The organism is Streptomyces sp. NPDC101234 (assembly GCF_044767525.1).
GTDB lineage: Bacteria > Actinomycetota > Actinomycetes > Streptomycetales > Streptomycetaceae > Streptomyces > Streptomyces sasae.
This window is the reverse complement of record NZ_JBIWOA010000041.1, coordinates 45926-97450: the sequence shown is the minus strand read 5'-3', so window position 1 is coordinate 97450 and position 51525 is coordinate 45926. Positions and strand designations below refer to the sequence as shown.

The 51525-nt window shown below is 71.5% G+C and carries 46 protein-coding genes; 17 read left to right on the top strand and 29 right to left on the bottom strand.

Annotated features, from left to right (window positions below; translation table 11 throughout):
* The first annotated feature begins 118 nt into the window (after positions 1 to 118).
* The 4 genes from ACIRR9_RS46450 (at position 119) to ACIRR9_RS46435 (ending at position 5105) form a co-directional block, all read left to right on the top strand.
* Positions 119 to 493: a DUF2255 family protein gene (locus ACIRR9_RS46450; protein ID WP_403765189.1), complete on the top strand. Its 375-nt coding sequence runs from the start codon at positions 119 to 121 to the stop codon at positions 491 to 493.
* 44 nt (positions 494 to 537) lie between these two features.
* Positions 538 to 2124 (top strand): Na+/H+ antiporter, encoded by a 1587-nt coding sequence (locus ACIRR9_RS46445; RefSeq protein WP_403765187.1) that lies wholly within the window; start codon positions 538 to 540, stop codon positions 2122 to 2124.
* Between the two features lie 91 nt (positions 2125 to 2215).
* Positions 2216 to 3151: an NADP-dependent oxidoreductase gene (locus ACIRR9_RS46440; protein ID WP_403765185.1), complete on the top strand. Its 936-nt coding sequence runs from the start codon at positions 2216 to 2218 to the stop codon at positions 3149 to 3151.
* A gap of 1546 nt (positions 3152 to 4697) precedes the next feature.
* Positions 4698 to 5105 carry an FKBP-type peptidyl-prolyl cis-trans isomerase gene (locus ACIRR9_RS46435; RefSeq protein WP_403765183.1) on the top strand — a complete coding sequence of 136 codons (408 nt, stop codon included), beginning with the start codon at positions 4698 to 4700 and terminating at the stop codon, positions 5103 to 5105.
* A gap of 176 nt (positions 5106 to 5281) precedes the next feature.
* Here the strand turns inward: ACIRR9_RS46435 and ACIRR9_RS46430 are convergent, their stop codons facing one another.
* Genes ACIRR9_RS46430 through ACIRR9_RS46405 form a run of 6 tightly spaced genes read right to left on the bottom strand, consistent with a single transcriptional unit; the run spans position 5282 to position 12188 of the window.
* Positions 5282 to 6088 (bottom strand): ABC transporter ATP-binding protein, encoded by an 807-nt coding sequence (locus tag ACIRR9_RS46430; RefSeq protein ID WP_403765181.1) that lies wholly within the window; start codon positions 6086 to 6088, stop codon positions 5282 to 5284.
* Positions 6085 to 7092 (bottom strand): ABC transporter ATP-binding protein, encoded by a 1008-nt coding sequence (locus ACIRR9_RS46425; protein WP_403765179.1) that lies wholly within the window; start codon positions 7090 to 7092, stop codon positions 6085 to 6087. Before ACIRR9_RS46425 ends, ACIRR9_RS46430 begins: the two co-directional genes overlap by 4 nt.
* Entirely contained in the window at positions 7089 to 7961 is an 873-nt protein-coding gene (locus tag ACIRR9_RS46420; RefSeq protein WP_403765177.1) for an ABC transporter permease, read from the bottom strand. Before ACIRR9_RS46420 ends, ACIRR9_RS46425 begins: the two co-directional genes overlap by 4 nt.
* On the bottom strand, positions 7958 to 8917 hold the full coding sequence (locus ACIRR9_RS46415; RefSeq protein ID WP_403765175.1) for an ABC transporter permease: 960 nt from the start codon (positions 8915 to 8917) through the stop codon (positions 7958 to 7960). The genes ACIRR9_RS46420 and ACIRR9_RS46415 overlap by 4 nt, the downstream gene beginning before the upstream one ends.
* A 5-nt stretch (positions 8918 to 8922) precedes the next feature.
* Entirely contained in the window at positions 8923 to 10545 is a 1623-nt protein-coding gene (locus ACIRR9_RS46410; protein ID WP_403765173.1) for an ABC transporter substrate-binding protein, read from the bottom strand.
* A complete protein-coding gene (locus ACIRR9_RS46405; protein ID WP_403765171.1) occupies positions 10542 to 12188 on the bottom strand; it encodes a CocE/NonD family hydrolase in 1647 nt (548 codons plus the stop codon). The genes ACIRR9_RS46410 and ACIRR9_RS46405 overlap by 4 nt, the downstream gene beginning before the upstream one ends.
* Positions 12189 to 12464: 276 nt before the next feature.
* On the opposite strand from ACIRR9_RS46405, the gene ACIRR9_RS46400 reads away from it, so the two are divergent.
* Positions 12465 to 13163: a TetR/AcrR family transcriptional regulator gene (locus ACIRR9_RS46400; protein WP_384555386.1), complete on the top strand. Its 699-nt coding sequence runs from the start codon at positions 12465 to 12467 to the stop codon at positions 13161 to 13163.
* 63 nt (positions 13164 to 13226) lie between these two features.
* Here the strand turns inward: ACIRR9_RS46400 and ACIRR9_RS46395 are convergent, their stop codons facing one another.
* A complete protein-coding gene (locus ACIRR9_RS46395) occupies positions 13227 to 14498 on the bottom strand; it encodes an MFS transporter (protein ID WP_403765169.1) in 1272 nt (423 codons plus the stop codon).
* Positions 14499 to 14975: 477 nt separating this feature from the next.
* On the opposite strand from ACIRR9_RS46395, the gene ACIRR9_RS46390 reads away from it, so the two are divergent.
* From ACIRR9_RS46390 to ACIRR9_RS46375, 4 genes are all read left to right on the top strand, one after another.
* Positions 14976 to 16322, top strand: a complete 1347-nt coding sequence (locus ACIRR9_RS46390; RefSeq protein ID WP_403765167.1) for a flavin-containing monooxygenase — start codon at positions 14976 to 14978, stop codon at positions 16320 to 16322.
* On the top strand, positions 16319 to 17197 hold the full coding sequence (locus ACIRR9_RS46385; protein WP_403765165.1) for an SDR family NAD(P)-dependent oxidoreductase: 879 nt from the start codon (positions 16319 to 16321) through the stop codon (positions 17195 to 17197). The genes ACIRR9_RS46390 and ACIRR9_RS46385 overlap by 4 nt, the downstream gene beginning before the upstream one ends.
* The gene (locus ACIRR9_RS46380) at positions 17194 to 18621 is read left to right on the top strand and encodes an aldehyde dehydrogenase family protein (RefSeq protein ID WP_403765163.1); all 1428 of its coding nucleotides are present in this window, start codon (positions 17194 to 17196) and stop codon (positions 18619 to 18621) included. The genes ACIRR9_RS46385 and ACIRR9_RS46380 overlap by 4 nt, the downstream gene beginning before the upstream one ends.
* A gap of 69 nt (positions 18622 to 18690) precedes the next feature.
* A complete protein-coding gene (locus ACIRR9_RS46375) occupies positions 18691 to 19782 on the top strand; it encodes an AraC family transcriptional regulator (protein WP_403765161.1) in 1092 nt (363 codons plus the stop codon).
* A gap of 2 nt (positions 19783 to 19784) precedes the next feature.
* On the opposite strand, the gene ACIRR9_RS46370 is transcribed toward ACIRR9_RS46375, so the two are convergent.
* Together ACIRR9_RS46370 and ACIRR9_RS46365 are read right to left on the bottom strand one after the other, a co-directional pair.
* Positions 19785 to 20114, bottom strand: coding sequence for a hypothetical protein (locus ACIRR9_RS46370; protein ID WP_403765204.1), 330 nt, complete (start codon positions 20112 to 20114; stop codon positions 19785 to 19787).
* A gap of 60 nt (positions 20115 to 20174) precedes the next feature.
* Complete coding sequence (locus ACIRR9_RS46365; protein ID WP_403765159.1) at positions 20175 to 21089, bottom strand: LysR family transcriptional regulator; 915 nt, start codon at positions 21087 to 21089, stop codon at positions 20175 to 20177.
* A gap of 212 nt (positions 21090 to 21301) precedes the next feature.
* Here ACIRR9_RS46365 and ACIRR9_RS46360 point away from each other — a divergent pair, with 212 nt between their 5' ends.
* Positions 21302 to 23602, top strand: coding sequence for an FdhF/YdeP family oxidoreductase (locus ACIRR9_RS46360; RefSeq protein WP_403765157.1), 2301 nt, complete (start codon positions 21302 to 21304; stop codon positions 23600 to 23602).
* Between the two features lie 29 nt (positions 23603 to 23631).
* Here ACIRR9_RS46360 and ACIRR9_RS46355 read toward each other — a convergent pair whose 3' ends face one another.
* The 3 genes from ACIRR9_RS46355 to ACIRR9_RS46345 all read right to left on the bottom strand — a co-directional run bounded on the left by ACIRR9_RS46355 (position 23632) and on the right by ACIRR9_RS46345 (position 26058).
* Positions 23632 to 24168 (bottom strand): HXXEE domain-containing protein, encoded by a 537-nt coding sequence (locus ACIRR9_RS46355; protein WP_403765155.1) that lies wholly within the window; start codon positions 24166 to 24168, stop codon positions 23632 to 23634.
* Positions 24165 to 24950 (bottom strand): DUF5995 family protein, encoded by a 786-nt coding sequence (locus ACIRR9_RS46350; RefSeq protein ID WP_403765153.1) that lies wholly within the window; start codon positions 24948 to 24950, stop codon positions 24165 to 24167. The genes ACIRR9_RS46355 and ACIRR9_RS46350 overlap by 4 nt, the downstream gene beginning before the upstream one ends.
* Positions 24951 to 25071: 121 nt before the next feature.
* Positions 25072 to 26058: an ArsR/SmtB family transcription factor gene (locus ACIRR9_RS46345; protein WP_403765151.1), complete on the bottom strand. Its 987-nt coding sequence runs from the start codon at positions 26056 to 26058 to the stop codon at positions 25072 to 25074.
* Between the two features lie 103 nt (positions 26059 to 26161).
* Between ACIRR9_RS46345 and ACIRR9_RS46340 the strand changes: the two genes are divergently transcribed.
* Complete coding sequence (locus ACIRR9_RS46340) at positions 26162 to 27415, top strand: MFS transporter (protein ID WP_403765149.1); 1254 nt, start codon at positions 26162 to 26164, stop codon at positions 27413 to 27415.
* Here ACIRR9_RS46340 and ACIRR9_RS46335 read toward each other — a convergent pair.
* Positions 27351 to 27818 carry an HIT family protein gene (locus tag ACIRR9_RS46335; RefSeq protein ID WP_385674169.1) on the bottom strand — a complete coding sequence of 156 codons (468 nt, stop codon included), beginning with the start codon at positions 27816 to 27818 and terminating at the stop codon, positions 27351 to 27353. The two genes, ACIRR9_RS46340 and ACIRR9_RS46335, sit on opposite strands and share 65 nt — an antisense overlap.
* 187 nt (positions 27819 to 28005) lie before the next feature.
* On the opposite strand from ACIRR9_RS46335, the gene ACIRR9_RS46330 reads away from it, so the two are divergent.
* Together ACIRR9_RS46330 and ACIRR9_RS46325 are read left to right on the top strand one after the other, a co-directional pair.
* The gene (locus tag ACIRR9_RS46330) at positions 28006 to 29112 is read left to right on the top strand and encodes an NAD(P)/FAD-dependent oxidoreductase (protein WP_403765147.1); all 1107 of its coding nucleotides are present in this window, start codon (positions 28006 to 28008) and stop codon (positions 29110 to 29112) included.
* A gap of 87 nt (positions 29113 to 29199) precedes the next feature.
* Positions 29200 to 29814 (top strand): DedA family protein, encoded by a 615-nt coding sequence (locus ACIRR9_RS46325; protein ID WP_403765202.1) that lies wholly within the window; start codon positions 29200 to 29202, stop codon positions 29812 to 29814.
* Positions 29815 to 30117: 303 nt separating this feature from the next.
* Here ACIRR9_RS46325 and ACIRR9_RS46320 read toward each other — a convergent pair whose 3' ends face one another.
* Positions 30118 to 30570, bottom strand: a complete 453-nt coding sequence (locus ACIRR9_RS46320) for a MarR family winged helix-turn-helix transcriptional regulator (protein ID WP_403765145.1) — start codon at positions 30568 to 30570, stop codon at positions 30118 to 30120.
* A gap of 174 nt (positions 30571 to 30744) precedes the next feature.
* Here ACIRR9_RS46320 and ACIRR9_RS46315 point away from each other — a divergent pair, with 174 nt between their 5' ends.
* Positions 30745 to 30876, top strand: coding sequence for a hypothetical protein (locus ACIRR9_RS46315; RefSeq protein ID WP_403765143.1), 132 nt, complete (start codon positions 30745 to 30747; stop codon positions 30874 to 30876).
* Here the strand turns inward: ACIRR9_RS46315 and ACIRR9_RS46310 are convergent.
* Positions 30873 to 31868, bottom strand: a complete 996-nt coding sequence (locus tag ACIRR9_RS46310) for an Lrp/AsnC family transcriptional regulator (RefSeq protein WP_403765141.1) — start codon at positions 31866 to 31868, stop codon at positions 30873 to 30875. The genes ACIRR9_RS46315 and ACIRR9_RS46310 overlap by 4 nt on opposite strands.
* A gap of 195 nt (positions 31869 to 32063) precedes the next feature.
* Between ACIRR9_RS46310 and ACIRR9_RS46305 the strand changes: the two genes are divergently transcribed.
* Positions 32064 to 33656 carry an MFS transporter gene (locus tag ACIRR9_RS46305; protein ID WP_403765139.1) on the top strand — a complete coding sequence of 531 codons (1593 nt, stop codon included), beginning with the start codon at positions 32064 to 32066 and terminating at the stop codon, positions 33654 to 33656.
* Between the two features lie 37 nt (positions 33657 to 33693).
* Here the strand turns inward: ACIRR9_RS46305 and ACIRR9_RS46300 are convergent, their stop codons facing one another.
* From ACIRR9_RS46300 to ACIRR9_RS46265, 8 genes are all read right to left on the bottom strand, one after another.
* Positions 33694 to 35028 carry an enolase C-terminal domain-like protein gene (locus tag ACIRR9_RS46300; protein WP_403765137.1) on the bottom strand — a complete coding sequence of 445 codons (1335 nt, stop codon included), beginning with the start codon at positions 35026 to 35028 and terminating at the stop codon, positions 33694 to 33696.
* Positions 35029 to 35056: 28 nt separating this feature from the next.
* Positions 35057 to 36394, bottom strand: coding sequence for a gluconate:H+ symporter (locus ACIRR9_RS46295; RefSeq protein WP_403765135.1), 1338 nt, complete (start codon positions 36392 to 36394; stop codon positions 35057 to 35059).
* 149 nt (positions 36395 to 36543) lie between these two features.
* Entirely contained in the window at positions 36544 to 37269 is a 726-nt protein-coding gene (locus ACIRR9_RS46290) for a hypothetical protein (RefSeq protein WP_403765133.1), read from the bottom strand.
* 34 nt (positions 37270 to 37303) lie between these two features.
* Positions 37304 to 39166 carry a DUF2264 domain-containing protein gene (locus ACIRR9_RS46285; RefSeq protein ID WP_403765200.1) on the bottom strand — a complete coding sequence of 621 codons (1863 nt, stop codon included), beginning with the start codon at positions 39164 to 39166 and terminating at the stop codon, positions 37304 to 37306.
* Positions 39167 to 39273: 107 nt separating this feature from the next.
* The gene (locus ACIRR9_RS46280) at positions 39274 to 40326 is read right to left on the bottom strand and encodes a LacI family DNA-binding transcriptional regulator (RefSeq protein WP_403765131.1); all 1053 of its coding nucleotides are present in this window, start codon (positions 40324 to 40326) and stop codon (positions 39274 to 39276) included.
* A gap of 52 nt (positions 40327 to 40378) precedes the next feature.
* Entirely contained in the window at positions 40379 to 42031 is a 1653-nt protein-coding gene (locus ACIRR9_RS46275; protein ID WP_403765129.1) for a sugar ABC transporter substrate-binding protein, read from the bottom strand.
* A gap of 61 nt (positions 42032 to 42092) precedes the next feature.
* On the bottom strand, positions 42093 to 43025 hold the full coding sequence (locus ACIRR9_RS46270) for a carbohydrate ABC transporter permease (protein WP_403765127.1): 933 nt from the start codon (positions 43023 to 43025) through the stop codon (positions 42093 to 42095).
* On the bottom strand, positions 43022 to 43876 hold the full coding sequence (locus tag ACIRR9_RS46265; protein ID WP_365345140.1) for an ABC transporter permease subunit: 855 nt from the start codon (positions 43874 to 43876) through the stop codon (positions 43022 to 43024). Before ACIRR9_RS46265 ends, ACIRR9_RS46270 begins: the two co-directional genes overlap by 4 nt.
* A gap of 290 nt (positions 43877 to 44166) precedes the next feature.
* Between ACIRR9_RS46265 and ACIRR9_RS46260 the strand changes: the two genes are divergently transcribed.
* On the top strand, positions 44167 to 44532 hold the full coding sequence (locus ACIRR9_RS46260) for a DUF779 domain-containing protein (protein WP_123978834.1): 366 nt from the start codon (positions 44167 to 44169) through the stop codon (positions 44530 to 44532).
* Between the two features lie 131 nt (positions 44533 to 44663).
* Positions 44664 to 45848 carry a phosphodiester glycosidase family protein gene (locus ACIRR9_RS46255; protein ID WP_403765124.1) on the top strand — a complete coding sequence of 395 codons (1185 nt, stop codon included), beginning with the start codon at positions 44664 to 44666 and terminating at the stop codon, positions 45846 to 45848.
* Positions 45849 to 45912: 64 nt separating this feature from the next.
* On the opposite strand, the gene ACIRR9_RS46250 is transcribed toward ACIRR9_RS46255, so the two are convergent.
* From ACIRR9_RS46250 to ACIRR9_RS46225, 6 genes are all read right to left on the bottom strand, one after another.
* Positions 45913 to 46107, bottom strand: a complete 195-nt coding sequence (locus tag ACIRR9_RS46250; protein ID WP_365345144.1) for a hypothetical protein — start codon at positions 46105 to 46107, stop codon at positions 45913 to 45915.
* Positions 46108 to 46209: 102 nt separating this feature from the next.
* A complete protein-coding gene (locus tag ACIRR9_RS46245) occupies positions 46210 to 47073 on the bottom strand; it encodes a phosphatidylinositol-specific phospholipase C/glycerophosphodiester phosphodiesterase family protein (RefSeq protein WP_403765122.1) in 864 nt (287 codons plus the stop codon).
* 210 nt (positions 47074 to 47283) lie between these two features.
* Entirely contained in the window at positions 47284 to 48357 is a 1074-nt protein-coding gene (locus tag ACIRR9_RS46240) for an acyl-CoA dehydrogenase family protein (protein WP_403765120.1), read from the bottom strand.
* Entirely contained in the window at positions 48354 to 49535 is a 1182-nt protein-coding gene (locus ACIRR9_RS46235) for an acyl-CoA dehydrogenase family protein (protein ID WP_403765118.1), read from the bottom strand. Before ACIRR9_RS46235 ends, ACIRR9_RS46240 begins: the two co-directional genes overlap by 4 nt.
* Positions 49532 to 50500 carry an NADPH:quinone oxidoreductase family protein gene (locus tag ACIRR9_RS46230; protein WP_403765116.1) on the bottom strand — a complete coding sequence of 323 codons (969 nt, stop codon included), beginning with the start codon at positions 50498 to 50500 and terminating at the stop codon, positions 49532 to 49534. The genes ACIRR9_RS46235 and ACIRR9_RS46230 overlap by 4 nt, the downstream gene beginning before the upstream one ends.
* Before the next feature lie 88 nt (positions 50501 to 50588).
* Positions 50589 to 51164, bottom strand: coding sequence for a helix-turn-helix domain-containing protein (locus ACIRR9_RS46225; protein ID WP_403765114.1), 576 nt, complete (start codon positions 51162 to 51164; stop codon positions 50589 to 50591).
* Between the last annotated feature and the right edge of the window lie 361 nt (positions 51165 to 51525).

The window sequence follows — 51525 nt, the reverse complement described above, 5'->3', positions numbered from 1 at the left end:
GACCTAACCCTGCCCCTGGACCAGGTCGCCGAGGGCTACAAGGCCATGGACGAACGCCGCGCCATCAAAACCCTCCTCACCCCCTGACCCACCACCACGCCTTCGAAGGAGGTACCCGATGACCACGTGGACCAACGACGAACTGACCCGGATCGAACGCGCCGACGAACTGCGGATCTCCCCGCTGCGCAGCAACGGAACGCCGCGCGAGCCCCTGCCCATCTGGGTCGTCCGCGACGGCGACGACCTCTACGTCCGCTCCTTCCGGGGCAGCGCCGGGTCCTGGTACCGGGCGGCCCGGTCAAGTCTTGAGGGCCACATCCGCTCCGGTGGCGTGGCCAAGGACGTCACCTTCGTCGGGGTCACGGATGCCGACGCCAACGACCGTATCGACGCCGCTTACCGCGCCAAGTACGGCCGGTACGACGCGAGTTACGTCGACCCGCTGGTGGCCGCACGGGACACCACGCTCAAGCTCGTTCCCGCCGGCTGACCCCACCCTCACCCTCCCCGTAACTCCCCTCCAGGAGAAACACCTTGCTCGGTCTCGAACTCGTCGTGCTCTTGGGCGTGGCCGTGCTGGTGGGCAACGCCGTCGGCCAGCGGCTCGGCATCGCCCCACCCGTCGTACTGCTCACCGTCGGTGTGATCCTGGGCTTCATCCCACAGGTACGGCAGGCCCAACTGCCACCGGAAGTCGTGTTGTTGCTCTTCCTGCCGGTACTCCTGTACTGGGAGAGCCTGACCACCTCCCTGCGGGAGATCCGCACCAACCTGCGCGGCATCCTGCAGCTGAGCACGGTGCTCGTCATCCTCACCGCCTGGGCCGTCGCGGCGACCGGACACGCCCTCGGGCTGCCCTGGGGACCCGCATGGGTGCTCGGCGCGGCCATGGCACCCACGGACGCCACCGCGGTCGGCGTCCTCGCCCGCGCCCTGCCCCGTCGCCAGGTCACCATCCTGCGCGCGGAGAGCCTGGTCAACGACGGCACTGCCCTCGTGGTTTACGGCATGGCCGTCGGCATCACGGTCGGCGAGGAGCATCTGAGCGTCCCGCACGTCGGCGGCCTGTTCCTCCTTGCCTACGGCGGTGGAGCCGCTGTCGGTGTGGCGGTCGCGTGGGTCAACATGAACCTGCGGCGCCGCCTGTCCGATCCCCTGCTGGGCAACCTCGTCATGATCCTGGCGCCCTTCACCGCGTACCTGCTCGCCGAGCTCATCGAGGCCTCCGGCGTCCTCGCGGTGGTCGTCAGCGGCCTGATCATGTCCCAGGTCGCTCCCCGCATCATTCCGGCCGAACACCGCACGCAGGCTTTGGCGTTCTGGCCGCTGGCCACGTTCCTCATCAACGGCGCGCTGTTCGTCCTGGTCGGGGTGGAACTCCAGTACGCCGTCCGTGACCTGGACCGTGCCGACCTCCGGGACGCGCTGATCGCCGTCGGAGCCATCTGCGTAGTGCTCATCGCCGTACGTTTCGCGTTCCTGTACGCCTCCACCTACCTCGTCCGCGCGCTCGACCGCCGGCCCCAGCAGCGCATGCTGCGGGTCGGTCACCGTAGCCGTGTGGTCAACGGACTGGCCGGTTTCCGGGGTGCGGTGTCCCTCGCGATGGTGCTCTCCGTACCGCAGACCCTCGACTCCGGCGAGCCCTTCCCCGATCGCAGCTTCATCGTCTTCGTCACCTCGGGCGTCATCCTCGTGACGTTGGTGGTTCAGGGGCTGCTGCTGCCGGTGGCCGTGCGCTGGGCGAAACTGCCTCCCGACACCTCCGTCGACGACGAACACGACCTCGCCGAGACCACCGCGGTGGAGGAAGCGATCAAGGCGATGCCGCAGCTGGCCGCCAACCTGCGTGCCAATCCGAAGATCGCCGAGTGGCTGCGTCAGGAGTACGAGGCGCACTTGTCGAGCGTACGGGCCAGAAGCGCGGGCGACGCGGGCGATCCGGCCCTGCATCAGCATCGTGACTACGTCGCGCTGCGGCTGGCCCTCATCGGCCACAAACGCGCCACCGTCGTCCGGCTCCGCGACGAACGCCACATCGACGACACCGTCCTGCGCCGCCTCCAGGCCGACCTCGACAGCGAGGAGATCCGCCTGGCCGGTAGCGCGAACGTGGAGTGACCAGTCCGGTCCGCACCACAGACAATCCCGTTTACCGCGTACGACCTCGTAGTACCTCGTACGCCAAAGATCAGCAGGAGTGCCGCCTTCCATGAAAGCCATAGGACTGACCGAATTCGGCGGACCCGAAGTACTGCGTGTCCTGGACCTCCCCGTTCCCGAACCCGGGCCGGGTGAGATACGCATCCGGGTGCACGCGGCAGCGGTCAACCCGGTCGACGTGCTGGTGCGCAAGGGCATCGCCTTCGTCTCCGACGCCGAGCCGCCCTACGTCCCGGGTATGGACGCGGCGGGCGTGGTCGAGCGGATAGGCGAGGCGGTGGAGACCGAACTCCGGGTCGGCGACCGGGTCATGGCCGTCGCGGTCGTGTCCGGAACGCACGGCGCGTACGCGGAGCACCTGGTCGTCCCCGCCGAGTCGGTGGTCCGAGCACCGGCGGGCACGGCGCATCCGGAGGCCGCGACACTGCCGATGAACGGTCTGACAGCCCGCATGGCACTGGACCTGCTCGAACTCCCGGTCGGCGCCACCATCGCCGTCACCGGAGCGGCCGGTGCGGTCGGCGGGTACGTCGTCCAACTGGCCAAGGCGGACGGGTTCCGGGTGATCGCCGACGCGGCGCCGAAGGACGAGCAGTTGGTGCGTGCCCTGGGCGCCGACGTCGTACTGCCGCGCGGGAGCGACTTCCCTGAGCTCGTGCGCAAGGAGGCGCCCGACGGCATCGACGGGCTCGTCGACACCGCAGGGGTTGCCGGCCTCGCCATCCACGCGGTGCGCGACGGCGGCAGGGTGGTGTCATCGGCCGGCGGAGTCGACGTTCCCGAAGAGCGCGGAATCACCGTCCAGCACACGTTCGTGCCGCAGTACGCACGCGAAAACGCCAAGCTCGAGCGACTCCGGCAACTGGCGGAGGAAGGCCGGCTGACCCTGCGCGTCGCACGGACGCTGCCAGCCGAACAGGCGGCCGAGGCACACCGGTTGGTGGAGGCAGGCGGCCTGCGGGGGCGAGTGGTCCTCACTTTCTGAGCATGTGAGCAACCCGCCACAGCCGCCCGTCAAAGGCGGGGGGCTTCTCCGTCATAGCCGGGGATTGTCAGGCTGGCGAGGAACTCGTCGATGTGGGTGACAACTGGCAGTGGCACGTCAGCAAGCCACCCGCACACACAGGGCAACCGGTGGTTCCCGGCAGGAGCAGTCAGCAAGACCCTCTCGCCAGCGATCGCCTCCAGGCTCCACCGCCGGACGCACCATCAGTGATCGAGTTCAGCCAGAGTGGGTCGGCAGGAGACAGCCCGTACATGTACTTTGAGTGCATCCGGTGCCGAGATGTCTGCTCCAGGGCAACCCTGGACCGCATTTGACACCCGGAATGCCGGGATGCGCCGCATGAGCGACAGACAGAAACGACGATACCTACAGTCCGGATTCGACCCGGCGGGTTTGTTTAACTAGTAAACACGGCGTCTGGCCTGCGGAAATAAAGAACGGCAGACGAGTCGGACTGTACGCCGGGTTCCGTGCGTGGCGTCCGTGTGGTGCGGCAACCGGCGTGGGCTCCGCCGCGCAGGGGTAGTTCGAACGCCATCGACGGCGACGTCGCGGTCTCGATGTGCTCCCTGCCGACGGGGGGCTCCGCCGTGGGCGGCTTGGGCGTCCGGGTCGCAGCCGTGGCTCCCGCCACGGGCGTGGGCTATCGCCGTCGTTCCTAGGGCGGTGCCGCCCGCGCCGTCGTCCGCGGCAACATCCTCTGCCGTGAGTCAGCGTCATCCTGAGATCATGGAGGGGCACGCAGATGGTGGAACCGGCTGCCGACGGCTGCCGTATCAGCCCTTGGCAGCAACCGCCTGTGATCATCTGATCCCCCGGAGCAGCTTCGCCAGCACGCCCCACCGACCACGCGCGGAGCCATTCTCTGGGGAGAATCCGGGGAGTACGAGCGGCTCTGGGGAGCGCATGGGGAGAATCGTCTGCGTAACCGGGCACAAGCGTGAAAGACCCAGAAAGACGGATCAGCCCAGACCAGAGACGTTCCCGGCAGCATCACGTCAGGTCAGCGCCCCCAGATAGACGACTTCAAGAAGATCTAGTCGTCCCACTGGCTTCGCGCATCCCGCCTGATCCAGAGCGAGCCCTTCTCCACCTCCGTCCTCGCCCAGTTCGCGATCAAGATCCGGACCATATACGGGCCAGAGCTAGCCCTCCATGCTTGAAAGCTGGCATTCGTACAGGTCAGAGCCATGTGCGCCGTGTACCACCAGCAGACGAAGAACCTTCTTGTTTCGTACAGCCCACGGAAGCTCGGGTTCTTCTAGGACTCAAATCGGTTGCCTGGAGGCGTCATTGCCCTCCAGGCAGCCCGCACGGAAGTTACGACGCATCACGCTGTCACCACCTTGAGCGACGCTGTGTGCCGGTCGCGTTCATCTGTTGTGCGCAAGATCATCACGTGCGCCCGCCGGATCTGGTGAGCTCCGGGGGCCGGCATTCTCGGTAGCGTGGTCATCTTGCATGGAGTGTCCATGTGTCCGGCTGGTCCGTGCGACGGCTTCCGACGGAGAGTGACGAGGCTGCAATGAGTGAACCGACGAAGCCCGAGGTCGTCGTTCCGGAGGGTGACGCTCCTACCGAGCTGACCATCCGGGACCTGGTCGTCGGGGACGGGGCTGAGGTGAAGCCGGGCATGGTGGTCCGGGTCCACTATGTCGGGGTGACCTTCGAGTCCGGGAAGGAGTTCGATGCCTCCTGGGACCGGGGTCAGCCGTTCAAGTTCGCCCTGGGCGGTGGCAAGGTCATCAAGGGCTGGGACCGGGGGGTGAGGGGGATGAAGGTCGGCGGTCGGCGCGAGATCATCGTTCCCGCGCGTCTCGGCTACGGCAATCAGTCGCCGTCGCCGTCGATCCCGGCGGGCTCGACCCTGGTCTTCGTGGTGGACCTGCTGGACTCGTATTCCAGCACGACCGGGTGGAGCAACTCCCGGTGACCCTGGTCGCTCCTCCCTTACGACGTGCCGCATCGTCGCCGGGTCGGTGTCGTACTCACCACGCAGGCTCGGCTTCTTCTGGAGGCGCGGAAAAAGGGTGCCTGGACTGGCAGTTCTCCCGTCCGGCACCCTTCTTCGCCCCCCACCCGGGCGGTTACCGCCGTGCCGTCACCGGCTCAGGTCCGTCTGACGCGTCCGGCGGGGATGCCAGCCCGGCCGTGGGACGGAATCCAGCAAGGCCCGGGTGACGGATGCCGCGGTGTCGTGAGGATCCGGGCGACGGGTCCTTCTTCCACGACGCGGCCGCCCCGCATCACCACGGTCTCCTGGCAGAGCTGGCGGACGACGGCCAGGTCGTGGGTCACGAAGACCAGCGTCGTTCCCTTCTGTTCGCGCAGGTCGGCCAGGAGATTGAGGATCTGGGCCTGGACGGAGACGTCGAGGGCCGCGACCGCTTCGTCCAGGAGCAGGATGTCGGGTTCCACGGCCAGCGCGCGGGCGATGGCGGCGCGCTGACGCTGACCGCCGGAGAGGTGGGCGGGACGGGCGTCGGCGAGACCGGGGAGCCCGACCGTCTCCAGCAACTCGGTGACCCGCGCCGGCCCGGCGGGGCGTCCGCCCAGACGGCGGGCGTGCAGCCGGAGCAGCTCGGCCAGCCCGGCGCCGATGGTCTGGCGCGGGTCGAGGCAGGAGTACGGGTCCTGGTGCACGATCTGGACCGTCGCCGCCCGGGCCAGGCGCTCGGTGCGTCCCCTGGGGCGGGCGTCGATCGGGTTGCCGCGCAGCAGGACACGGCCGCTGGTCGGCTGCTCCATCCCGGCGATGAGACGGACCACCGTCGACTTCCCGGCGCCGGACTCACCGACCAGGGCGAGGGCCTCGCCCCGGCGGACCCGGAAGGTGACGTCCTCGCAGGCGGTCACCTGGTCGCGTCGCCCGGCATAGCGTTTGGTCAGGCCGTCGACCTCTAGCAGAGCGGTCACGCTTCCTCCCTCGTTCGGTCGAGGTCACCGGCGAGTTCGTCGGCGCGGTGACAAGCGACGGCGCCGTCGGAGTCGGGGCGCAGTTCAGGGCGTTCGGCGCGGCACCGGTCCTCGGCGAAGGCGCAGCGCGGGGCGAAGGGGCAGCCCTCGGGGGACTCGAAGGCCGCTGCCGGCCGGCCGGGGATGACGGGCAGCCGGGCGCCGGGCTCGCCCAGGCCGGGCCGGGCGGCGAGCAGCCCGGCCGTGTAGGGGTGGCGTCGGCCAAAGTGCAGGGCGGCGGCGGGGCGTTGCTCGACGATGGTGCCCGCGTACATGACGGCGATGCGGTCGCAGACGGCGGTGGCCAGTTCCAGGTCGTGGGTGACGAAGAGCAGGGCGAGGTGCCGATCGTGTCGCTGCTCGTCGAGGATCGCCATGACGTCCTCCTGGGTGGTGACGTCGAGTGCGGTGGTGGGCTCGTCAGCGAGCAGCAGGCGCGGTTCGGTGACGAGGGCGGAGGCGATCATCATGCGCTGGAGCAGGCCGCCGGACAGCTGGTGCGGGTACTGGCCCAGGCGGCGTCGGCCGTCCGGGATGCCGATCTCGGCCAGCAGCGGCACCAGCCGCTCCTCCGCTTCGGCCCGGTTCAGGCCGTGGTGGCAGAGGAGGGGTTCGGTGAGGAAGTCGCCGAGGGTGCGGACCGGGTTGATGTGGGCCCGCGGGTTCTGGAAGATCATCGCCGCGTCGTGGGCGAGGTAACGGGTGAGCCGGTCCCCCCGCAGCGCATGGATGTCCTGGCCGTCGAAGGCGACCGTGCCGCGCGGGCGGGCGCCCCGCGGCAGCAGCCGGATGACCGACCGGGAGGTGAGCGACTTGCCGGAGCCGGACTCGCCGACCAGACCGAGTGCTTCGCCGGGTGCGAGGGCGAAGGAGGCGTCGCGGACGAGGGTGCGGGGTTCCTCGCGGCGGCGGTGCAGGTCGATGCCGAGGTGGTCGACCCGCAGCAGGGGCACGGGGGCGGTCATCGCAGGGTCTCCTGGTGGCTGCGGGCGATCATCGTGTCCCCGAGGAGGTTGAAGACGACGACGGTGAGGACGATCAGGCCGCCGGCCATCAGGCTCTGCCCGGGCGCTCCGGCGAGCAGCGAGGACTGGCCCTCCGACACCATCAACCCCCAGTCGGAGGTGGGTGGTTGGACACCGAGCCCGAGGAAGGACACACCGGCGAGGTCGATGAGCGCCGAGCCGAACGCGGCGGTGGCCTGGGCGACGACGAACGGCGCGAGGTTGGGCAGCAGATGACGCAGGTTGATGCGCCACGCCGACATCCCGGCGGCCTCCAGGGCGGCGACGTACGGCAGCCGCCGCTCGCGCACCGCCACCCCGCGCACGATGCGTGCCATGTACGGCAGGTAGGCGATCGCCAGGGCCACCACAGGCGCGGTCAGTCCGGAACCGAGCACGGCGACGGCGAGGACGGCCAGGAGCAGGCCGGGGAACGCGAAGAGGATGTCGTTGATGCGGCCGACGATCCGGTCGAGTCGGCCGCCCCGCCAGGCGCACAGCAGGGCGAGGGCGACACCGCCCACGGTGGCCCCGGCGATGACGAGCGCCGGGCCGAGCAGGCTGATCCGGGCGCCGTAGAGCAGGCGGGAGTACAGGTCGCGGCCGAGGGCGTCGGTGCCGAGCCAGTGCGCGGCGGACGGGTTCCGGCTCGCGTCCGCCATGTTCACGGCATCGGGTCGGTGGGTGGCGAGCATGGGGGCGAGCAGGGCCACCGCCACGAGGAGCGCGGCCAGGGCGGTCAGGACCTTGGTGGAGGGGGAGGCGCCGCGCAGGGGCAGGCGCAGGGTCGGCCCGCGGGTGCCGAGCCGTGCGGCGGACACGTTGCTCATCGGGAGCTCACCGCCCGGATTCTCGGGTCGAGGGCCGTCTGCAGGGCGTCGGTGGCGGCGTTGACGACGATGAAGACCACGACCATGAGCAGCCCGACGGCCTGGACGACGGGGGTGTCCTTCTGGGCCACGGCGGCCACCAGGGTCGCCCCGAGGCCGTTGAGCCCGAAGGCCTGCTCGACGACGACGTCCGCGGCGATCAGCCCGCCGACGGTCAGGCCCGCGGCCGTGCTGATGGGGATCATGGCGTTGCGCAGGATGTGACGGCGCAGGATCCGGCGGGCGGGCAGGGCGCGGCTGCGCGCGGTCTCGACGTGTTCGCGGTCGGCCTCCTCCCGTACGGCCGCCTTGGTCATCTGGGCGAGGTAGGCGGCGGAGGACAGCGCGAGGGTGAGGGCGGGCAGCGTCAGGTGCTGGAGACGGTCGCCGAGGGAGGGCCCGCCGCCGCCCAGGGCCGGGAACCAGTGGACCTTCACCGCCAGCAGTGCGACGAGCGCGGACGCGGCGACGAACGAGGGCACCGCGAGGCCGACGCCGGTGAGCGCGGTGATGACCGTGCCGGTACGGCGGGACAGCGCGGCCCAGATGCCCAGGCCCAGGCCGAAGGCGAGGATCAGGGCGGCGGCGTACCCGACGAGCAGCAGGGTGTCGCCGACGCGGGGGCCGATGAGCGAGGAGACGGACTGGCGGTAGGTCAGCGAGGTGCCGAGGTCGCCGTGGAAGAGGCCGGTCAGCCAGTCCCAGAAGCGGACCGGGAGAGGCTGGTCGAGACCGAGCCGGTGGCGGATGGCGTCCAGGGTGCGCTCGGAGGCGTGCGTGCCGGCGAGTCGGCTCGCGGGGTCGCCGGGCGCCGCGGCCAGCGCGGCGAACAGGGCGAACGCGGCGACCAGGACGCTGCCTGCGACCCCGAGCAGCCGTAGCAGGGCCGTGGACGCCGTACGGGCGAAGGGTTTCATCACACTCACCTGCTGCCGATCAGCGCGAGGGACGGGGCGAAGGTCTGGGCGAAGGAGGTGGTGGCGCCGGTGATGCGCTTGTTCATGTACGTCACCTCGTACGGGGAGAGCAGCGGTACGGCGAGGGTCCTGGCCTCCCAGCGGCGCTGGGCGCCGGTGATCAGCGCGGCGCGCTCGCGCGGGTCGAGGGTCTGCTGCGCCTTCGTGAGCGCCGCCGTGGCGGCCGGGTCGTCGAAACCGGCCCAGTTGAACATCGCGTCCGGCAGGACCAGGTTGGGGATCCAGTCCAGCGGATCGGGGATGTCCAGGAAGGCCTCCGCGAGCACGAAGTCCAGCCCACGCCGGTAGGCGGGGTCGTAGAACATGCTGGAGAACTGCAGGGCGGGAAGCTGGCGGATCGTCAGCGTGATGCCGATGGACCGGGCCGCCTGCTGGATCACGGCCGCCGCGTTGACCTGGTCCTGGTTCCCGGCCGCGACGGCGAGGATGCCGGAGCGGAGGCCGGGGTGCTTCGCGACCAGGGCGCGGGCCTTGCGCAGGTCCGCGGCGGTGGGTGCGGCGTGGGCGAGCGGCAGTTCGGCGGCGGCCTTCTGGTAGACCGTCCGGGCCTCGGGGTCCCAGCCGGTGGCCGGCAGCACGGTGGTACTGGGAGTGGCGGCGCCCCGGTAGACGGTGTCGGCCAGTTGTCCGCGGTCGACGGCCAGGGACAGCGCGCGGCGGATGTCCGGTTCCGCGGCGATGCCCTTGTCCTGGAGCGGCGCCACCTGCACGGACTTGAGGCTGGGGCCGAAGTAGAGCTGTCCGGCCACGCTTCCCTTGAGGGTGGGCAGCGCGGCGTTGGGGACGTCGTAGGCACCGTCGATGGCACCGCTGGCCAGGGCCTGCGTCAGCGCGGTGGTGTCGGTGACGAAGAGCAGCGTGACCTTGCGGGCGTGGGCCCGGTAACGGGCGTCCCAGTAGTGGGGGTTGGCCTTCAGCTCGATGCCGGCGCCCGACTTCCAGGCGGCCAGTTCGAAGGGGCCGGAGCACATCACACCGCCTGCCGCGGTGCCGAACTTCTTGCCCGCCCGCTGGGCGTAGCGGGCCTCGACCACGGTGCCCGCGGTCGTGGCGAGTTCCTTGAGGAACAGCTCGTCGGGGCGGGTGAAGCGGATGGTGACCGTGTGGGTGCCGGTCGCCTCGATCGACTTCACGTTGACGAAGAAGGAGTTGGCGATCGCGTTCGGATCGAGTTGCCGCTTCAGGCTGTGGACCACGTCGGCGGAGGTGAGGGCGGTGCCGTCCCAGAACCGTACGTCGTCGCGCAGGTGCAGTACGAGCGTGCGTGGATCGGGCTGGTCCCACGTGCGGGCCAGCGCGGGCGAGGTGCTGAAGTCGGGGTTGAGGCGCAGGAGACTGTCGCACAGGTTGCTGACCACCAGATACGGCGACGAGTCGCCCGCCTGCTGGTAGTCGAGGGTGGTCGGCTCACCGGCGGGCAGGTCCCACACCAGCGAGTCGAGCGGGCCGGTGGCCTGGTCGGAGGTGCTGCGCAGCGTCGCGCTGCCGAGCTCGGCGCGCGGCAGTCCGGTACAGCCGGTCAGCGCGAGCGCGAGCACCGCGAGGAGCAGCCGTCGGAGCGCGGTCACGACAGACTCACCGCGTCGACGACGGTCAGGGAGAGATGGGAGGCGTGCTCCCCGCCCGTGACCAGGGTCTGCGTGGTCGTCCTGCCGTCGGCGGCGAGCCACGGGTTCTCCTCCGTACCCGGGTGCGGCACGTAGGTGGGGAAGTCGCTGGAGGCGATGTGCAGACGCAGCGCGTGTCCGGGACGCAGCCGGTAGCCGGTGTGGGTGAGGTCGAAGGTGACGGGTGCGGGCGCGCCGCCCGGTATCAGGCGCTGGCCCCGTACGAGCACGTGCGCGGCACCGTCGGGCGACACGTCCAGCAGCTTCAGGAAGACGTGCGCGCCGGGGCCGTCGGTGCCGACGGCGAGGGTGGCCCGGACCGGGCCGGCCAGGTCCAGCGGTTCGGTCGCCGGGTCGGTGGTGAAGACCAGTACGTCCGCGCGGTCGTGCAGGGGCGACTCGTCGACGTGGTGCCGGAGCGCGGCGAAGGTGTCCGGGACGAGACTGGGCACCGGGTCCGCCGGGTCGTGCACCCAGGAGACGGTCCGTTCCCGGGCCGGGGCGTCCGCCCGCAGGCCGCCCTCGTCCAGGTAGAGGCGCAGGGTACGCGCTCCGGCGGGCGGCCAGGTGTCCGCCGTACGGTCACCGAGGTGGCCGTGGTGCCAGCGCACCCGCGGCAGCCGTTCCGGCGTTCCCTCGCCCTTCACGAACACGTCGAAGAACTCCACGAGGGGGTCCAGGTGGCGCGGCAGCAGCCGGTCCACCGCGGAGTCCACGACCGCGTGGTCGAGTTCGGGCGGCACCGGGACGTCGTCCAGGTGGTAGTTCTCGTGATCGATCGAGTCGGCCTGCAGATACTGGAGGGGCGCCCAGTCCGGGCGGGAGGTCAGCTCGGCCCAGTCGCCGATGCTGGGCTGGAGGCAGTTGTCGAACCAGCCGGCCTGGTGCAGCACCGGCAGGGGACGGCCGTCGAAGGGATGGCCGTACGGGAACGCGGGCAGCGCCTTCACCTCGGGGACGAAGGAGTCCCACATGGCCGGGCGGGCGCCGATGCCGTCGGCTATCTCCTCCATCGCCTGGATCAGCGGACGGCGGGTCAGGTCGGGCTGGAACTCGTACACCCACCGGTCGGTCCAGTAGGCGGCGTAGTAGAGGGCGCCGAAGAGCTGGGTGACACCGTCGCGTTCCCAGTAGTCGGGGCGGATGCCGTCCGCGCCGGTGACCCGCGGGGCGATCGCCTTCAGCGCCGGGTGCCCGGCGGAGGCGGCCGCCCACTGGGTGGCGCCGTAGTAGGAGTCGCCGAACATCCCGACCCGCCCGTTGGACCACTCCTGGCGGACGATCCAGTCGATGGTGTCGTAGCCGTCGTCGGCCTCGTGGACGAAGGGCATGGTCTCGCCCTCGGAGCGGAACTTGCCCCGCACGTCCTGGACCACGACCGCGTAGCCGCGCGCGGTCAGGTAGGCGGCGATGCGGTCCATGAAGACGTAGCGGCTGTTCTTGTCGTACGGCAGCCGGACCAGCGCCGCGGGAAGACGGCCTGCGTGGTCGGACGGCAGGTAGAGGTCGGTGGCCAGGCGCACCCCGTCCCGCATCGCGACCATGACCTGGGTCGCGGAATCGGGGACGGGAGCGGGTTCGGCACGGTGCACGGGGAGGGGCATCCCAGGTCTCCAGGAGGGAAGCGAGGTGCGCGATCGCGGTGGGTGCGGGGAGTGTCCGCGCCCCCGGACGGGCGGCGGGCGGAGAAGGACCGCTTGTGCCGGCGGAAGGAACTGGCGGAAGGAAGATGGCGCCGGAAGGGGTACGTGGCGTCGACGTGGCCCCGATTGAACAGTAATGTGAACACTGTTGTCTAGGGTGCTGTCTGGACCGCTCACCAGACGGTTCCCTAGGATCATCGCCGGCATCATCGGCAGCTTGGACAGGGAGGTGATCCCATGGGATCGGCCGGAACCACCGGAGGGCGACGCCGTGGCAGCACGCTCACGCGGGAGCAGATCATCGAGGCGGCCGTGGAGATCAGCACCGCCGAGGGCCCGGCCGGCGTGTCCTTCCGTTCCCTGGGTGCCCGCCTCGGTGTCGTCGCCACGGCGCTCTACCGGCACTTCCGCGACAAGGACGAGCTGATGCTCGCCCTGGCCGACCAGATATTCGTGGAGATCACCGACCGCTACACCCCCAGCGGGGACTGGGCGGCCGACCTGCACCGGATCGCCCTGCTGGGCCGGGAGGTGGGCCGGCGGCACGCGGTCACCCTCGCCTGGCTGGGCTACCGCAACACGGGCGGCCCCGGTGACCAGGGGGTGGCCCTGGCCGTCCTCCGGCTCCTCTTCGACGCCGGGCTGACCCAGGAACAGGCGCTTTTCCACTACGAGTTGTTCACCGACACTCTGATGGGCCTGCACACGGTCGACGCCATGCGCGAGTCCCTCGACGAGGACACCCGCCGCAAGGACGACGCGGCTCTCGCCGCCCTCTACGCCAACATCGCCCGCGCCGAGCCCCGCGCCTCCCGGCTGCCGGCTCTCGCCATCAGCAGCGACCCGGACGCACTCTTCGCCGCCCAGGTCGACCTGCACATCGAGGCGATCCGCGCGGCGGCGACCGGCACGCCCGCCGTCGCGCATCGCCCATGACGCAACCCGGGCCGCCCCAGATCAGAACCCATCAGAGGTGCGGAGCGTCCGAGCGTCTCGCAGTCAGGAGGTACGGCCCCGGGAGGAACGTGTGCTGATCCGGGGCAATGCGGTGTCCACACCCGCGGCGGCCCGGGTGCCGTCGGTCCGGAAGAAACCTGCCGTGGTCACCAGGGCCAGGGCCAGTGCGGCGGGTATCGCGTAGGCGATGCGGAAGTGGCCGGTCGCCCCCAGGCCCCCGCTCGCACCTGCTCCGACGAGCACGCCGACGTAGTTGAAGACGTTGAGCCGGGCCAGCACCGTCTCGGGGGCACCGGGCCGCAGCCGGCCCGCCGCGGCGACGCACAGCGGGGTGAGGGCGGCGACTCCGAGACCCGCGCACCCGGCCGCGACGACTGCGTACGACCAGTTCGGGGCCGCTGCCAGAGCGGCCAGAGCGGCGGCCGCGAGCACGGCGGCGACCCGGACCACCGCCACCGGCCCGACCCGGCGGACCATGAGGTCGGCGCTCGCCCTGCCGGTCACCGTGCCCGCCTGGTAGGCCGCGTATGCGAGCGGCGCGGCCGCCAGGGACGCGGCGAGGGTCTGGTGAAGGTAGGCGGTCGACCATGCCGAGACCGTGGAGTCGACGACGTAGGCGACGAGGAGAACGACGCCGAAGGGGACGAGCCGCGCCCAGACCCGTCGGCCCAGGACCTCCTCGTCCGGCGCCGGACCGTGGCCGGACGAGGAGAGCGCGGGCAAAAGGGCGTGGGGCCGGACGGTCAGCGCCAGGAGGGCCACGAGTGCGGCGTGCGCGGTCAGGACGTACTGGACCGGCCAGCCCAGCCGGGAGACACCCGCCGTGAGCAGCGCCGCCGCCACGCCCGCGGCGCTCCAGGCGGCGTAGAAGGAGGAGAGGATGCTGCGCCCGTAGTGGCGTTCGACGGTGGCCGCGCGGGTGTTGACGGACACGTCGATGGCGCCCAGCGCCAGCCCGAAGAGGACGTACGCCGCCGAGGCGACAGCCCGGCCGGGTGCCCACGCCACGGCCAGCAGGGCCGCGGCCGCGGTCAGCACCGCCGCGCGCATGACGGCGACGGGACCCGAGCGGCGTACGGCCGCCAGGCCCGCGAAGCTGCCGGCGCCCGCGGCCAGCGTCAGGGCGATCGTGAGCGCGGTCATCGCCAGGGACGACAGTCCCAGGTGGCTCTCCACGGCGGGCACGGTGGTGGACACGGCGGCCACCGCCGCGCCCTGGGCGGCGAACACGGTGGCCGTGACCCGGCGGGCTCCCGCGAGCGGGCCGCTTGTCACGGACCGGGGCGGAGCCGTCGCTCCGACGGATGCGGTCATGGGGACGCCCCTCTTCCTGTCACGGACCGCGGACGGGTCCTGTCGCGGACCATGGACGGGTCCAGTCACGGACCGTGGACGGGACCGCGGACGGGTCCAGTCACGGACCGCGGACGGGTCCTGTCGCGGACCGTGGACGGGTCGGCCTGCGCGAATTGGAGCAACCGTAGGAACACGGACCGATCCGGCGGAGGACACCGACGGCCACACGGAGGACCCTGGCGGCCAGCGGCGGGGCCCCTCGCGGCCGGGAGCGGGATGACCCGGGCGGTACCTCAGGCGACCGGCGCACCACCGGCGCAGGCGCCCCGCTCACCACCGGCCGAGCGGCGCGGTCTCCGGCGCGTGTCGCGCCGGGCCGGTCAGTGGGCTGGCCGCTGGAGTCCTCTTTGTGGCCGCGCAGGCCAGTCCGCGGGCGCCCGCACGCTGCCTAAGTTCCTCCCACGCCGAAACGTGGCGACGAGAGGAGGTGGACTCGTGAAGGAGTCCGAGTTCGACACATGTGTCATCGGTGCGGGTCCCGCGGGGCTGGCAGTGGCACGGGCGCTCGGTGAGCGGCGGCTTCCCTGCACACACATCGAGCGGCACACGGGTCCGGGCGGTCTGTGGGACATCGACAACCCGGGCAGCCCGATGTACGAGTCGGCGCATTTCATCTCCAGCAAGACCCTCTCGGGCTTCGGCGGCTGGCCGATGCCCGACCACTTCGCCGACTACCCTCCGCGGCGGCAGATCCTGTCGTATCTGACGTCCTTCGCCGACGCTTACGGGCTGACGGAGCGGATCGAGTTCGGCACCGAGGTCCGTGACGTGGCGAAGAACCCGGACGGCACCTGGACGGTCACCCGCACCGACGGGCGCACCAGCCGGCACGGGCAGGTCGTGGTCTGCACGGGCTCGCAGTGGCATCCCGACATCCCCGAAATCCCTGGTGAGTTCAGCGGCGAGATCCGGCACACCGTCGGCTACCGCAGCAGCGACGAACTGCGCGGCAAGCGGGTCCTGGTGGTCGGCGCGGGCAACTCCGGCTGCGACATCGCCTGTGACGCGGCCCGCGCCGCCGACCACGCGGAGATCAGCATGCGCCGTGGCTACTGGTTCATCCCGAAGCATGTGTTCGGCAGGCCCGTGGACACGCTCGAAGGCGTCGGTCCCCGGATGCCGAAGTGGCTGGAGCAGAAGCTGTTCGGCGCACTGCTGCGGATCGTCAACGGCGATCCGCGCCGCCTCGGTCTGCAGAAGCCGGACCACAAGCTCTTCGAGACCCATCCGACGGTCAACTCGCTGCTCCTGCACCACCTGCAGCACGGCGACATCACCGCACGGCCCGGCATCGTGCGCGCCGAGGGCCGTACCGTCCACTTCGCCGACGGCAGCAGCAACGACTTCGACCTGATCCTGCTGGCGACCGGCTACGTCCACAAAGTGCCCGTCGCCCAGCGCTACTTCGGCGACGAGCAGCACCCCGACCTGTATCTGTCGTCGTTCTCCCGGGAGCACGAGGGGCTGTTCGGCGTCGGCTTCATCGAGACCAACTCGGGCGCCTACCAATTGTTCGACGCTCAGGCGCAGTTGATCGCCGGCTTCGTCCAGGACACGCGCCGGGGCATGCCGAACGCCGACCGGTTCGCGCAGATGATCAGGAGTGACCGCCCGGACCTGTCCGGCGGCCTCAGGTTCGTGGACTCCCCGCGCCACACCGGTTACGTCGACAGCGCCGCGTACACCAAGTACCTCAAGAAGGTCGCGGCCGCCATGGGCTGGCCCACCGAGGGACGCCCGCCGGCGGTGCCGGCCGTCCGCAGCCGGGAGACCGTGGCATGAGCGGCTACGACTGCACCGGCAAGGTGATACTGGTGACCGGCGGCGCGGGCGGCATCGGCAGCGCGCTGTGCCGGCGGTTCGCGATCGGCGGCGCGGTGTGCGTCGTCGTCGACATCGACGGTGAGCGTGCGAAGCGGGTCGCGGACGCCCTGCCCGGCGCCGGTCACCTCGGTCTCGGCTGCGACCTGCTGGACCGGTCAGGGGTGGCGGACCTCTTCGAACATGTCGCTTTCGCCTTCGGCCGCCTCGATGTGCTGGTCAACAACGTCGGCATGACCAGCACCGAGCGGTTCGACGTGCGCGCGGTGGAGAGCATCGAGCGGGAGATCGACCTCAACCTGGTCTCCCCGCTCGTCGCGACCCGGCTCGCGATCCCCCTGCTGCGGGCGTCCGCCGACCCCCGGGTCATCACCACGGTGTCCCTGGCGGGCATCTTCCCCCAGGGCGAGACCCCCATCTACGCTGCGTCGAAGTTCGGGCTGCGCGGTGCCATGCTGTCCATCGCCCTGGACCTGGGCGCCAAGGGCATCCGGGTCGGCTCCGTCCTGCCGTCGGCCACCGACACCCCGATGCTGCGCCGGGAGGCCGTCGACGGCGGCAACTCCCTGCAGTTCCAGGACCCGCCGCAGCAGCCGTCCGACGTCGTCACGGCGGTGGTGAGCATGCTCGACCGGCCTCGGCTGGAGGCGTATCCACGCGCGGGCGAATCCCGTCTGGTCCGCTTCTCCATGCTGGTGCCGAACCTCCTGCCCAGACTCCTCCCGCTGTTCCGCAGGCGCGGCGAGCGCGGCCTGGCCCGGTACCTGGAGGACCTGCGGCGCAGAGGACTGGCCCGGCAGGTCGAGGGGCGCTGGGAACTCGTGGAGGAGGCATGACCGTGACCACGGACATCAACGACCGGCTGCTCAGGGTCGTCAACCCGGCCACCGGGGAGACGCTCGACACCCTGCCCGCCGCCTCCGCGGACGAGGTGGACACGGCCGTGGGCCGGGCCTCCCGGGTCTTCGACAGCGGGGTGTGGGCGGGTCGGCAGCCCCGGGAGCGGGCCGCGGTCCTCTTGCGCCTCGCCGAGCTGATGGAACGCGACGCCGAGATCCTGGCCCGGCTGGACTGCGAGGACGCGGGCAAACCCATCACGGACTGCCGCACCGGGGACGTACCTGGCGCGATCGAGTCGATCCGCTGGTTCGCGGAGGCGGCCGACAAGGTCTTCGGGCGCATCGCACCCACCGGCCACGACCACCTCGGCCTGATGAGCCGGGAACCGGTCGGGGTGGCCGCGGCGATCCTCCCGTGGAACTACCCGCTCGCCATGGCCGCCTGGAAGATCGGCCCCGCGCTCGCCGCGGGCAACAGCCTGCTGCTCAAGCCGGCCGAGGCGACGCCCCGTTCGGCGCTGCACCTGGCCCGGCTGGCGGCGGAGGCGGGGCTGCCGGACGGCACGCTCACCGTCCTGCCCGGTCACGGCACGGAAGCCGGCCGGGCGCTCGCCCGCCACCCCGGGATCGGCGCCCTGTCGTTCACGGGCTCGACGGCGACCGGGCGGCGGATCCTGGCCGATGCCGCGGAGACCAACTTCAAGCGGGTCTCCCTGGAGATGGGCGGCAAGAGCCCTCAGGTGCTGATGCCGGACGCACTCGGCTTCGGCGCCGAACTCATCGACGACATGATCGAGGCCGCGTTCCTGACGATGGGGCAGAACTGCACGGCCGGCTCCCGGATCCTGGTCCACAAGGACATCGCCGCCGAGGTCGTCGCACGGTTCACGGCCGCCGCGGGGGCCCTGGTCATCGGTGACCCCGCCAAGCCGGACACCCGGACGGGACCGCTGATCAACGCTGCGGCGCGCGACCGGGTCGCCCGCGCCGTGGCCGAGGCGGTCGCCGCCGGAGCCGTGGCACACACCGCCGGGCTGCCGAAGGGCCTGCACCCGAACGGCGCCTACTTCCCGCCGACCGTGGTCGTCGGCGCCCCCGACGGCAGCAGGGTCCTCACCGAGGAACTGTTCGGCCCCGTGGTCACCGTCCAGACCTTCGCCTCCGAGCAGGAGGCGGTCCGGACGGCGAACGCCACCCCTTACGGCCTCGCCGCCTCCGTCTGGACCCGCGACCTCGACACCGCCTTCCGCCTCGCCCGCGGCATCCAGGCCGGAGTGGTCTCCGTCAACGCATACAGCGAGGGCGACATCACCTCCCCCTTCGGCGGCTGGAAGCAGTCCGGATTCGGCGGGGCGGAGCGTTCCACCAACGCCTTCGACCAGTGGACCAGAGAGAAGACGGTGTGGATGCGTACCCGCTGACCAGGCGGAACCCGGACGCGGCTGCCTAAAGTGGTCGCCAGTACGGCCGTACGGCCCTGGAGAGAAGTCATGCCCGAGGCACCCGATCCGGAGAACGGCACCACGCGCAGCACTTCGGCGACGATCTCGCCGAACATCCTGCGCTACCTCGGCCAGGTCACCACCGAGTACGGCGTCGACCTGGGGCCGGAGCTGACACAGGTCGGCCTCACCGAGACCCTGATGCGATCGGCGGCCCTGCGCGTCTCCTACCGCCAGGGCAGTGCCGTCATCCGGCGCGCCGTCGAACTCACCGGGGACGAGACCCTGGGCCTGCGGGTCGGAGCCGCGCAGCACCTCACCGCCTGGGGGCTGGTGGGCTTCGCCATGCTCGCCGCCGACACCCTCCAGGTGGCCATCGAGACGGGTGTGCGCTTCCAGAACGTGTCCGGGGCCATGACGGTCTGGTCGGCCGGCCGGGAGGGCCCCGACTACGTGGTGCGGGCGGATCTGCCGGATCCGGTGCTCGACCCGAACGTCGCCGTCTTCCTCGTCGAGGAGGCGTTCTCCAGCGTCGTCACGCTGGGCCGTCTCGCCGCCGGCGCCGACCTGGCACCGCAGGACGTCCGCTTCGCCTTCCCCGCTCCGCAGCATGTCCGGCCGTTCCACGACCTCTTCCGCTGCCCCCTGCACTTCGGCGCCGCCCGCAACCGCATGGTGGTGCCGCAGGCATGGATCAACCGGCCGATGCCGGGCCGCGATCCCGTCACCTACGCCTCGATCCTCGAACTGCTCGAAGCGCAGATGGCCTCGCGCCGCCGGCAGCAGGACCTCCTGGAGGTGTTGGAGATCTCCGTCGCGCAGAGCCTCCCGGACGTCCCCTCCTTCGCCGAGCAGGCCCGCAGACACGCGTCGAGCGAACGCACCCTGCGCCGCCGGCTGGCCGACTGCGGCACCTCCTACGAGGCGATCGTCGAGGGCGTGCGACGTGAACGCGTCGAACACCTCCTGCACCGCCCCCATCTCACCCTGCGCGAGGTGGCCCGCCAGGCGGGCTTCTCCGACGAACGCGCCCTGCGCCGGGCGGTCCGCCGCTGGCACGGCATGGCGCCCCTGCAACTGCGCGAGGGCTTCCTCTCCGCGGACGGCGGGAACGGTGGCCCGTCGGGCGTGCGGAGTTGAGTTCAGTCCCCGGCCGGCAGCGGCAGCGACACCCGTCGTCCCAGGCCGAACTCCTCGGCCCCGTCGTCGCTGACGACCGCGACGGCTCCCGTGGGGACCCCGGGCAGCATGGCCACGCGGGACGCCACCGCCAGCAGTTCCTCCTCGCCCGCTCCGGTGACGATGAAGACGTAGACGTCCCCGTCGTCTTCTCCCTCGTCGAACACTTCCACGTCGCCTCGCTCTTCGAGGTCGAGCAAGAAGTCCTCGACGTCGTCGATCCAGGGAAACGGGTAGGAGCCGTCCGGCAGGCCGGACACCGGCGGCAGGGGCACGTGGATCTCGACGACCATGGTGGGCACGGCCCCATCCTGCCTCCCGCCTCCCCGCCCGGCTCGGCCGGGGAGGCGTCGCTAGACGGGCAGCCGTTCCAGTGTGGCGGCGACCGCGGCCAGCCCGACGACGTCGATCAGCGCCTGCCCGATCACGGAGACGGGCCGACGGGCCGGGAGGACCAGGACGATGCGTTCCGTGCGGACCGGGCGGACCAGTGGCACGGTGTGCATGCCCGCGGGCACGCCGAAGACATGCAGCCAGGCGTGCGGCACGATGCTCGCCCACTGACCGGCCCTGACCTGGGCGAACAGGGAGGCGATGGAGTCGGTCTCGACCCGCGGTGTCACGGTCACGCCCACGGTCTCGAACACGGCGTCGAGCACCTGACGCCCCTGCATCACGGGGTGCAGAAGACACAAGGGGTACTGGGCGGCCTCCTCCCAGGAGATCTCGGCAGGGCCGGAGTCGGGGGCGGTGCGCTGGGTCAGCAGGACGTAGCGTTCCTGGTACAGCGGTACGAAGGTGAAGTCGTGCGCGGCGATGGAGCTTTGGTAGGTGACGGCGGCGTCGAGTTCGTAAGCCCGCAGCCGGTTCACGATGTCCTCGGCCTGCAGGTCGGCGAAGACCTGGACGGTCGCCAGCGGGTTGGCGGCGCAGAACGGCTGGGTCAGCAGCGCGACCGCCGTGGACGCGGTCGGGACGGTGCCGATGCGCAGCCGGCCGCTCAGTCCGGCTCGCAGTGCCTGGATCTCGCCCTGCATCGCGTCGCGGTCGGCGAGGATGCGCTGTGCCCACAGGACGACCCGCTCGCCCTCCGGTGTGAGGCCGTCGAATCGGCGGCCCCGCTGGACGAGGGGGATGCCGAGTTCGTCCTCCAGCTTCCGGATGCCCTCGGACAGGGTGGGCTGGGAGACGTGGCAGGCCTGGGCCGCCTTGGCGAAGTGGCGGGCGCGGGCGAGCGCGACGAGGTATTCGAGTTGGCGCAGCAGCACGCGTCCATGATCCCCCGCACCGGGCCGCGTGGCGCCGGTCACACGGCCCGGTGCGGCCCTCCGGCCGAGCTGCCGTGATCGGCGGCGCCTGTCAGCTGATCGGAACTTCCGCTTTGACCCGCCCCGAAGCGCTGCCGGAAAGTGAGCGCGAACAGTGGGCGGGGGTGTGCCGCGAACGTCTTCGTCCCGGGACGAAGAGGGCGTGGTGTGCGATGCGGGATGTCGGCGAACCGGACGAGTCCGAGCTGTCGGTGACGGCTCCCAAGACCTGGGCGACCGGTGTTCCCGGGGTCGTGCACGCGCTGCAGTACGCGTTCGGGCAGACGTCGCCGAAGCGCACCGCGCTGACCCTGCTCAACATCAACCAGGCGAAGGGCTTCGACTGCCCGGGCTGTGCCTGGCCGGAGCCCGCGCCCGGTAAGCGGCACCTCAACGAGTACTGCGAGAACGGCGCGAAGCACATCACCGACGAGGCCACCTCCCGCCGGGTGACCGCGGACTTCTTCCGGCAGTACTCGGTGGACGAGCTGAGCCGGAAGTCGGACTACTGGCTCAACCAGCAGGGCCGGCTGACCGAACCGATGGTGCTGCGCGAGGGCGCCACCCACTACGAGCCGGTCGGCTGGGACGAGGCCCTGGACCTCCTCGCCGGCGAGCTGCGCGCCCTGGACCACCCGGACGAGGCGCTCTTCTACACCTCCGGCCGGCTGGCCAACGAACCGGCCTTCCTGCTCCAGCTGTTCGCGCGGGCCTTCGGTACCAACAACCTCCCGGACTGCTCCAACATGTGCCACGAGTCCAGCGGCTCCGCGCTGAACGAGACCCTGGGCATCGGCAAGGGCAGCGTCAGTCTCGACGACCTCTACGACTGCGACCTCGTCTTCGTGGTGGGCCAGAACCCGGGCACCAACCACCCGCGCATGCTGTCCGCGCTGGAGGAGACCAAGCGCCGCGGGGGTCATGTCGTCGCCGTCAACCCGCTGCCCGAGGCGGGCCTGCTCCGCTTCAAGCACCCGCAGAAGGCACGCGGGATCATCGGCCGCGGCACGGAGATCGCCGACCAGTTCCTGCAGATACGGCCCGGGGGCGACCTGGCCCTCTTCCAGGCGCTGAACCTCCTGCTGCTGGAGGCGGAGGACAAGGAACCCGGCACCGTCCTGGACCGCGACTTCATCGAGGCGCACAGCACGGGCTACGACGCCTTCGCCGAGCACATCCGCGAGACGTCCTGGGACGCCGTCCTGGAGGCCACCGGCCTGAGCCGGGACGAGATCGAGCGGGTGCACGAGCGGGTGCTGGCCAGCCGCAGTGTCATCGTCTGCTGGGCGATGGGCCTGACCCAGCACAAGCACGGGGTGCCCACCATCCGCGAGGTGGTCAACTTCCTTCTGCTACGCGGCAACATCGGCCGTCCGGGCGCGGGCGTGTGCCCGGTCCGGGGGCACAGCAACGTGCAGGGCGACCGCACCATGGGCATCTGGGAGCGGGTGCCCCAGCCGTTCCTCGACCGGCTGGGACGGGAGTTCCGCTTCACCCCTCCGGCCAAGCACGGTCTGGACTCCGTCGACTCCATCCGGGCCATGCGCGACGGGCGGGCCAAGCTGTTCGTCGGCGTCGCGGGCAACTTCGTCCGGGCGTCGCCCGACAGCGACGCCACCGAGCGGGCCCTGCGCAACTGCCGGCTGACCGCGCACATATCGACGAAGCTCAACCGCTCCCACGCGGTGTGCGGACGCACCGCCCTGATCCTGCCCACGCTCGGGCGCAGCGACCGTGACATCCAGGCGGGCGGCGAGCAGTTCATGACCGTCGAGGACTCGATGAGCGAGGTCCACGCGACCCGCGGCCGGCTCGCCCCGGCCTCCGCGCACCTGCTCAGCGAGGTGTCCATCATCAGCCGCCTCGCCCGCAAGGTCCTGGGCTCCGGACCGGACATCCCCTGGGCGGACTTCGAGGCCGACTACGACCTGGTCCGCGACCGCATCTCCCGGGTGGTCGAGGGCTTCGCGGACTTCAACGAGCGGGTACGGCGCCCCGGCGGCTTCCGTCTTCCGAACCCGGTCAACGAGAGGGTGTTCCGCACGCCCGCCGGGAAGGCCGTCTTCACCGTCAACGACTTCACCATGCTCCAGGCACCGCCGGGCCACCTGGTCCTGCAGACGCTGCGCTCGCACGACCAGTGGAACACCATCCCGTACGCGATGGACGACCGCTACCGGGGCATCAAGGGCGGCCGGCGCGTCGTCCTGGTCAACGGCACCGACCTCGCCGAACTCGGCCTCGACGACGGCGGCCTCGTCGACCTCGTCAGCGTCTGGACCGACGGCTCGGAGCGCCGTGCCGACGCCTTCCGCGTCGTCGCCTACCCGACGCCCCGGGGTTCGGCGGCCGCCTACTACCCGGAGACCAACGTCCTGGTGCCGCTCGACAGCGTCGCCGACATCAGCAACACCCCCACCTCGAAGAGCGTGATCATCCGCCTGGAGCGGGCCGCCGACCGCGCACCGGTGTGACACGGCCGGGGCAGGGAGCGGCCGTGGGCTCAGGTGCGGGGCGCCGTCCGCACCCGGCGCACGGGTTGTCGCGCCGCCAGGTGCGAGCCGACCGTCGCCACCGCGGCCAGCGCAGGCCCCTGTACCGCTTCGCGTGGCCGTGTGGGCCGCAGGACGCCGGCTCCCCGGAGCCGGCCGCGCGCCCACAGGGTGAAGGGGATGACCAGCAGAGGTGAGGTGACCGCGCCGGGTGTGTAACCGCGCATGGTGGCGGCCCGGGCCAGCTGCACCAGCCCGTGCAGCCCGAATCCGTTGAGGGCGGCCTGGTAGAACGGGGATCGGCCACCCGTGCGGTACCCGTCGGCGGCAGCGGCGGCGGCGGTCACCACGGCCATCCCGGCGACGGCCACCGCGAACTCCCCTCCGTCGGTGGATTCCATCAGCTGCCACATCCGTTCCGGCACTCGCGGAAAGCGCTGCCTGAGCACGGGGACCCGCTCGCGTGCCCAGCCCGGCACCGTGGCCACCTCCTCCAGGTCGTGCACCGTCCAGGCGGCCGGCAGCCCCAAGGTCACATCGGCCCTCATCCCGTCGCCTGCCGGGCGGAGGGCCGTTCCACGGCGTTGTCCAGACGGGTGATGACGACCGGCACGTCATGGCTCTCGGTGCCCCGGATGAGTTCCAGGGCCGGCCGGACTAGGCCACCCGGTCGCGCTATCAGACGGGCGAGCGCGGTGGCCCGGACGTCGAGCCGTTCGATGGTGGCCGCGCGCTCCTGCTCGTTCTGGCCGGCCAGCAGGACGGCGTTGTGCCACGCCTCCTCGCGGGACTGCCGGACACTGAAGTCGAGGATCCGCTCGTCGGTGCGGCCTCCGACCCGGTCCAGCAGCGACAGGAGCGGTGACACGGCGTCGAGCGAGTCCTGCACCGCCAGCACCATCCCCGCGAGGATGTCGTTGATCAGCAGGAAGTCGTGCCGCAGCGCCTGGATGTCCTCCGCCGGGCCGGTGCACGCGGCGGCGACGGCCAGGTCGAGGTTGATGTGCGCGTTCACGCCGAGTATCAGGTGCTGGACGATGACGGTGTCGGCGTCGTCCAGCAGCCCGAACGTCTCGCGCCAGCAACGCGGCCCGCTCCGGTCACGGCGCCAGGCGTCGTACGCGTCGAAGTAACGGTTGCCGAACAGTGTGTCGAAGCGGTCCATCCGGGCGCCGTCGTCGAACTGTCCGGCGTGGATGGCCGAGCGGATCTCGACCGTCACCTGCCGGTACAGCGCCGCGAAGTATCCGATCCGGTCACCGGCGTCGACGGCCTCCCGCACGATCCCGGCAAGCCCGTCCACGACGTCGTCGATGTTCTCTGCCGCCATGCCCAACTCCCCTCCCCTGTCCCCTGGTTCGGTCGGCGCGGGCTGCTGTCCGCGACGCCGGCCGCAGCCACCGTCCTACCATCGCGCACCGGGAGACGGGAATGTGCGGGGGCCACGGTCGTCAGACGGCGGACGCGGTGCCGGAGCCCTTCCCGGCCGCGACGACCACGTCCCCCGCCGCCGTCCGGGAGTACAACACCGAGCGTCCGGCCCGGCGCCGTTCCACCAGCCCGGCGTCGAGCAGGACCTTCAGATGGCGGCCGACCGAGCCCAGTGCCTGCCCGGTCACCGCCGTCAGCTGGGTCGTGCTCAGCGGGGCGTCCAGCAGCACCAGCACCCCGGCGCGGGCGGCGCCCAGCAACGCTTCCAGGGCGGCCGGAACGGCCCGCGCCGAGGGGTCGGCGAGCGCACCGGCGCAGGAGTAGACCAGTGCGTACCGGTCCGGCTCCTCCCAGGAGACCCAGCCGCACCGCGCTGTGACCGGGACGAGGAGGAGGGCGGCGCCGGAGATCTCGCGGGGCGGGTACTCGTGGAGGTTGACCTGGAGCCGGTTGGCGCCGAGCCAGCGGGTCCGGCCCGGCCGCAGCGAGTCCAGCACCTCGGCCCAGCCGCCCCGGCTCACCCGCGCGGTCCGGGCCACCACATCCGCCTCCAGGATCCGCCGCCGGCGCTCCCAGTACGGCCGTACGGTCGCCTCCCACACGTACGTCAGCAGGTCCGCCGCACGGTCCGGCAGGTCGTCGCGGTCCAGGGTGGCGGGCAGGGAACCGGCGAGGGCCGTACGGAGGTTGGCGCGGGCCGCGTCGGGGCGGGCGGCGCGCACCCGGGCGATGCCCGCCTCGGCGCTCTCGTCGTCCCGGGGAGTGGGGGTGAGGAAGTCGGCGATCCAGTGGCGGCCGAGACCGGCGCGGACGAGCTGGGCGGTGACGGGGTCGGCGGCGAGCCGCGCCCGGTAGGCGGGCAGATGGTCGCCGAGCCAGCGCCGCTCGCCGGGGTGGGCGGCAGTGCCGGAGTGCAGCAGCTTGAGGCCGGCGAAGGTCTCGGCGAGAGGGGAGATCAGGAAACGGCTACGGGCGAGAGTGTCCGCGTTGACCTGCCACCATCCCAACGGGGTCCCCCTGTCGGTTGTCGGAGTTGCCAGAGCTGCCGGAACCTTTCGCCCGTACGCGAAACAATAACGACCGCGCCGGCCCTTCCCCAGACTCCCCACCATGGCCACCAGCTACCGATCCCTCTTCCGCACCCCCGAGTTCACCCCGCTCTTCCTCGGTTCCGCCGCCCAGAACGCCGCCGGTACCGTCGGCGGGCTCGCCCTGGGCACGTTCGTGTACCGCGCCACCGGCTCCCCGCTGCTGTCGGCGCTGAGCATGTTCGGCCCCTCGCTGGCGCAGGTTCTGGGCGCGACCTTCCTGCTCTCCGGCGCCGACCGACTGCCCCCGCGCACCACCCTCGCGGCGATCTCCCTCGCCTTCGCCGTCACCACCGCCGGCCTGGCGCTGCCCGGGCTCCCGGCCGGCGCACTGCTCACCGTCGTGCTGCTGCTGGGGCTCGTCGCCTCGCTCGGCGGCGGGGTCCGTTGGGGGCTGCTGACCGAGATCCTCGCCAAGGACGGCTATCTGCCCGGGCGTTCGCTGTTCAACATGATGAGCGGGCTGGTGCAGATCGCGGGTTACGCCACCGGCGGCGCCCTGCTCGCCACCGTCTCCCCGCGCGCCTGCCTGCTGCTCGCCGCGGCCCTGTATCTGACCTCCGCCGTCGTGTTGCGGCTCGGTCTGACCGCCCGCCCGCCCCGCTCCGCCGGCCGCCCCTCGGTCGCGGCGACCTGGCGCACCAACGCCGTGCTGTGGTCCTCCCGGCCGCGCCGCCTCACCTACCTGGGGCTGTGGCTGCCCAACGGGCTGGTCGTCGGCTGCGAGTCGCTGTACGTGTCGTACGCCCCGGACTCGGCCGGTGCCCTCTTCGCCTGCGCGGCCCTCGGCATGCTGGCCGGTGACGTGACCGTCGGCCGGCTGCTGCCACCCGCCGTGCGCAGCCGGATGGCCACCCCGTTGCTCCTGCTGCTGGCCGCTCCCTACCTGGTGTTCGTCCTGCACCCGCCGCTGTCGGTCGCCGCGGGCTGTGCCGCGGTCGCCTCCGTCGGGTTCGGCGCGAGCCTGGTCCAGCAGGAGCGGCTCATGAAGCTGACCCCGGACGAACTCAGCGGTCACGCCCTCGGGTTGCACTCGGCCGGCATGCTCACCATGCAGGGCGTGGGCGCCGCGCTGGCAGGTTCGGTGGCCCAACTCACCTCGCCCGCCCACGCGATGACGCTCATGGCAGGCGCGTCACTGGCCGTGACGCTGCTGCTGGCGGCTGCCGCCCGCCGGGAGCGGAGCGCTCTGACGCCGGTACCAACCGACGTCACGTCCGGTCCAGTTCGCTCCGGATCTCGTCGCGGACCACGTCATGGCGCGGGCTCAGCCTGAACCGTCCGTCGGTCCACCGGTCACCGGGGTACAGCCACACGGGCCTGCCCACCAACTCGGCCGGCTCCCACTCGAACCGTGGCCAGACGTGGGCATGCAGGAACGGGTCCGTGTTCCCCAGGATCTCCAGGTTGACCCGGCGGAAATCCGGGTCCAGGCGTCGGCAGGCGCGCTCGACCGCTTCCCCGAGCCGGTCCATGTCGGCCAGGAACGAAAGCCGTTTGGTCCTGGGCAGGTCGGAGAGCCGTTGGACACCGGGTTCGTCCACGAGGAGGACCGAGTATCCCGGCAGGAACTGGACATCGCCGATCACCGCGAACCCCGCTTCGAGCCGCCGCAGCACGGTCGGGTTCTCGCCGCGCAGAGCGGCCCCGATCCGGTCCGTCCTCCAGTCACCGGCCACGGCCTCACCCTAGCCGCCGACGAGCTCGGAAGACGGCCGGACTCGGACAGACCCAGCCTTCGTCCAGCACCGCCCTGATCACGCGCCGGGTGCTCTTTACAGCACTCTCACAGAACCCGCCGCATGCTTGATGTTTCAAATGTTAGGCTCACGGCCGTTCCCCCCACCCTGGCTCAGGAGAATCGCTGTGCGGGACGGCAACGTAGTGGTGATCGGCGGCGGCTATGCGGGCATACGGCTGGCGAAGAAGCTGGACGCGGCGGCGCATGTCACGCTCGTCGACCGCAAGGAGGTCTTCTTCCACCGCATCGCCTCCCTGCGGGCGGGCGTGCGTCCGGAGTGGACGGGGGCCCCGTTCATCCCGTACGACCGGCTGCTGACGCACGGGAGTGTAGTCGTGGGCAAGGCGGTCCGCGTCGAAACCGCCGAACGCCAGGTGGTCCTCGCGACGGGCGACCGGCTGCCGTACGACGTCCTGGTCGTCGCCACCGGCGCCGACTACCCCGAGCCGGCCCGTTTCGTCGGCTCCAGCCCCGACGAGGCCGCCAAGGCCTTCGCCGAGCATCAGCACAACATCGCCACCGCCGAGCACATCCTCGTCGTCGGCGGCGGCCCCTCCGGTGTCGAGCTCAGCGCCGAGATCCGGCTGGCCCGGCCGGACGCCCGGGTCACCCTCGCGCACTCCGGGCAGGAACTGCTGCACTCCACGGGCAGCGCCCGCGCCGGCCGCAAGGCCCGGACCTGGCTGGAGTCCCACGGCGTGGCGGTACGCCTGGACTCCTTCATGTCCCCCGGCCACGACTTCGCCACCTACCGCGACGCCCACGGCGGCGTCCTGGCGGCCGACCTCTCCTTCTGGGCGACGGGCACCACCCCCAACACCCTCTGGCTGCGCCTGGCCGGGCACGGCGACTGGCTGAACGGATCGGGGCACGTCAAGGTCGACCGGACGCTCCGGGTCGAGGGCAGGCCGGACGTGTTCGCGGTCGGCGACGTGAACGACGTCGCCGAGCTCAAGGTCACCCCCGCCGCGCTCGCCCAGGCGGAGGTCGCCGCCCACAACATCCTGTCCTACCTGCGCAGTCCGGGGCGGCACAGCAAGAAGTCGCGCTCCTACCGGGCCGTGCACCGCACCCCGCTCATCGTGCCCTTCGGCCCGGCCGACGGCGTGACCGTACTGCCCGTGCCACTCGGTGAGACCGCGGTGCTCGGCACCCGCACCACCGCCGTGGCCAAGGCGAAGAACCTCATGACGCCCTACATGCGGCGCCAGCTCGGGTACTCCGCGGCCTGAACCACGCACCCGCCGGAGCGCGCCCCGGCCGCCGCCACGTGACACTTGGGAAAGGCGACCGACGAGCAGGGCCGGGAGGCGAGAGCGGTGATCGCCGTCAATCCGACGGACAGCGCCTCGCTGCTCGCTGCCTTCGGCGCACTGGGCGTCCTGGCGGTGATCTTCGCCGAGTCCGCGCTGCTGGTCGTCGGCTTCTTCCTGCCGGGTGACACGCTGCTCTTCCCGGCCGGGGTGCTGTGCGCGGCGACCGCGGACCGGCCGCCCCGGCTGGAGCTGTGGCAGGTACTGGTCTGCGCGGCCGTCGGCGCGGTGGCTGGCGCGCAGGCCGGCTATCTCATCGGGCGGCACGGCGGGCGGCCGCTGCTGTCCCGGAGCTCCAGACCGCGGGTGCGGGCGGGGGTGGTCCGGGCGGAGCAGCTCCTCGCCCGGTACGGGTACGGCAAGGCGCTGGTGATCGGCCGCTTCGTGCCGATGGTGCGGTCGGTGCTGCATCCGGCGGCCGGGGCGCTGGGGGTGCCGCTACGGGCGTTCACCGTCTGGCAGACGGTCGGCGGCCTGCTCTGGTCGCAGAGCTTCGTCCTCGCCGGGTACGCCCTCGGGTCGTCCGTCTCCCACATCGACAACTACCTGCTGCCGCTGGTCGCCGTGATCATCGTGGTGTCCCTGCTGCCGCTGCTGATGGAGGCCCGCCGCAGGCACTGACCCCGGTTCGAGGCCGGCGCCCCGTCCGGGACGGCCGGCGGTCCCCGGAGCCGGACGCGTGCCGGGACTCAGGCCGCCGGCAGGACCAGCCGGAACGTGCAGCCCCGGCCCGGTGCCGTGTCGAGTGGCGGGCGGTGCAGGGCGCACCCGAGGCGGTCACCGCAGCGGTGAGCGGCAGGTGGGTGAGCGTCCGCCGGAGGGTCGCCGTGCGGGTGAGGCGGGGCGGGCGGTGGCCGGCGAAGTCGAAGTACGTCCACCAGGCACCGAATCCGACCACCACCGCCACGAGCCCGACCGCGAAGCTCAGTCGAGCTTCGAGACCACGGCTTCGAACTGCCGCACCATGGCCGGCACCGACCGTCCGTCGAGCAGGTCGATGACCCGCTTGCGGGCGCTCGCCAGATGGACAGGGTAGGCGTCCTGCAGCCGCTTCAGCCCCTCCGGGGTGAGAGTCGCGACATTGCCGCGGGCGTCACCCTCGTAGCGCCTCTTGACGACCTGTCCGCGGCTCTGCAACGCGTCCACGACACGGGTGATGCGGCTCGCCGACAGCGCGGCGGCCGAGGCGAGGTCCGCCATACGGAGTTCCTGGTTCTCGGCCTCGGAGAGGTTCATCAGGACGACGTACTCGGTGAGCGTGAGCCCCGTGGACCGCAGCAGATCGTCGTCCAGCGAGCGCGGCAGCGCGACGATGACGCGCATCATGGCGCGCCAGAGGCGTTCTTCCTGGGCGGTCAGCGGCTCCTCGGGTGCCATCGGAGCAGAATAGCGTGCTCAAGCAAGGAATCTCAACCTTCCGGACCACGTCAGGGGCGGTCCGCCCCGCTGCCGGACCGCCCCCGCCCCGGGCTCGAACCAGGAGGACGGACACCCCGTTGCGCTCGACCACCGTGCGCAGGGCGATGTCGAGGAGGTGGGGGAACTGGTCGGGTGTCGGTCGGTCCGTTGGAGGGCCTGGACCCGGCCGTCGCCGAGGCCGACCTGGAGTGGGCCCCGGGCCTGCTGATGCACGGGGTACGACGGCTGCCCGTGTCCGTCGTGGCCGCCGGGGAACCCGCCTAGGCGGACGTCAGCGGCACCAGCCGTCCCCGGGAGATGAGGGACACGGCCTTCTTGAGGGGCCGGACCCGCATGCTGACGCTGTAGCCGTCGATGCCCGGGGTCGCGGCGACGCGGGTGGTCAGATAGCGGTAGAGGTCGTCGGGATCGCGGGTGACGACGCTGACCATCAGATTGTGCTCGCCGCTGACCGCCCCGGCGAACGGGACTTCCTCGTGGCCGGCGAACTCCTCGCCGACCCGTTCCAGTTGGGCGGGTGCCACGCGCAGCCAGAGGGTGGCGTTGAGAGGGTGACCCAGGCGTTCGGGGAGCAGTTCGACCTCGTATTCGAGGGTGCCGGAGCTCTCCAGGGACTCCAGCCGGCGGGCCACCCGGGCCGGCGACCAGCCGGTGAGTTCGGCGAGCCGGGTATGGGTGGTGCGGCCGTCCTGGGCGAGGGCGTCGAAGAGCGGGGCGTCCTCGTCCAGGGGCTGCGGCGGGGGTCCGGGGGCGAGCGGCGGCCGGTCGGCCGTGAGGATCCGCACCTGCTCGGCGTCGAGGCTGTCGCCGTAGCCGGTCCAATCGGCGGTGCCGGGAGCGCCGTACTCGTGCAGCAGCAGGTCGATGCTGACGTCCAGGACCGAGGCCGACCTCGGCAGTTGCCGGAACAGGAGGTCGTCGCGCTCGGTGTCGAGCGGCGCGCGGATCACGCAGAAGATCTCCGAACCGCCCGAGGCGAGATGGGCGTAGGCGATCTCGGGGCGCCGGGCGAGGGCGTCGGCGAGCGGGCCGACCCGGTCGGGGCGGCAGCGGATGCGGGCGATCCACTGCGCGGAGCCGTACACCCGCGAGTTGACGAGTCCCAGCACCCGCAGGACGCCGTCGCGGCGCAGCGCCTGGTAGCGGCGGGCCGCGGTCTGCTCGGAGACGCCCGCCACCTCGCCGATCCTGCGGAAGGGCAGCCGGGGAGCGCACTGCAGGGCGCGGAGGATCTTCCTGTCCACGTGGTCGAGCATGGCGGAAGTGTGCCACAGAGTGGGCACCCTTATGGAGGCTTCTGTAGGTGAGGTGGCTGTTCGTTGGCGGTTCCGGGTGTGCGGACCGGATGCTGTGGCGGCGGACTTCCCGTCGGAACTCCGTACGACACCAGGCCGCCGGGTACGCGGGTGGCCTCGACCGCGGCGCGGTGCGCGCCGCGAAGGAGAATCTCCGTGAACGTCACGACACCGGCGAGCGCGCCGGTCGAGCGGCGGGCGGCCACGATCGTCATGGCCTGCCTGGGCGTCTTCGTCGCCTACCTTCCTGTCACCACCGTCTCCGTGAGCCTGCCCGCCCTGCAGGCGGCGCTGAACGCCTCGACCTCGCAACTGTCCTGGGTGCAGGACGCGTTCGTGCTGCCCATGGCCGCCTTCATCCTGACCGCCGGTGTCTTCGGGGACGTGCACGGACGGAAGAAGGTGTTCCAGGCCGGGCTGCTCTTCTCGGCGGCCGGCGCCGTCACCGCCCTGTGCGCGCACTCCATCGAGGTGGTCTGGGCCGGGCAGGCGCTGGCCGGGATCGGCGCGGCCGCGCTGCTGCCCACCACCCTGGCGCTGATCAGCCACGCGGTGCCGGACCACCGGGAGCGCGGCAAGTACATCGGTATATGGGCCACCTGCCTGATGGCGGCCCTGGCGGTCGGCCCGGTGATCGCCGGTGTGGTCGTCGAGCACTTCTCCTGGCGCTGGATCTACCTGCCGACCGTTCCCGTGGCGCTCCTCTCCGTCGCCGTCGCGGCCCGGCGGCTGTCCGACTCCCGGGCTCCGCACGGCCGCCGTCTGGACTGGCCGGGCCAGCTCACCGCCACGCTCGCGATCACCGCGCTGGTGTACGGCGTGATCGAGGGCGGCGCGGACTCGTTCACCGACGTCAAGGTGCTGGTGGCGCTGTTCACGGCCGTGGCCGCCGGTGTCGCCTTCCTGCTGGCGGAGCGGCGCAGCGACAGCCCGATGCTGGACCTGAGCCTCTTCCGCAGCCCGGCCTTCACCGCCACCACGCTGGTCGCGATGATCAGCTTCCTGGCGATGATCGGGTTCTTCTTCGTCCTCAGCCTCTACTTCGGCATGGTGCAGCGCCTGGGCACCCTGGACGCCGGGTGGCGGCTGCTGGTGGTCACCGGGGCGGCCCTGCTGGTCGGCGGCCCCGCCGGCCGGTTGATGCACCGGGTCTCGGCACGCGTGATGATCACCGGCGGGCTGCTGCTGGTCGCCTTCTCGCAGTTCGCGCTGATCGGCCTGACCGCCGACACGTCCTTCGCCTCGGTGGCCTGGCGGCTCGCCCTGCTCGGCCTGGGCATGGGTTTCGTGATGACGCCGATGACGGCGACGGCGGTGGCCTCCGTGCCGTACCAGCTGGCCGGCATGGCCGCCGCGGGCAACAACGCGTTCCGGCAGGTCGGCGGCGCCCTGGGCCCGGCCGTCCTGGGCGCGCTGCTCAGCACCCGGGCGGTCGACGCGCTGCCCGGTCACCTCGCCGACGCGGGCATCACCGGCGCGACGCGGGACCGCATCGTGACGACCGCGCGGACGGACGGCCTCGGCGCGGTCGCCCAGCTGGACCTGGGTCCCCGGACCGGGCAGGCCCTCGGAGCACTCGGCGACTCCTTCCTCGACGGGCTGCGCCTGTGTCTGATCACGGCTGGGAGCCTCACGCTGCTGGCCGCCCTGGTCGCGGCGGTCCTGCTGCGCACCCCCCGGGAGCGGCTGACGCTCAGGGCGGCGGGGCACACCACGGGCGAGAAGACCCCGGCCGAGCAGCACGCCTGACGGCCCGGCCCGACGGCGCAGGGCACCCGACGGCCGCTCACCGCACCAGACAGGGCCGCTTGGCGTCGAAGCTCCAGCCCTCCATCAGGTACTGCATCCCGGTCGCGTCGTCCCGCCCCGCGCCGAGGTTCTTCTCCTGGTGGAGGGCATGGGCCGCGAGCAGCCGGTCCATGTCGAGCCGGAGGCCGAGCCCGGGGGCGTCGGTGACGGCGACCTCGCCGCCGACGATCCTCGGCGGCTCGACGGTGAGCCGCTCCCGGCCCTCCTGCCAGATCCAGTGCGTGTCGAGGGCGTTGTACTCGCCGGGGGCGGCGGCACCGCAGTGGGCCATCATGGCCAGGGAGATGTCGAAGTGGTTGTTGGAGTGGCAGCCCCAGGTCAGCCCCGTCTCATGGCAGAGCTGTGCCACCCGCACCGAGCCGCTCAGGGTCCAGAAGTGCGGATCCGCGAGCGGGATCGACACCGACTGCAGGGCGAGGGCGTGGGTGAGCTGCCGCCAGTCGGTGGCGATCATGTTGGTCGCGGTGGGCAGCCCGGTGGCCCGGCGGAACTCGGCGAGGATCTCCCGCCCCGAGTAGCCGTCCTCGGCACCACAGGGGTCCTCGGCATAGGCGAGCGTGCCGAGCAGCGGCCGGCACAGCTCGACGGCCTCCCGCAGCGACCAGGCGCCGTTGGGGTCGAGGGTGATCCGGGCCTGCGGGAAGCGTTCCTTCAGCGCCTGTACGGCCTTCACCTCCTCCGCGCCCGCGAGAACCCCGCCCTTGAGCTTGAAGTCGCGGAAGCCGTAGCGGTCGTACGCCGCCTCGGCCTGCCGGACGATCGCCTCCGGGGTGAGCGCCTCCTCGCGTCGGACGCGGTACCACTCCCCGTCGGCGTCGGGTTCTCGCAGGTAGTCCAGGTCGGTGCGGCCGGGGTCGCCGACGTAGAAGAGATAACCGAGGACGCGTACCGAGTCGCGCTGCTTGCCGTCGCCGAGCAGGGCGGCGACGGGCACCTCCAGATGCCGGCCCAGCAGGTCGAGCAGGGCGGACTCGACGGCGGTGACGGCGTGCACGGTGGTGCGCAGATCGAAGGTCTGCGCACCACGGCCACCGGCGTCCCGCCCGCCGAACTCCTCCCCCATGACCCGCAACACCCTCTTGTAGTCGCCCAGTCGTGCGCCGACGACCAGGGGCTCCGCATCCCGCAGGGTCCGGGTGATCGCCTCCCCGCCGGGCACCTCCCCGAGCCCCGTGCGCCCCTCGGAGTCCTCGACGACCACCACGTTGCGGGTGAAGTACGGGGCGTGGGCGCCGGAGAGGTTGAGCAGCATGGAGTCCCGGCCGGCCACCGGGTACACGGAGAAGCGGGTGACGACGGGCTGACCACTCATGGGCGAACGTCCTTACGGGAGACGGAACTTACACACTGAGGGCGTCGAGGATCTGTTCCATGAGCAGCACGCCGCCCAGGCCCAGGACCGCGAGCACCGTCGTGTAGGTCGTACGGGCTTTGATGGCGTCGAGGACCGACAGGTTGAAGTACTCCTTGAACATCCAGAAGCCCGGGTCGTTGACGTGGGAGAAGGCGATCGAGCCGCAGGAGACGGCGAGGACCATGAGTTCGGGATGGACCCCGCTGCCCGCGAGCAGCGGCAGCACGACGCCGGAGGCGGTGACCACGGCGACGGTGGCCGAGCCGAGGGCGACCCGCAGGATCGCGGCGATCAGCCACGCCAGGATGATCGGCGAGACGGACCAGCCGTCGGTGAAGTCCTTGATGTAGCCGGAGATCCCGCCGTCGACGAGCACCTGCTTGAACGCGCCGCCGGCCCCGATGACCAGCAGGATCATCGCCATGGCCTGTGCGGCCTCCCGGCAGGAGCGGGCTACCTCCTCCGTGGTGCGCCCGACCCGCGGCCCGAAGACCCACATGGAGACGAGCAGGGTCAGCAGCAGGGCGACCGGCGCGGCGCCCACGAAGTCGACGAAGTGCACGACCGGGGTGTCTGCCGAAGTGGACAGGTCGGTGACGGCGGAGCCCGCGATGAGGACGACGGGGAGCAGGGCGACGGCCAGCGACCAGCCGATGCCGGGCATCTCGTCGTCCCCGAAGACCCGCTCGCTCACCAGTCCCTTGGGGACTTCGGGGTTCATCGCGCGGACGAACGGCAGCCGGGGCCACACCAGGGCGATGAGCGCGCCGACGGGGACGGCGATGAACAGGCCGTAGAAGAGGGTGAGTCCGGCCGAGGCGTGGAAGGTGGCGGCTACGGCGGTCGGCCCGGGGTGCGGGGGCAGGAAGCTGTGCATGGTGGACAGGGCTATGGACATGGGCAGGCCGACCCAGAGCAGGTTCGACCGGGTGACCCGGACGAGGGTGAAGGCGACCGGAACGATGATGACGAAGGCGGCCTCGTAGAACATCGTGACGCCGATGATCATGGCTGTGAGCACCATGGCCACCTGCACCCCGCGCGGCCCGCTGACGGCGAGGAGCTTGTCGGCGATGCGCTGGGCCGCGCCCGAGTCGCCCATCACCCGCCCCAGCATGGCGCCCAGGCCGATGGTGAGCATCGTGTCACCGATCTGCCCGCCGATGCCGTCCGAGAGGGTGCCGGGAATCTTCTCCAGCGGGATCCCCCGGACCACAGCGACGCCCACGGCGACGAGCAGCAGCGCGACGAAGCCGTTCATCCGGAGCTTCGTCATCAGGAAGAGCAGGACCAGGACGCTGATCCCTACGACGACCAGAGGCAAGCCAGTTCCCCTTTGAACTGGGCGTCACGTCCATATGCCTGAATGACGCCTGCATACAGAGACAGCATCTACGTATGGAGACGGAGGCTAGGGATCCGAGCATGCTCAGGTCAATGGGTGTGCGCGAGGAATGCGTGAGGAATCCGAGGTCACCCGGAAACCGGCGGCTCCAGCAGGAACACGGTGAGCCATTCGGCGTCCGCCGCGTGGTAGCCCAGTTCGCTCAGTGTGCGGGACGCGGCACGCATGTGCGCGGCGCCGTAGACGACCCCGGCGGTGAAGGTCCCGGGCCGCTCGCCCCAGGCCCGGTGGGCATCGGTCAGAGCCCGCGCGAGCAACCGGTCCCTGCGTCGCACCACCAGATCGTCCACACCGGGCAGGGCGTCCTCCGCCGCCGCCTCGGCATCGGTCAGCAGATCCTCGGTCGTCAGATGGCGGGCGAGATAACGGCGGGTGCCGAACATCCGCATGCCGGCCACAACCGCGGGCACCATCGCGGCCAACAGCACCCGTTCCTTCAACGGCAGCCGGCGGAAGCCCTGTTCGAACTGCGCCCCGCTCATGTCGGGGTTGATCACCGGCACCCCGAGGCTGTCGAAGTCGATGTCCTGCACGACGAGCCCCAGCCGCTCGTGCCGGTCCAGCCGGGCGTACGAGGCCACCAGCGCGTCCGCGCCGGCCGACCCCTTCCCCACGCCCTCCGCGATCACCAGGTCGCAGCGACCGCGCAGTTGGGAGGTGACCTCCCGGTAGAACTCGGCCTCGCCCAGATGAATCATCGGGAAGAGCAGGAACTCCAGCCCCGAGTCCGGCCGTCGGAACCGTATGACGGCGGAGCGCACCCCCGCCAGCTCGGTCACCTCGATGAACTGCATCCGGCCCCGCCCCCGTCCCGAGCCCCGGTCCCCTTCAGGGTAGGGGTGCCAGAAGCGATTCGGTCCCGTCCGGGAAGCAGATCTCCACCCCGCCGCCGGCCGTCGGCGTCGCCCGGGTGCCGGTACGCAGGGCATACGGGTCCCCGTGGACGGCCGGATCCGCGGTCAGGACGACCAGGGTGGCCAGCAACAGGGTGCCGCCGGGGTGCGGGACGGTGACCAGCGGGGTGGCCGAGTGCTCGCCGAAGGCGTTGCGGCCCTGGGCACGATCGACGGCCGAGGTCCTGTCGGCCGGACCGATGAGGGTGGCGAGGACCGTGGTCAGCCCGTCCGCGCGCCGGACCAGCGCCCAGCCGGACCCGCACTCCGTCTCCAGGGGCGCCGTGTCGTCGGCGAGCGCCCAGCCGCCCACCCGTACGACCGTCCCGGCGGACGCCTCGACTCGGTGGATCCGCACCTCCCAGGGACCGTGCACCACGCTGGTCGTGGTGATGCGGGAGCCGACCGGCGCATGCCAGGAGGCGGCGGTGCGCCCTTCCGCGTACAGCGGATGGATACGCCCGCGCCGGCTGGGACCGTCCGCCGCGAGCAGGGCGATGTGGTTGTCGGGGCCGCGCGGGGTCTGCGGGGCCGTCGCGCTGGAATAGGCGAACTTCGTGTAGTGCGGGCTGTCCTCGGCCTCGGCGGGCGGGGGCGGCAGCCGGTCGGTGCCATGGTTGACGAGCCGTACGATCCCGTCGGCGGCCGTGCCGTGCAGCAGCCAGCCCGGTGCGGGCAGCGTCAGGGACACATCGCCCGTGTCGATCGGGGCGGGTTCCTCGGGTGCCGTCCACACGGGGTGGCCGGCGGGCAGGAGGAGGCCGAGGAAGGCCTTGCCGGCCCAGTACGGGGAGGCGGGGCCGGAGTAGCTCTGGGTGACGGGGAGGAAGGGCCGGTACCAGCCGAGGCTGAGCAGCCCCCGCCCGTCGGGCACGCCGCGTTCGGCGAAGTGCTTCAGGGCGCCCGAGGCGAGGCGCCGGGTGCGTCCGGGCGGCAGCGGGGTGGCGTCGGCGAGCGCGCCGGCCCACAGCGGAGCGGCGGCGGCGAACCGGTACGTGAGCGAGCGCCCCTGATGGACCGGGGCCCCGTCGGCTCCGAAGAAGTGCTGATGCACACCGAGGAACTCACCCAGCCGCGCGCGATGCCGGGCCACGGTCCCCTGGTCCGCCCGCTCCCCCGCGATCCGCGCCCACAGCACCGGATACAGGTGCAGCGCCCAGCCGTTGTAGTAGTCGAACTTCCGCCCGTCCCCGTCGGTGTACCAGCCCCCGCCCCGGTACCAGTCGTCAAGACGTGCCAGCCCCGCGTCGATCTCGCCACGGCGGTGCGGCCCTCCGACGGAGGCGAGGAACTCCTCCACGATGACCTGGAAGAGCCGCCAGTTGGAGTCGTTGACGACGGCACCGACGAAATCCGCCAGCCACGCGACGACCTGCTCCCGCACCCGCTCGTCGAGTTGGTCCCACAGCCACACCCGCGACTCGTGCAGCGCCACGGCGACGGAGGCGGCCTCGACCATCGGCTGCCCCCGATCGGTGATGGGCGGCCAGTGTTCGGGATGCCGGGGATCGGTACCGGCGGCGAGCCCACTGGCGTACCGCTCGACGAGCGCGGGTCCGACCTGCCCCTCGGAGCCCGCGATCCGAAAGGCGGCGAGCAGAAAGGACCGCGCGAACCCTTCGAGCCCGTCGGACCATTCCCCGGAGTGGCTGGTCCGTCCTGGCAGCCGGTACTGGGCGAACTTCGGTGAGGCGTAAGGCAGCAGACCGTCCAGAAGACGGTCGGCCATGACCTCCCAGTGAACACGGGTCCACCCGGTGATGGGCGACAGAACACGGTCGGACGGCGGCACCAACAGGGTTCCTCCTTCAACCAAGGGCAGGGTGTTTCTTTAGGGGCGCGGGGCTGCATTCAACTTGCGGCTGCCGCCGCGTGGGCGCGACCAGCCCCCACCGGCCCGCACTCTCACGACGACCTCTCCACGGCAGCAACACTCCCCCGCACCACAATGTGCGTACCGAGCAAGTGCCGTGCTCCAGCGGCTTCTTCGGTATCCCGCAGAGCGAACCGCACAGCAGCCCGTCCCAACTCTTCGGCAGGCGTACGCACAGTCGTCAGCGGCGGATTGAAATCCTCGGCCAGCGGTATGTCGTTGTACCCGACCACGGACATGTCCTCAGGCACCCGCAATCCGGCGTCGGCGATCGCCCGCAGCGCCCCCGCCGCCACCATGTCGTCCCCCGCGACCACGGCCGTGAACTTCCTTTCCCCCTTGAGGAGTTCGGTCATCGCCCGCAACCCGGCACCCCTGCCCAGCCCGCAGTCGACGACACAGGCCGCATCCTCCGGCAGCCCGTACTCCGCAAGCGCCGCCCGATAGCCGGCCACCCGCGCGTCGAGCGCCGTATTGCCGGGCAGCCCGCCGAGGAACACGATCCGCCGGTGCCCCGCCGACAGCAGATGCCCGGTGATGGCCCGAGCCCCCGCCTCGTTGTCGAACTCGACGACCAGGGCCGGGATGTCCGGATCCGGCGCGGGACGGCCGCACAGCACCAGCCGCGCCCCCGCGGCATCCAGCGCCTCGGCATACCGCGCCACCCGCTCCCGGTACGCGTCGTCCTCGACGACCCCGCCGACCAGGATCACCAGCCGTGCCCCCTCCTCCCGCATCAGCTGCACGAACTCCATCTCGCGCTGCGGGTCGCCGCCCGTCGTGCCGACCAGGCAGAGCCAGCCGTGAGTGGCGGCCTCGGCCTCCACGCCCTCGGCGACCTGGGCGTAGAAGGGGCTGGTGACCTGGCGGAGGACGACGGCGACCGTCTTGCGGCCACCGCCCACCAGGGCACGCGCATGCGCGTTGGCGACGTAGTCGAGTGCGCGGGCGGCGCGCAGGACGCGGGACCGGGTGGCCGGCGGAACCGGGTAGTTGCCGCTGAGCACCCGGGAGACCGTGGCCACGGACACCCCGGCCCGTTCGGCGACCTCGCGGATCGTGACCCGCCCCTTTGCCGTCGTCATACCGCTCCCGTTCCCCTCGTTCTCGACCCTGTGGAGCCGCCGTCCCAGCTGCTCAGCTGTTCGCGGCGTACTCCTTGGCGAACTCCTCGGCCATTGTGTCGCCGCCCCGGGCCCGCCATCTGGTCACGGCGGTCTCGTAGTCGGACATCGAGGCGCGGCCGGCGATGACGGCGGTGATCGTGTCGTCCATCAGGGCCTTGAGCGTGGTGCCCTGGGTGGCCTCGGTGGCGGACTTGAGGCCGTAGGAGGCGTTGCGGATGGCGACCGGGACGGCCTTGGTCTGCCAGTCGTGCAGGGCCCGTACCGCGTCCGGCATGCCGGGCACGAACAGCACCTGGGGGCCTTCGGCGAGGTAGCGGAAGGGGAGGTTGGTGACGTTCTCGACCTCGCCGAGCTTGGTCGCCGCGGGCGAGCCGTCGGCGCCTCGGGTGAAGTGGACGCCCTCAAGGCCGTAGTGGCTCAGCTCCCACTCCTTCGTACCGAAGGGTGCGGCGAGGTAGTCGAGCAGCCTGAGCAGCATCTCGATCCGTTCCTTCTTGGCCTGCTTCAGGATCGTGTAGCCGAAGGAGCGGCGGGCGGCGACGATGCCGCCGGGGGTGCCGTCGACGCTGTACGGCAGTGCGGGCGCCGGGGTCAGCAGGCCCTTCGAGTCGGGGTAGCGGGTCTGGTAGGCGCCGAAGCCGTCCTGGAGGGAGCCGACGGTGCCGTTGAGGAAGAGGGTGCCGAGGTCGGCGGAGGAGACCGAGGTGGCCTCGGGATAGTAGGAGCCGTTCTTGCGGAGGGCGGCCTGGTAGGCGACGGCCGCCTTGTAACGCTCGTCGGTGAGGTTGCTGTGGAAGACGCCCTTCTTGTCGACGGCCCAGCCGTTCGGCGCGTTGTGGGCGGCGGCGTGCACACCGTTGCCGAACAGGGAGCCGGCGGCGGCGCCGAGGGCGTACGTCCTGCCGTGCGTGGCCTTCCCGGCGACGGCGGCGAAGTCCTCGGAGGTCCAATCCGCCTTCATCCCGGCGTCGGTGAACATCGCCTGGTTGAGCCACAACGTCGAGCCGGGCAGCGGGCGTTCGAGCGGGATGCCGTAGATCCGGCCACCGATGCGGCCCATGTCGCGCCAGGCGTCGGTGGGGATGCCGGCCAGGTTGGGGTAGTCGCGGGCGGCCTCGCCGGAGAGGTACGGCGTGAGGTCCTCCGCCCTGCGCTGCACGAACTGCGCCTCGCGGGGCAGGGGGAAGCCGGAGAAGACGTTGATGATGTCGGGCAGCGAGTCGGGGTCGCCGGCCATGACGGTGGCCATCTTCTTCTGGTAGTCGGCCTGCGGGATCACCGTGAACTCGATCCTGACGCCGAGGGCCTTCTCGACCGCGCGCCAGTACCGGTTCTGCGCGGCGCCCTTGGGCGGGGTGCCGAAGGTGACCGACATGACCCTGACCGTGGAGCCGTCGCCCGGGGTGCGCTTGACCGAGGTGGTCAGGTCGGAAGGGTAGGTCAGGTATCCGGCCTGGACGCCCGCGGCGGTCGGGGCGAGGTCGGGCCGCGGACCGGAGGCGGCGGCCGCATGGGCGGGCCAAGCGGCCAGCTTCTTACCGGCGTTGGAGACGTCGCCGTCGTCCGAGGCGGTGGAGCAGGCGGTCAGCAGACCGGGGACACCGACGGCGGCGCCACCCGTGGCCACGGTACGCAGCAGGGCGCGTCTGGACATGCTGGGCATGGCAAGTGACCTTTCCCGTAGCGGCTCTTGGGGTTGTCTCAGCTCTCTTCGGCTGTCGCTCTCAGCTCTTGACGGCGCCGGTGAGCACGCCCTTGGTGAAGTACTTCTGCAGGAAGGGATAGACGGCGAGGATCGGCACGGTCGCGATCACCAGCACCGCCATCTGGATGGTCTGCGGGGCATTGACCGTGCCGTCGCCCATGGTCTGGTCGGTGAGACCGGAGCCGGCCACGACATAGGTCCGCAGCACCTGCTGGAGCGGCCAGTGGTCGCTCTCCAGGTAGAGGGAGGCGTAGAACCAGGAGTTCCAGTAGGCGACGGCGTAGAACAGGCCGATGACCGCGAGGGCCGCCCTCGACAACGGCAGCACGATCGACCACAGGACCCGCAGGTCTCCGGCGCCGTCGAGACGGGCCGCCTCGTACAGCTCCTCGGGGATGCCCTGGAAGAAGCCGCGCAGGACGACCAGGTTGAAGACGTTGACCAGCACCGGCAGGACCAGGGAGCCGTAGTTGTCGAGCAGGCCGAGGTCCTTGACCAGCAGGAAGCTCGGGATCACGCCGGGCGGGAAGAGGAACGTGAACAGGACGAGGAGCAGCGCCGGACGGCCGCCGGTGACGCCGGGCCGGGACAGGGCGTAGGCGAGGGTGACCGTGCAGACCAGACTGAGCAGGGTGCCGACGGCGGTCACTCCGGCGCTGACGCCGAGGGCATGGGTGACGATGCCGCCGTCGAGGATGTCCCGGTAGGCCTTGAGGGTGGGGTGCTGCGGCCACAGCACCCAGCCGCCGCCCGCGACGACCTCGCGCTGGGAGGCCAGCGAGGTGGACACGATGACGAGGAAGGGCACGCACACCAGCAGCACCACGGCCGTCAGCGCCACCGCCTTGGCGGCCTGGGTGACGGGCTTCGGCTTCTCCGTCCAGCCGGGTCGCTGGGCGGCGCGGGAACGGCGGGAGTGGCGGGGATCGCGCGCCTCGGCGACGGCGCTCATATGTAGACGCCCTGTTCGCCGAGCCGGTGGGCGACCTTGTTGGCCGCGTAGACGAGCAGGGCGCCGATCAGGCCCTTGAAGAGCCCGGCAGCAGCTGCGTACCCGTAGTCGCCGCCGACGATGCCCTGGTAGTAGACGAAGGTGTCGAGGACCTCGGCGGCCTGTGGTCCGACCGCGTCGCGCTGCAGCAGCATCTGCTCGAAGCCGACGGAGAGGATGTCGCCGAGGCGCATGATGAGCAGCAGGACGACCACGGGCCGGATGGCGGGCAGGGTGACGTGCCAGAAGCGCCGCCAGGGCCCGGCGCCGTCGATCGCGGCGGCCTCGTACTGCTGCTCGTCGACCTGGGAGAGCGCGGCGAGGAAGATGATCGTGCCCCAGCCGGCGTCCTTCCAGATGACCTGGGCGACGACGAGCGGTTTGAAGGCGTCCGGGTTGCCGATGATGTCGACGGTGTGCAGTCCGGCGTCGCCCAGGTAGCCGTTCAGCATGCCGGTGTCGCCCAGGACCTGCTGGAACAGGGCGACCACGATGACCCAGGAGATGAAGTGCGGCAGATAGGCCACCGACTGCACGAACCTGCGCACGGTCGACCAGGTGAGGCTGTGCAGCAGGAGTGCAAGGGCGAGTGGTACGGGAAAGTAGAAGACGAGCTGGAGTACGGCGATCCAGAGGGTGTTGAGGACCGCGTCCCAGAACTCGGGGTCGCCGAACATCCGCTGGAAGTTGCCGAAGCCGACCCAGGGGCTGCCCCGGAGTCCGTCGAAGGGCACGTAGTCCTTGAAGGCGATGACGTTGCCGAGCAGGGCGCCGTAGTGGAACACGAGGAAATAAGCGAGCCCCGGCAGCATGAGCAGGATCAGCGCCCCACCGCGGTGTTTCTGGAAACCTTTTCGGTCGTTCCGAACGCCCGGTGAACGACGGCGTGTCTGCCTGACGGCCGCCCTACCCGGACGCTCACGCAGCATCGCCGCCACGGAGCCTCCTCACCACAGGGTGCTGGGTGAGGGGAAGTTAAAACGTTTCCAGCGGACCGGTCAACACTTCTGACATAACTGCCTTGCCGGAACGGACCTTTGACGAGCGGGCCGCCCGACGCGAGACTGGGGGGATCCGACGCCCCGGCCCCAGGACGGTGACCATGGACGAGATGACCTCACCCCCACGCGTCGAGCTCACGCCACAGGCCGCCGACCTGGTGCGCCGGCTGCACGCCGAGCACGGCCCGCTGATGTTCCACCAGTCCGGCGGCTGCTGCGACGGCAGCGCCCCCATGTGCTATCCGGACGGCGAGTTCCGCACCGGCGGCTCGGATGTGCTGCTGGCCGAGCTGGCGGTGGACGGTGTCGAGGCGCCGGTCACGTTCTGGATGTCCCGCAGCCAGTACGAGGTGTGGAGCCACACCCGGCTGATCGTGGACGTGGTACCAGGACGGGGCAGCGGTTTCTCGCTGGAGGCACCCGAGGGGGTGCGTTTTCTCACCCGTTCTCGTGTAGTCGACGTCTAGCCGCCCCGCCGGTCACCCGGATCTGTTGCACTTCCCTGTGTCCTGAGGAACTTGACGAGACATCAGGGGATGTAGTGACGCATCGTCAAAGACGATTGGCAGCGACGACCCGAACTCTGTTCACGATTCTCATGACGTCCGGCGTGCTGGCCGGTGCGGCCCTCGCGGGGGCGGCACCGGCCGGCGCCGTGCCCAACGCCCGGCGGCTCTCGTCCGGCGTCACCTACCGGCAGTTCGACGTCCCCGCGGCCAAGGGCACGGTCCACGCGCATCTGCTGACCGTCGACCTGATGGACCCGCACGTCCGGGTGGATCTGCTCTCCCCCGGCGCGGTGGCCACCCGCTCGCGGGTGTCCGCCATGGCCGACACGGCGGGCGCGGTCGCGGGCGTGAACGGCGACTTCTTCAACATCAGCGAGACCCAGCACCCGGGTGTCGAGGCGACCGGCGCGAGCGTCGGCCCGGCGATCGCCCACGGCCGGGTCCTCAAGTCGGCGGTGCCGACGGCCCAGCGGTTCGGCCCGTCGCTGCCGCCCGGCACCGACACCACGGACGTCTTCGGGGTCGGCGCGGACCGCCGGGCCCGGCTCGACCGGCTGACGCTCGTCGGCACGGTCCGCACCCCCGCGGGGAACCTCGCCCTGCGGGGCCTCAACCAGTACGCACTCGCGCAGGACTCCGTCGGCGCCTACACCTCGGCCTGGGGCTCGGCCTCCCGCAGACGCGCCACCTGCGGCTCGGACACCGACCGGGCGGCCGGATGCAGCACGGACACCTACGAGGTGGAGGTCCGTGACGGAAGGGTCGTCGCCACCTCCGCCACCCCGGGCAGCGGGGCCATCGCCGCGGGTACGACCGTACTGCTGGGCCGGGAGGCGGGCGCGGACCGGCTGCGCGAGCTCACCAAGGGCGAGCGGGTCAGGGTGTGGGAGCGCATGCTGGCGTCCACGTCCAGGATCCCGTACCGCTTCGCGGTCGGCGGCTACCCGGTGCTGCGCGACGGCGAGCCGCTGGCCGGGCTGAACGACACCGCCTCGGCCGTGCGCACGGCCGTGGGCTACGCAAGCGGCGGACACGAACTCCTGCTGCTCGCGCTGGACGGCGCGGCGCCTTACCGCCGTGGCATGACCATCGCCGAAGTCGCCTCCGAGATGCGGGCGTTGGGGGCGGCCGATGCCTTCAGCCTGGACGGCGGCGGCTCCACGACGATGGTGGCCCGCACCGAGGGGGCGAAGACGGTGAGCGTGGTCAACCACCCGACCGACAGCCCGGAGCGGGCCGTGGCGAACGGCATCGGGGTCTTCTGGAAACCGTGACCGGCAACCGCTGACCGGCGGCAGCTGACCGGCCGCCGCCGGTCTGCGGCCCCGAGCGTCCGGCTCAGGGCCGCAGACTGCCCACCAGATCGGCGGTCGCGGTGAGCCCACTGCTGATGGTGGGCGCCATGCTGGTACTGGCCAGAAAGAAGCCGAGCACCATGCAGACCAGGGCGTGCGAGATCTTCAGCCCGCCCTGACGCATGAAGAGCACCGCCACGAACAGGAGCAGCAGCACCACAGAGATGGAAACGGCCATCGCGAACCTCCTCCGCCACGCCCGTTTCGGGGCGTTCGGCCGCAAGTCTGGCGCAGCGGAGGGTGGGCGCGTGCGGTAGACACGTCCCCCGTTCGGGTGGTCTTACGCCGCCGGGTGGGCGTCCAGGAAGACTTCCAGGCCGGCGAGGTCGTCGGTGTTGAAGTAGTCGACGCCGACCGCGGACAGTTCGCTCCACAGCGCGTCACGCGCCGGTCCGGCCGCGTCCGGGGTGGCCCAGAACCGCACCTTCTGCCCGTTGGCGTGCGCCTCCTGGATGATGCCGCGCAGCTTCTGCCGCTCGGCCTCCGGGAAGTCGCCCTCGCCGAGCCAGGTGAAGTTGAGGGTCCAGTTGTCGCTGATCAGCGGGACGAAGGCGGCGGGCGCCGCGGTGCCGAGATCGGCGAGCCGGCCGTCGTAGAAGGCCCGGCGCACGGTCTGCGCCTCCATCGGCGTACGGGCGGCACGGTCACCGGAGATGACGTTGGTGACGGCTCCGGGGACGACACGGCCGTGGGCGTATGTGGTGAACAGGTGCGGGTAGCGCCGCAGATGCCGGTCGAGCTCCAGGTAGGTCGAGGAGCCCTCGGTCTTGATGTCGATGAGCAGCTGCAGGGGTCGGCGCCACCCCCGGTACACGGAACCGTGGTTGGCCTTCACGATCGCGGCCAGCGGGTCGAGGTAGAGGGACTCCAGGGTGCGGCTCGGGTCGAGGTCGTCCGCGGTGTGGCCGATGAGGAGCTGGTCGCCGACGAGGAAGATGTCGGCCTCGACGCTGCCGAAGCGGTGGCCGAGGGCGTCGAAGAGGGGATGGGTGTGCTCGTAGTCGTTGTGGGCGTGGGCACGCCACAGCGGCTGCCGGCCGCGGTGACCGCCGCCCGCCCAGGCCTGCGCTCCGGGCAGCACGGCGCCGCCCACGAGGGCGGCGCCGAGGGTGGTGAGGGCTCTGCGACGGGTGGTGAGGGCCATGATGCTCTGCCTCCCTTGTAGGGCCGTTGAGGACCGAAGGGAGTATGCGTTCGAACAGGGCCCGAATGGCGCACCTGCACAGGAGGTTGGCCGGACTGGCACCCCCGGTTCACTTCGCGCCCGAAGGGGCGCTGGGGGTACCCCCGGCCGAAGGCAGGAGGAGGAACTGCGCGACCAGCCCCCACGCACCCGCGGCCGAAAACCGCTACATCACGGCGCTTGAAGATCGACCAGTTCGGCCAAGGCTTCCCGATGGGCCCCCGCCGTACCGAAGGCGATCGAATCCGCCTTGGCCCGCTTCAGATACAGATGGATCGGATGTTCCCAGGTCATGCCGATACCCGCATGCAACTGCAGCGCCTCCTCAGCCGCATGCACCGCGACCGGCGCCGCGTAGGCCTGAGCAACGGCCACCGACACATCCGCATCCTCGCCGGAGGCCAGCGCGTCGGCGGCCCCCCGCGCGGCGGCCCGCAGATTGACGACCTCCAGCCACAGCTGCGCCAGCCGGTGCTTGAGCGCCTGGAACCCGCCCACCGGCCGGTTGAACTGCTTGCGCTCCTTGAGGTACCGCACGGTCTCGGTCAGCGTCCACTCGGCGACCCCGAACTGCTCGGAGGCCAGCAGCCCGGCCCCCGCTCGCAGCGCACGCCGTACCGCGGGCTCCGCCTCACCCACGCGACGCCCGGCCGCCCCGTCGAGGGTGACCGTGGCGAGCGGCCGGGTCAGGTCGAAGGCGACCTGCGGAGCGATGCCCACCGCGTCCGCGGCGACCGCGTACAGCCCGCCGTCGTCCCCGGGCACGAGCAGCACATCCGCGGCGACCGCGTCCGCGATCCCGCTCAACACGCCGTACAGACGCCCGTCTTCGACGCGTACGGACTTGAACGCGGCCCCCGGGGCGACCTGCAGCCCCACGGCCAGCGCCCCGATCGTCCGCCCGGACGCCAGCTTGCCGAGCAGCTCCTCGTCGCCGCAGGCCAGCAGCGCCTCGGTCGCCACCACGGCACTGGTCAGATACGGCACGGGCGCCACGGCCCGCCCCAACTCCTCCAGGACGACCCCGACTTCGCGGTGCGAGGCGCCCTGACCGCCCAGCTTCTCCGGCACCAGCAGCCCGGCGAGGCCCATGCCGTCCGTGAGGGCCTTCCAGGCCGCAAGGTCGTGCGGGGCGTCGGACTCGGTGCGGGCGATGACGCCGGGGGCGTCGCAGTGGTCGGCCAGCAGATCCCGCACGGCGGCCCGCAGCGCCTCTTCCTCCTCCGAGTACAGCAGGTCGGTCATCGAGCGAGGTCCTTCCAGGCGACGTCCTTGTCGGTGCGCGGCTCCGAGGGCAGGCCCAGGACGCGCTCGGCGACGATGTTCAGCAGGACCTCGCTGGTCCCGCCCTCGATGCTGTTGCCCTTGGCACGGAGGTAGCGGTAGCCGGCGTCACGGCCGACGAAGTCCACCAGTTCGGGCCGGCGCATGGTCCAGTCGTCGTACAACAGGCCTTCCTCGCCGCGGAGTTCGACCTCCAGGCCGCTGATCTCCTGGTTGAGGCGGGCGAAGGCGAGCTTCATGCCGGCGCCCTCGGGGCCGGGCTGTCCGGCGACGAGCTGCTGGCGCAGCCGTTCGGCGGTGAGCCGGGCGACCTCGGACTCGACCCACAGCTTCAGCAGCCGCTGGTGCAGGTCGCGGGTGCGCAGTTCGGGGCGCTCGCGCCAGGTCTTGACGACCGGGCCGATCATGCCGCCCTCGCGGGGCAGCCGCATACCGCCGATGGCTACGCGTTCGTTGTTGAGCGTGGTCTGCGCGACCCGCCAGCCGTCGCCGATCTCGCCGAGGCGGCGCGAGTCGGGAATGCGGACGTCGGTGAGGAAGACCTCGTTGAACTCGGCCTCGCCGGTGACCTGCCGCAGCGGGCGGACATCGACGCCGGGGTCGGTCATGTCGCAGATGAAGTAGGTGATGCCCGCGTGCTTGGGCACGTTCGGGTCGGTGCGGGCGATGAGGATGGCCCAGCGGGCGTTGTGCGCGCCGGACGTCCACACCTTCTGCCCGTTGACGACCCACTCGTCGCCCTCACGGACGGCCCGGGTGCCGAGCGCGGCCAGGTCGGAGCCGGCGCCGGGCTCGCTGAACAGCTGGCACCAGACCTCCTCGCCGATCCACAGCGGCCGCAGATAGCGCTGCTTCTGCTCCTCCGTGCCGTACTTGAGGATGGTCGGCGCGGCCATGCCGAGGCCGATGCCGTTGCGGCGCGAGTCGTTGTCGGGGGCGCCTGCGGCCTCCAACTCGGCGTCCACGACGACCTGGAGGGAGCGCGGTGCGCCGAGGCCACCGAGGCCCTCCGGGTAGTGCACCCAGGCGAGTCCCGCGTCGAACCGGGCCTTGAGGAAGTCGAGCTTCTCGGTCGAGGCGGGCGGGTACGCGGCCAGCAACTCTGCTGTGCGGCGCCCCAGTTCGGCAGCGTCGGTCATGCTGCGGCTCCCTTCGGTACGACGGTGACGCGACCGGTGGTGACACCGTCACCGACCCGCTGCACGGCCGCGGCGGCCTCGGCCAGCGGCACCCGCTCGCTCACCAGCGGCTTGACGGCACCGCTCGCGGCCAGTTCGGTGAGCTGTTCGTGGCAGTGCGCGATCAGCTTGGGGTTCTTGGTGGCGTACAGGCCCCAGTGCAGGCCCTGGATGGAGTAGTTCTTCACCAGGGCGTGGTTGAGCGCCGGGCTCGGGATGGTGCCGCTGGCGAAGCCGACGACGACGATCCGGCCCTCGAAGGCGACGACCTTGGCCGACTGGGTGTAGGCCTCGCCGCCGACCGGGTCGAAGATCACGTCGGCGCCCCGGCCGCCGGTGGCCTCCTTCACGGCGGCGATGACGTCCTCGGCACGCCGGTCGATGACGACGTCACAGCCGAGCTCGCGGGCCACCGCGACCTTGTCGGCGCCGCCCACGACACCGATGACCCTCGCCCCGGCCGCCTTGCCCAGCTGTACGGCCGCGCTGCCGACCCCGCCCGCGGCGGCGTGCACCAGCAGCGTCTCGCCGGCCTGGAGCGCGGCCCTGCGGTGCAGGCCGAACCAGCCCGTCTGGTAGCCGATGTGCAGCGCGGCGGCCTCGGCGTCGTCCAGCGAGTCCGGCGCGGGCAGCAGGGCGGCGGCGTCCGCGACGGCGTACTCGGCGAAACCGCCGTACGGCAGCACGGGGTTGGCGATCACCCGGCGCCCGTCCTCGGTCTCGCCGCAGATCTCCACGCCCGGGGTGAACGGCAGCGGGGGCCGCACCTGGTAGTGGCCACGGCACATCAGCACATCGGGGAAGTTGATGTTGGCGGCACGCACCTTCAGCAGGACCTGGCCGTCACCGGGCGTGGGCCGCTCCACCTCCTGGAGCCGCATCACCTCGCTCGGCTCACCGTTCTCGTGCACTTGCCATGCCTGCATGCGGTGCCTCCACAGACTGCTTCGTCAGGGTCCACCGCATACTAAGCGGTCGCTTGCCGCCTAGGGAACCGTGTCCGAGGTAACAGCGTCACTCCTTGCTTCTGGGCCGCGCCCGGACATGCATCCGCTCCCCCTGCGGCCCGAACAGGCTGAGGAACTCCACCGGCCCCTCCCCCGTCGAGCCGAACCAGTGCGGCACCCGGGTGTCGAACTCCGCCGCCTCCCCCGGTGCGAGGACGACATCGTGCTCGCCCAGCACCAGCCGCAGCTTCCCCGCCAGCACGTACAACCACTCGTAGCCCTCGTGGGTGCGCGGCTCGGGTTCGAGTTTCCGCTTCGGTTCGACCACCTTGAAGGCCTGGAGGCCGCCCGGCTGCCGGGTGAGCGGCCAGAAGGTGCGGCCGTACCGTTCCATCGGCTTGGCCCGCACCCGCGGATCGCCGACCGGCGGGGCACCGACCAGTTCGTCCAGGGGCACCTGATGGGCCTGCGCGATCGGCAGCAGCAGCTCCAGGCTGGGCTTGCGCAGCCCGGACTCCAGCCGGGAGAGGGTGCTGACCGAGATACCGGTGGTCTCGGAGAGGGCAGCGAGGGTGACCTCCCGCTCCTTGCGGATCCGGCGCAGCCGTGGCCCGACCTCCGCGAGAACGTCGTCCGTAGTCATGCAAGGCATTGCAGTTTCGGCAACCCCCGTTTGTCAATCCGGCAGCGGCACGCCGTGCGCGGCCGAGCCACGGGGGTTACGGTCACCGAAGCGCACCCGGCCGCCGACAGAGGCGACCGGGAATGCGACGGGGACCCGGGTCCAGGGCGACCATGACGCCGCCGGAGAGCCGGGGCGGGGTGGCCGGGACCGCGACGACGCGCCGGGCCCAGGCGGCCCGGACCCCACGACGGGCCGGACCCAGGAGGCCCGGACCCCACGACGAGCCGGACCCAGGAGGCCCGGACCCCACGACGAGCCGGACCCAGGAGGCCCGGACCCCACGACGAGCCGGACCCAGGAGGCCCGGACCCCACGACGA

Excerpts from the sequence above, each read along its gene's own strand:
- ACIRR9_RS46300 (WP_403765137.1), bottom strand. The coding sequence starts at position 35,028 with ATGAGTGGTCAGCCCGTCGTCACCCGCTTCTCCGTGTACCCGGTGGCC.
- ACIRR9_RS46405 (WP_403765171.1), bottom strand. The coding sequence starts at position 12,188 with ATGCCCCTCCCCGTGCACCGTGCCGAACCCGCTCCCGTCCCCGATTCC.
- ACIRR9_RS46270 (WP_403765127.1), bottom strand. The coding sequence starts at position 43,025 with ATGAGCGCCGTCGCCGAGGCGCGCGATCCCCGCCACTCCCGCCGTTCC.
- ACIRR9_RS46255 (WP_403765124.1), top strand. The coding sequence starts at position 44,664 with ATGACGTCCGGCGTGCTGGCCGGTGCGGCCCTCGCGGGGGCGGCACCG.
- ACIRR9_RS46435 (WP_403765183.1), top strand. The coding sequence starts at position 4,698 with ATGAGTGAACCGACGAAGCCCGAGGTCGTCGTTCCGGAGGGTGACGCT.
- ACIRR9_RS46355 (WP_403765155.1), bottom strand. The coding sequence starts at position 24,168 with ATGAGGGCCGATGTGACCTTGGGGCTGCCGGCCGCCTGGACGGTGCAC.
- ACIRR9_RS46370 (WP_403765204.1), bottom strand. The coding sequence starts at position 20,114 with ATGGTCGTCGAGATCCACGTGCCCCTGCCGCCGGTGTCCGGCCTGCCG.
- ACIRR9_RS46320 (WP_403765145.1), bottom strand. The coding sequence starts at position 30,570 with ATGGCACCCGAGGAGCCGCTGACCGCCCAGGAAGAACGCCTCTGGCGC.
- ACIRR9_RS46340 (WP_403765149.1), top strand. The coding sequence starts at position 26,162 with ATGGCCACCAGCTACCGATCCCTCTTCCGCACCCCCGAGTTCACCCCG.
- ACIRR9_RS46380 (WP_403765163.1), top strand. The coding sequence starts at position 17,194 with ATGACCGTGACCACGGACATCAACGACCGGCTGCTCAGGGTCGTCAAC.
- ACIRR9_RS46250 (WP_365345144.1), bottom strand. The coding sequence starts at position 46,107 with ATGGCCGTTTCCATCTCTGTGGTGCTGCTGCTCCTGTTCGTGGCGGTG.
- ACIRR9_RS46280 (WP_403765131.1), bottom strand. The coding sequence starts at position 40,326 with ATGACGACGGCAAAGGGGCGGGTCACGATCCGCGAGGTCGCCGAACGG.
- ACIRR9_RS46395 (WP_403765169.1), bottom strand. The coding sequence starts at position 14,498 with ATGACCGCATCCGTCGGAGCGACGGCTCCGCCCCGGTCCGTGACAAGC.
- ACIRR9_RS46245 (WP_403765122.1), bottom strand. The coding sequence starts at position 47,073 with ATGGCCCTCACCACCCGTCGCAGAGCCCTCACCACCCTCGGCGCCGCC.
- ACIRR9_RS46310 (WP_403765141.1), bottom strand. The coding sequence starts at position 31,868 with ATGCTCGACCACGTGGACAGGAAGATCCTCCGCGCCCTGCAGTGCGCT.
- ACIRR9_RS46415 (WP_403765175.1), bottom strand. The coding sequence starts at position 8,917 with ATGAAACCCTTCGCCCGTACGGCGTCCACGGCCCTGCTACGGCTGCTC.
- ACIRR9_RS46275 (WP_403765129.1), bottom strand. The coding sequence starts at position 42,031 with ATGCCCAGCATGTCCAGACGCGCCCTGCTGCGTACCGTGGCCACGGGT.
- ACIRR9_RS46425 (WP_403765179.1), bottom strand. The coding sequence starts at position 7,092 with ATGACCGCCCCCGTGCCCCTGCTGCGGGTCGACCACCTCGGCATCGAC.
- ACIRR9_RS46450 (WP_403765189.1), top strand. The coding sequence starts at position 119 with ATGACCACGTGGACCAACGACGAACTGACCCGGATCGAACGCGCCGAC.
- ACIRR9_RS46360 (WP_403765157.1), top strand. The coding sequence starts at position 21,302 with ATGCGGGATGTCGGCGAACCGGACGAGTCCGAGCTGTCGGTGACGGCT.
- ACIRR9_RS46230 (WP_403765116.1), bottom strand. The coding sequence starts at position 50,500 with ATGCAGGCATGGCAAGTGCACGAGAACGGTGAGCCGAGCGAGGTGATG.
- ACIRR9_RS46225 (WP_403765114.1), bottom strand. The coding sequence starts at position 51,164 with ATGACTACGGACGACGTTCTCGCGGAGGTCGGGCCACGGCTGCGCCGG.
- ACIRR9_RS46260 (WP_123978834.1), top strand. The coding sequence starts at position 44,167 with ATGGACGAGATGACCTCACCCCCACGCGTCGAGCTCACGCCACAGGCC.
- ACIRR9_RS46350 (WP_403765153.1), bottom strand. The coding sequence starts at position 24,950 with ATGGCGGCAGAGAACATCGACGACGTCGTGGACGGGCTTGCCGGGATC.
- ACIRR9_RS46400 (WP_384555386.1), top strand. The coding sequence starts at position 12,465 with ATGGGATCGGCCGGAACCACCGGAGGGCGACGCCGTGGCAGCACGCTC.
- ACIRR9_RS46290 (WP_403765133.1), bottom strand. The coding sequence starts at position 37,269 with ATGCAGTTCATCGAGGTGACCGAGCTGGCGGGGGTGCGCTCCGCCGTC.
- ACIRR9_RS46375 (WP_403765161.1), top strand. The coding sequence starts at position 18,691 with ATGCCCGAGGCACCCGATCCGGAGAACGGCACCACGCGCAGCACTTCG.
- ACIRR9_RS46240 (WP_403765120.1), bottom strand. The coding sequence starts at position 48,357 with ATGACCGACCTGCTGTACTCGGAGGAGGAAGAGGCGCTGCGGGCCGCC.
- ACIRR9_RS46385 (WP_403765165.1), top strand. The coding sequence starts at position 16,319 with ATGAGCGGCTACGACTGCACCGGCAAGGTGATACTGGTGACCGGCGGC.
- ACIRR9_RS46265 (WP_365345140.1), bottom strand. The coding sequence starts at position 43,876 with ATGCTGCCGGGGCTCGCTTATTTCCTCGTGTTCCACTACGGCGCCCTG.
- ACIRR9_RS46235 (WP_403765118.1), bottom strand. The coding sequence starts at position 49,535 with ATGACCGACGCTGCCGAACTGGGGCGCCGCACAGCAGAGTTGCTGGCC.
- ACIRR9_RS46440 (WP_403765185.1), top strand. The coding sequence starts at position 2,216 with ATGAAAGCCATAGGACTGACCGAATTCGGCGGACCCGAAGTACTGCGT.
- ACIRR9_RS46420 (WP_403765177.1), bottom strand. The coding sequence starts at position 7,961 with ATGAGCAACGTGTCCGCCGCACGGCTCGGCACCCGCGGGCCGACCCTG.